The organism is Streptosporangium nondiastaticum (genome assembly GCF_003011965.1).
In the GTDB taxonomy this organism is placed as follows: domain Bacteria; phylum Actinomycetota; class Actinomycetes; order Streptomycetales; family Streptomycetaceae; genus Streptomyces; species Streptomyces nondiastaticus.
In genome coordinates, this window is the sequence record NZ_PXWG01000005.1 from 56,436 (window position 1) to 112,383 (window position 55,948).

Genomic DNA, 55,948 nt, shown 5'->3' on the forward strand with positions numbered 1-55,948 from the left:
TGCGCCCCCGCGCCTTCACCCTGGACGACCTGATGGCCGCCGGGACGGTGCCGCCGCGCGGGGACGAGCTGCTGCGTGCGGTGCTCGAAGCGAGGCTCTCGTTCGTGATCAGCGGCGGAACGGGCAGCGGCAAGACGACGCTGCTGACCACCTTGCTCGGGCTGGTCGCGCCGGACGAGCGGATCGTCCTCGCCGAGGACTCCGCAGAACTGCGCCCCGATCACCCGCACGTGGTCCGGCTGGAGACCCGCCCGGCGAACCAGGAGGGCATGGGACTGGTCACCCTGCGGGACCTGGTCCGGCAGGCCCTGCGCATGCGGCCGGACCGGCTGGTGGTGGGCGAGGTCCGCGGAGCGGAGGTCACGGACCTGCTGGCCGCTCTCAACACGGGGCACGAGGGAGGCTGCGGCACGGTCCACGCGAACGCCGCGGCGGACGTGCCCGCCCGGCTCGAAGCGCTGGGCTCGGCGGCCGGCCTCGACCGTGCCGCGCTGCACAGCCAGCTGGCGGCCGGCCTGTCGGTCGTCATCCATCTCGTACGGGAGCGGGGCGGGCGGCGGCGCGTCGCCGAGGTGCATGTGCTCGACCGGGACCCCGCCGGGTTCGTCACCACTGTGCCGGCCGTCGTCTGGGGCGCCGAAGGCTTCCGGCGGGCGCGCGGGTGGGCGCGGCTGGCCGGGCTGTGCGAGCGGGGCGGGGCGACGCCGTGACCGCCGCCGGGACGATGCCGCGGGCCGCGCTCACGAGCGCCGCCGCACCGAGCACGCTGTTCATGGCCCGGCCTCTCACGGCCTGGCCTCCGACCGGCCCCCGCCGGGAGCTGCGCCGTGCGCGGCTGCTGTTCGCGGCCGGCGGGTCCGCCGTGCCCGCCGGGCCGTGGCCGCCCGCCTGGGCGAGGGAGTGGGGCAGCCGGTTGCGCCGGTGGGCGCGGGACCGGCGGGAGCTGATGTGCCTTCCGGTCGGCGGTGGGGTGGCCCTGTTGGGGGCGTCGCTGCTGCCGCTGGTGGCGGCGCTCGTAGCCGTCCCGCTCGTACGGAGGTGGCTGGCCGCCCGGCGGGAGCAGGGCGAACGGGAGCGGCGCGAGGCGGCGGTGATCGAGCTGTGCGGGACGGTCGCGGGCGAATTGCGGGCGGGCAGGCAGCCCGGCCAGGCGCTGGCCGGTGTGCCCGCGGGGGACTTGGGTCCGCAGTGGGCGTCCGTTGTGGCCGCGGCGAGGTTCGGCGGCGATGTGCCGGAGGCCCTGCGGGCCGTGGCCGTACGCCCCGGGGCCGAGGGGCTGCACGGTGCGGCCGCCTGCTGGCGCGTGGCCGTGGACGGTGGCGCGGGGCTCGCATCGGGGCTCGAACGGGTGGCGGCCGCGCTGAGCGCCGAGCGGGATCAACGGGAGGAGCTGCGGTCGCAATTGGCGGGGGCGCGGTCCACCGCCGTGATGCTGGCCCTGCTGCCCGTGCTCGCCCTGCTGATGGGCAGTGCGCTGGGAGCCGCGCCGCTGAGAGTGCTGCTGCACACCCCGGCCGGGCTCGGCTGTCTCCTCCTAGGGGGACTTCTGGAGGGCGCCGGCATCGCCTGGACCGGGCGGATCGTGCGGGCGGCGGCAGGCGCGCCCGAAGGGCGGGGCGGCGAACGCGGCAGGCCCGGCCCTCCGGCGGAAGGGGGAGTTTCGTGAGCGCAAATGTTATCCACAGCCTGTGGATGGTGATTCTTGCGGGCGTCGCGTCCACTTGCGCGGTGAGCGTGGCGGTCCGGATCCGCAGGAGGCGGGTGGGACGTCGCCGGGCGGCTGCCCTGTTCGGGCGCGAACCCGCCACGAACGCGAGGACGCAGGGGCTCAGGGCCTGTGCCGGCCGGCTGCCGAGGGCCCGGGACTGGCTTCCCGCGGCGGGGGCCGGAGCCGCCGGGTTCATCCTCCTCGGCGGAGCGGCCGGGTGCGCGGCGGGACTCGCCGCCGCGTACGGCATGTGGCGGTGGGGGCGGCGCCGGAAGAACGCCGGGGTTGTGGCCGGAGCCCCGGGACAAGCCCCGGCGGGAGAGGCGGGCGAGGCCGAGGCGCAACTTCCGCTGGCCGCCGATCTCATGGCGGCGTGCCTGGCGGCGGGCGCCGGGCCCAGGGAGGCGGCCGAAGCGGTCGGCCTGTCGCTGGGCGGCCCGGTGGGCGAACGGCTCGCCCGGGCCGCGGCGGAAGTCCGGCTCGGCGGCGACCCGGCAACAGCCTGGGGTCGCTTGGGCGGCCTGCCGGGCGCCCGGGGGCTCGCCCGCTGCCTGGAGAGGGCGCAGGCGACGGGAGTGCCCGCGGTGGAGCCCATGTCGCGGCTCGCCGGCCGGTTGCGGGCCGAGCGCGGCAGGGCGGCGGGCATACGGGCACGGCGCGCGGGCGTCCTGGCGACGGCCCCGCTCGGGCTGTGCTTCCTGCCCGCGTTCCTGACGGTCGGGGTGGTGCCCGTGGTGATCGGTCTGGCGAGTGGTCTGACGAAAGGACATTGACGGTGAGTGAGGTGCAGGTCGTGGCAGCGAGGACGGCGGGGAAGGCGATGGAAGGCCAGGCGATGGCGGGGAAGGCGATGGCAGGCAAGGTGATGGTGGGTAAGACGATGACGGTGCGGAGGGTGTCCGTGCGCCGGGCCTGGTGCGGGGCGCACGGGGGGCTGCCGGTCCGGGCGAGGTACCGGTCGCTGGGCGGAGAGCGGGGCCGGTGGTGGCCCGGCGGGTGGGACAGGCCCTGGCGGTGGCCGGTCTCCTGGCGGGCGGGCAGGCCGTGGGCCTTCGCGGCCGGCGACGCGGGCATGTCGACGGCCGAGTACGCCGTCGGCACCGTGGCCGCCTGTGCGCTTGCCGCCGTGCTCTACAAGGTGGTCACGAGCGGGGCGGTCAGTGCGGCGCTGCAGGGGCTCATCGGGAGGGCGCTCAATGCGCCGTTCTGACGGGGCGTCCAGGGCGCCCGGGGCCTCCGGGCGACCGTCCGGAGGCGGCCCGCCGGGGCTATGCACCCGCGTGGACCAGGGTTCTGACGGATGGTCCGGTGAGGTCGCCCTCGCCGGTCCCGCCCGCCGGCCGGGGCGGCGCCTTCCGGCCGTCCGGGCGGCGGGCGGCCACCGGGGGCGTTCCCGGCGCTGTGACGGCGGCTATGTGACCGCCGAGGCGGCGATGGTGCTCCCGGCGCTGATCCTGTTCGGCATGGCCCTGATCTGGGGGCTGATGGCCGCGGCAGCACAGATCCAGTGCGTGGACGCCGCGCGGGCAGGTGCCCGGGCGGCCGCCCGGTCGGATCCGGAGACGGTGGCGGTCGCGGCGGCCCGGTCCGCCGCGCCGCAGGGGGCCCGCATCGCCGTGGCGCGGGAGGGCGACCTCGTACGGGTACGGGTCGAGGCCCGCGCGGCGGGGCCGCTCGCCGTGCGGCTGGGCGGAGAGGCGGTGGCCCTTGCGGAGGAGACGGTGCGGTGACCGGGGGATGGCCACGGTGTGGGTGGCGGTGGCGGTCACGGCGCTCTGCGCGGTGTTCGCGGCGCTGCTGGCCATGGGGCAGGCCATGGTGGCCCGCCACCGGGCGGGCGGCGCGGCGGACCTGGCGGCGCTGGCCGCGGCGGACCACGCCCTTGAGGGCCAGGAGGCCGCGTGCGGCCTCGCCCGGAGGGTGGCCGCCGCCCAGGGCACGAGAGTGGTGCGCTGTGCCGTGAACGGTGAGATCGCCGAGGTCGCGGCCGAGGCCCGGGCGGGGCCGTACGCCGTCCGGGTGCGGTCGCGGGCGGGGCCCGCGGAGGCGGTCGGGCTCACTCCTGTGGCGGTATCGGCTGCTGCTTTCCTCGCAGGCCCTGAACGCCGGGGCCCCGGCGTTCAGGGCCACGCCTCCCCGGGCCTCAGGCTCCGGGTGGCCCCGGCCGGGCCTCTGGCCGGACCTCTTCCTGAGGGGCCGGGGCGTCCCTGAGGAGCCGGGTGAGGAGGCGGATCGCGGCTCGCTTGTCGAGGGGGTCGTTGCCGTTGCCGCACTTGGGGGACTGCACGCAGGAAGGGCAGCCCGTGTCGCACTCGCAGGCGGCGATCGCCTCGCGGGTGGCGGTGAGCCAGCGGGCGGCGGTGTGGAAGGCCCGCTCGGCGAAGCCGGCGCCGCCGGGGTGGCCGTCGTAGACGAACACCGTCGGCAGGAGCGTGTCGGGGTGCAGGGGGACGGAGACGCCGCCGATGTCCCAGCGGTCGCAGGTGGCGAAGAGGGGGAGCATGCCGATGGAGGCGTGTTCCGCGGCGTGCAGGGCGCCGCCGAGGGCCTCGGGGTCGATGCGGGCCTCGTCGAGCTGGTCCTCGGTGACGGTCCACCACACGGCGCGGGTCCGCAGCGTACGGGGCGGCAGGTCCAGTTTGGACTCGCCCAGGATCTCGCCGGTGATCAGCCGGCGGCGCAGGAAGGAGACGACCTGGTTGGTGACCTCGACCGAGCCGAAGCACAGCCGCGCCTCCCCCCAGGGGATCTCGGCGGCGGTCTCCAGGATGGAGATGGAGGTCGTGTCGCGGGCGGTGGTCGAGTACGGCGGGTCGGCCTGCTCGACGAGGGCGACGGAGTCCTCCAGGTCGAGGCGGCGGACGAGATAGGTGCGGCCCTGGTGGAGATGGACCGCGCCCTCGTGGACGGAGGCGTGGGCCGCGGCGGCGTCCACGGTGCCCAGCAGGCGCCCGGTGCCCTCCTCCACGACCTGGACGGGCCGGCCGCCGCCGCCCCGGATGTCGGTCAGGTCGGCGGCGCGCTCGCGGCGGGTCCAGTGCCAGGCGGCGCCGCGGCGGCGCAGCAGCTTGCGGCCTTCGAGCTGAGTGAGCACGCCGGGGGCCGCGGGCCCGAAGAGGGACAGGTCGGCCTCGGTGAGCGGCAGCTCGGCGGCCGCGGCGCACAGATGGGGGGCGAGGACGTAGGGGTTGTCGGGATCGAGGACGGTGGATTCCACGGGCTGCCGGAAGAGCGCCTCCGGGTGGTGGACGAGGTAGGTGTCCAGCGGGTCGTCGCGGGCGACCAGGACGGCCAGGGCGCCCCGGCCCGTACGGCCCGCGCGGCCGGCCTGCTGCCACAGGGAGGCCCGGGTGCCCGGGTAGCCGGTCAGGAGGACGGCGTCGAGGCCCGCGACGTCGACGCCGAGCTCCAGGGCGGTCGTGGCGGCCAGGCCGAGCAGGTCGCCGGTGTGCAGGGCGTGCTCGATGGCGCGGCGCTCCTCGGGGAGGTAGCCGCCGCGGTAGGCGGCGACACGCCCGGGGAGCGAGCGGTCCACGGCGGCGAGGCGTTCCTGGGCGATCAGGGCGATGAGCTCGGCGCCGCGCCGTGAGCGCACGAAGGCGACCGTGCGGACGCCTTGGACGACGAGGTCGGTGAGGAGGTCGGCGCTCTCGGCGGTGGCGGTGCGGCGCACGGGGGCCCCGCGCTCGCCGTGCAGCTCGGTGAGCGGGGGCTCCCACAGGGCGAAGACGAGTTCGCCGCGCGGGGAGGCGTCCTCGGTGATCTCCGCCACGGGGACGCCGGTGAGCCGGGCCGCCGCGGTGGCCGGGTCGGAGGCGGTGGCCGAGGCGAGGAGGAAGACCGGATCGGATCCGTAGCGGGCGCACACGCGCCGGAGACGGCGCAGCACCTGGGCGACGTGCGAGCCGAAGACGCCCCGGTAGGTGTGGCACTCGTCGATGACGACGTAGCGCAGGGCGCGCAGGAAGGAGGACCACCTGGGGTGGGCGGGCAGGATGGAGCGGTGGAGCATGTCGGGGTTGGTGAGCGCGTAATTGGCGTACTGGCGCACCCACTCCCGCTCCTCGACCGGCGTGTCCCCGTCGTAGACGGCGGGCCGGACGCCCTTGCCCAGGGGCTCGGCGAGGGCGCGCACGGCGCGCCGCTGGTCGGCGGCCAGGGCCTTGGTGGGGGCGAGGTACAGGGCGGTCGCGCCGCGGCCGTTCGGAGCCTCCGAGCCGTCCAGCAGGGCGCTGAGGACCGGCGCCAGGTACGCGAGGGACTTCCCGGAGGCGGTGCCGGTGGCCACGACGACCGACTCGCCGCGCAGCGCGTGCGCGGCGGTGAGAGCCTGGTGGGCCCAGGGCCGCTCGATTCCGGCGGCCCGGACGGCCTCGACCACTTCCGGCCGGATCTGCTCAGGCCAGGGGGCATGACGTCCCGGACGCGGGGGCAAGTGCTCCGTATGAGTGATGCGTGCAGCCCGGTCGGCCCCGGCGGTCAGTCGGTCGAGGACTGTCCGGGGAGCGGGATGTACGCCCGCCTCCGGCGGGAGTTGATCGTTGGCCATCGGCACCGAGTGTGTCACTGGCGTGACGGACAATGGCGTCAAGGCGTCGTGCGCGCCTGCCGGTAAGTGATTGAATGCCATCGCGGCTGCCGATCCATGGGGGGCGACCGCTCGATGCAAGGTGCTGGAGGATCCGTGGACCTGTCCCTGTCGACCGAGACCGTAGGCGACCGTACGGTTGTCCGGGTCGGTGGCGAGATTGATGTGTACACCGCGCCCAAGCTGCGTGAGCAGCTGGTCGAGCTTGTCAACGACGGCAGCTATCACCTCGTCGTGGACATGGAGGGCGTCGACTTCCTCGACTCCACCGGGCTCGGCGTCCTGGTCGGCGGGCTGAAGCGGGTGCGTGCCCACGAGGGCTCGCTGCGCCTGGTCTGCAACCAGGAGCGCATTCTCAAGATTTTCCGTATCACCGGTCTCACCAAGGTGTTCCCGATCCACACCTCGGTGGAGGATGCGGTGCAGGCGACCGACTGAGGTCGCCGGGGAAGACTGTCACGCGGGGGGAACCCGGGCCCCGGGCCCGGCCCCCTCGTGAGTCCGCCCTTTTCCGGATGCAGGGGAGAGGGCACGTACGACCGAGGGGGATGGCATGGCCACCGTCGAACTGCTCTTCAGTGCCCTTCCCGAGCATGTCCGGACCGCCCGGCTGGTGGCGGCCGCGGTGGCGCGCCGCGCCGGTGTGGACGAGGCCGTGCTGGACGAGGTCCGGCTCGCCGTGGGCGAGGCCTGTTCGCGCGCGGTCGGCCTGCACATCACCCATGAGGTGGCCACGCCCGTGCGGGTGACGCTGATCGAGGAGGAGAAGAAGTTCTCCATCGAGGTGGGGGACGACGCCCCCCGCCCCGCGCCGCTCGACCTCGCCTCTGCGAACGGTTCGGAGCGCCCCGCGCCCGGGCACGAGGACCCCGGCGCCGACAGCGAGGACGACATGGGCCTCGCCGTCATCAGCGGCCTGGTCGACGACGTCGAGGTGACCGCGGACGAGCGCGGCGGACTGATCCGCATGAGCTGGCCGATCGCCCCCGCGACCGTGGCGTCGTAGCCCGACCGGGCGTATTGCCGTAGCCCGTCCTCCTCGGACAGGCGTAACTCCTGGCTGCTCCGGGATCGCGTCCGGGATCGCGACCCGGCGACGCGTCATCAGCGCCCTTTTGCCGGCGCCTTCGCAAACGTTCACCGGACCACGCCGGGGCCCGCTCGCGCGGGACCGCTTCACCGGCTCTTCCATGAATTGATCAGCAGTGAATTCCGCGATCTTTTCGCTGATCTTTTCACTGATCGCCACCCGGGGCCGGAATGGATCTCCGGCCGCAGCGCATTCCGATCTCCATTGCCGATCTCCGTCCGAGATCGTTTATCCGGCGGATCATTCACTCGATCTTCACTTGCACAGGCCAATTCCCTTTGCCGCGCTCTGTTTTGATCTCGCCGGGCTCCCTACAATCCGTCCATCTTGAGCTCAGGACGCCTGAGCGTGGCTGCTGTTCCGTGCGCGTGGACCAATCGCGCGGAGGAGCTGCGCGCCCATGTGCCAAACGTCTAGGGAGGACGAATGGCGGGGCCCCTCACCCCTTCACAGGTGGACTTCACTCAGCATCTCGCAGCCGAACTCACCCAGGGCAACCGCACCATGGTGATCGTGATCGCAGCCGTCGCCCTCGCGGCGCTCGTGGTCGCCGTCGCCCTGGTGCGGCAGGTCCTCGCGGCGGGCGAGGGCACCGACAGCATGAGAAAGATCGCGGCGGCGGTGCAGGAAGGCGCCAACGCGTATCTCGCGCGGCAGTTGCGCACGCTCGGCGTATTCGCCGTGGCGGTGTTCTTCCTCCTGATGCTCCTGCCGGCCGACAACTGGTCGCAGCGCATCGGGCGTTCGGTCTTCTTCCTGATCGGAGCGCTGTTCTCGGCGGCCACCGGCTATATCGGCATGTGGCTCGCCGTGCGCAGCAATGTGCGGGTCGCCGCTGCGGCGCGCGAGGCCACTCCGGCACCGGGAGAGCCGGAGAAGGATCTGACGGCCGTGTCCCACAAGGCCATGAAGATCGCGTTTCGGACGGGTGGCGTCGTCGGGATGTTCACCGTCGGCCTCGGCCTGCTGGGCGCCTCCTGCGTCGTCCTCGTCTACGCGGCCGACGCGCCCAAGGTGCTGGAGGGATTCGGCTTCGGCGCGGCGCTGCTGGCCATGTTCATGAGGGTCGGCGGCGGCATCTTCACCAAGGCGGCCGACGTCGGCGCCGACCTCGTCGGCAAGGTCGAGCAGGGCATCCCCGAGGACGACCCGCGCAACGCCGCCACCATCGCGGACAACGTGGGTGACAACGTGGGCGACTGCGCGGGCATGGCGGCCGACCTCTTCGAGTCGTACGCCGTGACGCTGGTGGCCGCGCTGATCCTCGGCAAGGCGGCCTTCGGTGACGCGGGCCTCGCCTTCCCCCTGCTCGTCCCCGCGATCGGCGTGCTCACGGCGATGGTCGGCATCTTCGCGGTCGCACCGCGCCGCGCCGACCGCAGCGGGATGAGCGCGATCAACCGCGGGTTCTTCATCTCGGCCGTCATCTCGCTGGCCCTGGTAGCCGCCGCGGTGTTCGCGTACCTGCCCTCCAGCTACGCCGATCTGAAGGGCATCGGCGACGACGCCATCCGTGCCCACTCCGGCGACCCCCGCGTGCTGGCGCTCGTGGCCGTGGCCATCGGCATCGTCCTCGCCGCGCTCATCCAGCAGCTGACGGGGTACTTCACGGAGACCAGCCGGCGGCCGGTGCGCGACATCGGCAAGACGTCCCTGACCGGCCCGGCGACGGTGGTCCTCGCCGGCATCTCCATCGGCCTGGAGTCCGCCGTCTACTCGGCGGTGCTCATCGCGCTGGGCGTCTACGGGGCGTTCCTGCTCGGCGGCACGTCCATCATGCTGGCCCTGTTCGCGGTCGCGCTCGCCGGCACCGGCCTGCTGACCACCGTGGGCGTCATCGTCGCCATGGACACCTTCGGCCCGGTCTCCGACAACGCCCAGGGCATCGCCGAGATGTCCGGTGACGTCGAGGGCGCCGGGGCGCAGGTGCTCACCGACCTCGACGCCGTCGGCAACACCACCAAGGCCATCACCAAGGGCATCGCCATCGCCACGGCCGTCCTGGCGGCGTCGGCGCTCTTCGGCTCGTACCGCGACGCGATCGCGACCGCCGTGCGGGACGTGCACGCGAAGTCCGGGGAGCTGGGCCTGAGTCTGGACATCTCGCAGCCCAACAACCTCGTGGGGCTGGTCCTCGGGGCCGCGGTCGTCTTCCTCTTCTCCGGGCTGGCCATCAACGCCGTGTCCCGGTCGGCGGGCGCGGTGGTCTACGAGGTGCGGCGGCAGTTCCGCGAGCACCCCGGGATCATGGATTACAGCGAGAAGCCGGAGTACGGGCGCGTGGTGGACATCTGCACCAAGGACGCGCTGCGCGAACTCGCCACGCCCGGCCTGCTGGCCGTCATGGCGCCCATCGCGGTCGGCTTCTCGCTCGGCGTCGGCGCGCTCGGCTCGTACCTCGCGGGCGCCATCGGCACCGGCACCCTGATGGCCGTCTTCCTCGCCAACTCCGGTGGTGCCTGGGACAACGCCAAGAAGCTGGTGGAGGACGGGAAGCACGGCGGCAAGGGCAGCGAGGCGCACGCCGCCACGGTCATCGGCGACACGGTCGGCGACCCCTTCAAGGACACCGCCGGACCGGCCATCAACCCGCTGCTGAAGGTCATGAACCTGGTGGCGCTGCTGATCGCCCCCGCGGTGGTCAAGTTCTCCTACGGCGTCGACGCCAACAAGGGCCTGCGGATCGGGGTCGCGGTGCTGGCGATCGTCGTCATCGTCGGTGCGGTGTACGTCTCGAAGCGGCGCGGGGTCGCCGTGGGAGACGACGGGAACGCCGAACGGGCGGCGAAGTCCGCCGATCCGGCGGTGGTGTCGTAAGAAGCGCCGTCGTAAGAAGCGCTGTCGTGAGAAGCACTGTCGTAAGAAGAGCTGTCGTGAGAAGCGGTTCCGTACGGAACTGACGCCTCGACACTTCGGACCGGGCCGGTGGCGGCGGCAGGCAGCCGTCCGCCGCCGGCCCGGGAAACACCGGGAAACAGGTGCGGTGAATGACACGCTGAGCTTGGTGCAAATGGCTTTAAAAGGGGGCATACGGGGTGCTCGTCTCCTGGGCGGTCCCGCTCGGACGTGTAAGTTCCGGGCCGAGAGCCATCGAAGGGACCGATCCGGTGAACAAGAAGCTCGCGGCCGCACTGTCCGGCGGTACGGCGCTCCTGCTGGCGCTGACCGGCTGCAGCGGCGACGACGACCAGAGCAAGAAGAAGCTGGACGACTGGGCCAAGAAGGTCTGCGACCAGATGCAGCCCCAGGTGAAGAAGATCCTGGACGCCAACAAGTCGATCGCGAGCGTCCAGACCGAGGAGGACTCCAAGAAGGTCCAGCAGACCGACTCCGCGGGCTTCCAGGTCAGCGTCGACGCGTACAAGGCGCTCGCCAACGCGGTGCAGGACGCGGGCGCTCCGCCGGTCAAGGACGGCGAGACCAGCCAGAAGAACGCCGTCAAGGCGCTCAACGACCTCTCCACGGCGTACGCGAACCTGAAGAAGCGGAGCGACGCCCTCGACACCGGTGACAAGAACAAGTTCGGCGAGGGCCTCAGGAGCATCGGCGGGGACATCGCCAAGCTCAGCGGCCAGAGCTCCGAGGCGCTCAAGAAGCTGCAGGAGGGCGACGTCGGCAAGGCCATGGCCAAGCAGCCGGGCTGCCAGAAGAACTCGCTCTCGCCGGCGCCGTCGAAGAGCTGACCCCGGCGTGAAGAGCTGACCCCGGCGCCGTCGAAGAGCCGGCCCCCGGCGTCGCCGGGCCCGGGCGCGCGGCGGTGCACGGCGCGGCCGCGTCCCCGGGGCGCGGCGCCGCACCCCGCCGCTTTCGGCGTTTGCCGGCGCCGCCCCCGACAATGGTCCCGTGAGTACGCTCCTTCCCGCCGCCGACCGCGCGCGCAGCTCCCGGCTGCGCGACGCCCTGCTCGCCGCGGCCTTCACCGCTGACGGCCTCCTCGACCTGCTGGGCGCCCCCGCCTACGCCGCCCTCGCGCGCAGCGAGACCGTTCCGGCCCTGCGCGCCACCCGCGGCGACGGTCCGCTGGAGACGCTGGTCCGCCTCTTCCTGCTGCAGATGCCGGCCCCGTACGCGCGGGCCGCGGCCGCGCTGCCGGTCGACGACTGCCTCGCCGGCGGCTGGCTCGTCCGCGACGGGGACGCCGTCCGCGCCACCGTGGACGTGCGCCCCTACGGCGGCCCCGACGGGCAGGACTGGTGGATCGTCTCCGACCTGGGCTGCGCGGTCGGCGGTGCCGGCGGCATCGCCGGGGGCGGGACCGGCCCCTCCGGGGTCGACCGCGCGCAGCTCGTCCTCGGCGTCGGCGGCGCCTCGACCACCCTGGCGGGCATCACCGTCCGCACGCCCGTCGCGAGCGCCCTCGACCTGGGCACGGGCTCCGGCATCCAGGCCCTGCACGCCACCCAGCACGCCACGCGCGTCACCGCGACCGACCTCAACCCGCGCGCCCTGCACATCGCGCGGCTCACGCTGGAGCTGTCCGGCGTGGCCGAGGCGGACCTGCGCGAGGGCTCGCTCTTCGAGCCGGTCGCGAACGACACCTTCGACCTGATCGTCTCCAACCCGCCGTTCGTCATCTCGCCCGGTGCCCGCCTGACCTACCGCGACGGCGGCATGGGCGGCGACGATCTGTGCCGCACCCTCGTCCAGCAGTCGGCTGACCGGCTGAACGACGGCGGCTACTGCCAGCTGCTCGCCAACTGGCAGCACGTCGAGGGCGAGGACTGGCGCGAGCGGCTCTCCTCCTGGGTGCCGCGCGGCTGCGACGCCTGGATCGTCCAGCGCGAGGTGCAGGACGTCGCCCAGTACGCCGAGCTGTGGCTGCGCGACGCGGGCGACCACCGCGCGGACCCGGCCGAGTACGCGGCCCGCTACGACGCGTGGCTGGAGGAGTTCGAGGCCCGCAGGACCAAGGGCATCGGATTTGGCTGGATCACGCTGCGCAAGTCGGGCGCCGACCGGCCGTCCGTGGTGGCCGAGGAATGGCCGCACCCGGTCGAGCAGCCGCTCGGCCCCGCCGTGCGCGCCCACTTCGACCGGCAGGACTTCCTGCGCGCCCACGACGACGCCGCGCTGCTCGCCTCGCGCTTCGTCCTGGCCGGCGAGGTCGTGCAGGAGCAGGTCGGCCTGCCGGGCGCGGAGGACCCCGAGCACGTGGTGCTGCGCCAGAACCGCGGCATGCGGCGGGCCACCAAGGTGGACACCGTCGGCGCGGGCTTCGCGGGCGTGTGCGACGGCTCCCTCACCGCCGGCCGGATCCTCGACGCGATCGCCCAGCTGGTCGGCGAGGACCCGGTCCTGCTGCGGGACCGGACGCCGGAGGCGATCAGGATGCTCGTCGAGCAGGGCTTCCTGACGCCCGCGGGGGAGTAGCCCCGCCCGCGCCGCGGGGGAGTAGCCCGCCCGCGCTGCGCGGAATAGCCCACCCGCGTTTACGAGCCGCGATTCCGGACATCGTTTTCAGGACAACCTGCTGCCCGTGGCCCGGCCGGACGCTTATGCGGCGGACGGGTCGGGCAGGGCCATGTCAAGGATTGTCCCGGGGGCCGGTGACTCTTTCGGGTCCAAGCCCGCGCCCCCGCGGCGCGCGGCCCGCCGTCCGTCCCTCCGTTGTCAGACCCTTGGCCAGGGCCGCCGGGGTCCGGCGAAGCGCGGCGCCGGGGGCGGAGTGGACGTAGCCTTCATTACGACCCTAAGAGTGTGATGTTGGATACCGTGCTGGTTAGAACGTACATCGGGTTACCGTTCGAGTGGCGTTGCGGACTTTTTCCGTTTGACACGGGGGCGGGATGTACCGTCACACTCCGCAGCGTCACCGCAGCGCCCACACCGAGTGCCGACCGGAAGAAGAGCGAAGTTGTCCCCGACCAGCGAGACCGCAAAGGGCGGCCGCCGACTCGTCATCGTCGAGTCGCCTGCCAAGGCGAAGACGATCAAGGGCTACCTCGGCCCCGGATACGTCGTCGAGGCGAGCGTCGGGCACATCCGTGACCTGCCGAACGGGGCCGCAGAGGTCCCGGCGAAGTACAAGGGCGAGTCCTGGGCCCGGCTCGGCGTCAACGTCGAGAAGGACTTCCAGCCGATCTACGTCGTGAACCACGACAAGAAGGACCAGGTCAAGAAGCTCAAGGAGCTGCTGGCCGAGTCCGACGAGCTCTTCCTCGCCACCGATGAGGACCGCGAGGGCGAGGCCATCGCCTGGCACCTGCAGGAGGTCCTCAAGCCCAAGGTCCCCGTCCGCCGGATGGTCTTCCACGAGATCACCAAGGACGCGATCCAGGCCGCCGTCGCCAGCCCGCGCGAGCTGAACAAGAAGCTCGTCGACGCCCAGGAGACCCGCCGCATCCTCGACCGCCTCTACGGCTACGAGGTCTCGCCGGTCCTGTGGAAGAAGGTCATGCCGCGGCTGTCGGCCGGCCGCGTGCAGTCGGTGGCCACCCGCCTCGTCGTCGAGCGGGAGCGCGAGCGCATTGCCTTCCGTTCCGCCGAGTACTGGGACCTCACCGGCACCTTCGACACGGGCCGCCCCGGCGACAACAGCGACCCCTCGACCCTCACCGCCCGCCTGGCCTCCGTCGACGGCAAGCGCGTCGCCCAGGGCCGTGACTTCGGGTCGAACGGCCTGCTGAAGGACTCCGCCCAGGTCCTCCACCTGGACGAGGCCAACGCCCGCGCGCTCGCCGCAGCCCTGGCGGACGCCTCGTTCGCCGTCCGCTCGGTCGAGTCCAAGCCGTACCGCCGCTCGCCGTACGCCCCGTTCCGTACGACCACGCTGCAGCAGGAGGCCTCGCGCAAGCTCGGCTTCGGTGCGAAGGCCACCATGCAGGTGGCCCAGAAGCTGTACGAGAACGGCTTCATCACCTATATGCGTACGGACTCCACGACGCTGTCGGACACGGCGGTGAACGCGGCCCGCGCGCAGGTCACGCAGCTCTACGGCGCCGACTACCTGCCGGAGAAGCCGCGCACGTACGCCGGCAAGGTCAAGAACGCCCAGGAGGCGCACGAGGCGATCCGGCCTTCGGGTGATCGTTTCCGCACGCCCGCCGAGACCGGCCTGACCGGCGACCAGTTCCGGCTCTACGAGCTGATCTGGAAGCGGACCGTCGCCTCCCAGATGAAGGACGCGACGGGCAACTCCGTCACCGTCCGGATCGGCGGCCGGGCGAGCGACGGCCGGGACGCCGAGTTCAGCGCCTCCGGCAAGACCATCACCTTCCACGGCTTCATGAAGGCCTACGTGGAGGGCGCGGACGACCCGAACGCCGAGCTCGACGACCGCGAGCGCCGCCTGCCGCAGGTCACCGAGGGCGACCCGCTGGCCGCCCGGGAGATCACGGCCGACGGCCACGCCACCAAGCCCCCCGCCCGCTACACCGAGGCCTCGCTGGTCAAGGAGCTGGAGGAGCGGGAGATCGGCCGCCCGTCGACGTACGCGTCGATCATCGGCACCATCCTCGACCGCGGCTACGTCTTCAAGAAGGGCACGGCACTCGTCCCGTCCTTCCTGAGCTTCGCCGTCGTCAACCTGCTGGAGAAGCACTTCGGCCGGCTCGTCGACTACGACTTCACCGCCTCCATGGAGGAGGACCTCGACCGCATCGCCCGCGGCGAGGCCCAGGCCGTGCCGTGGCTGCGCCGCTTCTACTTCGGCGAGGGCACCGAGGGCGCCGCGGGCGGCGCCGCCGAGGCCGGCAACGGCGACGGCGACCACCTCGGCGGCCTCAAGGAGCTCGTCACCGACCTGGGCGCGATCGACGCCCGCGAGGTGTCCTCCTTCCCCGTCGGCGAGGGCATCGTGCTGCGCGTCGGCCGCTACGGCCCGTACGTGGAGCGCGGCGAGAAGGACGCCGAGGGCCACCAGCGCGCCGACGTCCCGGCCGACCTCGCCCCGGACGAGCTCACCGTCGAGTACGCCGAGGAACTGCTCGCCAAGCCGAGCGGCGACTTCGAGCTGGGCACCGACCCGGGCACCGGTCACCAGATCGTCGCCAAGGACGGCCGCTACGGCCCCTACGTCACCGAGATCCTCCCCGAGGGCACCCCGAAGACCGGCAAGAACGCGGTCAAGCCCCGCACGGCCTCGCTCTTCAAGTCCATGTCCCTCGACACGGTCACGCTGGAGGACGCGCTCAAGCTCATGGAGCTGCCGCGCATCGTCGGCAAGGACGCCGAGGGCACCGAGATCACCGCGCAGAACGGCCGCTACGGCCCGTATCTGAAGAAGGGCACCGACTCGCGCTCCCTGGAGACCGAGGAGCAGCTCTTCACGATCACGCTGGACGAGGCCCTCGCGATCTACGCCCAGCCCAAGCAGCGCGGGCGCGCCGCGGCCAAGCCGCCGCTGAAGGAGCTGGGCACCGACCCGGTCAGCGAGCGCTCCGTCGTGGTCAAGGACGGCCGCTTCGGCCCGTACGTGACGGACGGCGAGACCAACGCGACGCTGCGCCGTGACGACGACGTCGAGACGATCACGCCGGAGCGCGGCTACGAGCTCCTGGCGGAGAAGCGCGCCAAGGGCCCGGCGAAGAAGACCGCGAAGAAGGCCGCGGCCAAGAAGGCTCCGGCGAAGAAGACCGCCGCCAAGAAGACGGCGGCCAAGAAGACCGCGGCGAAGAAGACGACGACCGCTAAGACGACGGCCGCGAAGAAGACCACGGCCGCCAAGAAGACGACCGCGGCGAAGACGACGGCGAAGAAGGTGGCCGCGGCCGCCGAGGCCGCCGCCGAGTGACCTGACCGCCGCTCCCGGCTCCTCCGGCTCGTGCCGGGGGAGGCGGGGCCGCCGGTTCCGTCAGCCCCCGTGGGGCATCCATTCGTTCGGGCGTACGTTCGGGCAAAAAGGCGGAAGGCCTGCACAGCCGGATAGGCTGGCAGGATGACGCGAGCCGAGCAGCCAACCGTGGTGACCTCCACCTCCGGCGCCCTAGCCGCGGACTCCCGCGAGCGTGCCGTCCGGTCCCTGCTGCGTTTCCCCCCGCTGCGGCGGCTGTGGAACGCCCAGTTCGCCGGCGGTGTCGGGGACTCCCTCGCCCTCCTCGTGCTCCTGCTGCTGTCGCTGCAGGCCGCCGTCGCGGAGGGCTCCTTCGGCGGTGGCTACCGGGGCGCGGCCCTCGCCGTCGCCGCGGTCCTCGCGGCCCGGCTGCTGGCGACCCTCCTCTTCGGCGCGGTCCTGCTCGGGCCGCTCTCCTCGCTCATCGCCCCGGCCGGTCCCCTCGACCGCCGGTGGACCATGATCGGAGCGGACGGCGTCCGGGCCGCCCTGCTGGTCGTCGCGCCCCTGTGGCTCGGCTGGACGGGGACCCGCGCGCCCGCCTTCCTGCTGATCACGGCCTTCGTGATCGGTGTCGCCGAACGCGTGTGGACCGTCGTCAAGGACAGCGCGGCCCCCGCGCTCCTGCCCGCGCCCGCCGTGGAGGGCTCCGCCGTACGGCCGCTGCCCGACCACTACGACGCGCTGCGGCGCCTCTCGCTGCGGACGAGCTTCGTGTCGCTGCCCTTCGCCGCGGCCGCGCTCCTCGCCGTCACGCTGATCGGCAATCTGCTCGGCGCCGGCATCGACTGGTTCCACCAGCACCAGGCGGCCCTCGGATCGTTCCTCGCGGCCGCGCTGTTCGCCGGCTCGGCCACCGTCCTCTGGTTCCTGGAGCTGCCCGGCGCGAAGTCGCCCCGCGTGCGCTCCCCGCTGGAGGGCCTGCGCCGGCCCCGCGGCCCCCAGGGCCCGGACACCGGCCGCACGGGCGCCATCCCGGTGCTCGTCCTGGCCTGCGCCGCCGTCGCCGGCGCGATCGCCGCGGCCGTCGGCGTCGCCGCCCTGCAGGCCGTCGACCTGGGCGGCGGGCCCGTGGCCTTCGGGCTGCTCGTGCTCGCGCTCAGCGGCGGCCCCGTCATCGGCATCCGCAGCGCCGTCAAGGTGCTCCCCGGCTTCTCCCGGCGCCGGCTCCTCGCGCTGTCCATCGCGCTGACCGGCCTGGCGCTGCTCGCCGCCGGCCTCGTGCCCGACCCCACGACGGTGCTCCTGCTCGTGCTGCTCGCCGGCGTCTGCGCGGGCATCGCCGCCAACACCGGTCACTCCCTCCTGGACCAGGAGACGGAGGAGGCCCGCCGGCCCCGTACGACCGACCACCTGCACGCCGTCGTGCGCGTCACCGCGGCCCTCGGCGCGGTCGCCGCACCGCTGCTCGCCGCCGGCATCGGGCCGCACCGCCTGCAGAGCGGCGGCTTCGTCTTCGCGCACGGCGGCGCGGCCTTCACGCTGATGCTCGTCGGCGCGCTGCTGCTGCCCGTGGGCGCCATCGTGCTCGGCAAGACCGACGACCGCCACGGCGTACCGTTCCGGCGCGACCTGATGGACGTGCTGCGCGGCGGCGACCCCGAGCAGGCGCCCGCCGCCACGGGCTTCTTCATCGCCTTCGAGGGCGGCGACGGCGCCGGCAAGTCCACCCAGGTGCGGGCCATTGCCGAGTGGATCCGCTCCAAGGGCCACGAGGTCGTGGTCACCCGCGAGCCCGGCGCCACCCCGATCGGGCAGCGGCTCCGCGCGATCCTGCTGGACGTCTCCTCGGCCGGCCTCTCTGACCGCGCCGAGGCGCTGCTCTACGCGGCCGACCGCGCCGAGCACGTCGACTCCGTCGTCCAGCCCGCCCTCGCGCGCGGCGCCGTCGTCATCTCCGACCGCTACATCGACTCGTCCGTCGCCTACCAGGGCGCCGGGCGCGACCTGTCGCCGACCGAGATCGCCCGCATCAACCGGTGGGCCACGGGCGGGCTCGTCCCCCACCTGACGGTGCTGCTCGACGTCTCGCCCGAGACCGCGCGAGAACGTTTCACCGAGGCGCCCGACCGGCTCGAGTCCGAGCCCATGGAGTTCCACGACCGCGTCCGCACCGGATTCCTCACCCTCGCCTCCGCCGACCCCTCGCGTTACCTCGTCGTGGACGCCGGGCAGGCACCCGAAGACATCACCACCGTCGTGCGCCACCGCCTCGACCAGGTCCTGCCGCTCTCCGCGAGCGAGATCGAGGCCCGTGAGGCGGCCCGCAAGGCCGCCGAGGAGGAGGCCCGCCGCAAGGCCGAGGAAGAGGCCGCCCGCAAGGCGGAGGAGGCGCGGCTGGAACGCGAGCGCCAGGAGCAGCTCGCCAAGCTCCGGGCTGAGGAGGAGGAGCGCAAGCGGCGCGAGGCCGAGGAGGCCCGCATCCGCGAGGAGGCGCGCCTCGCCGAAGAGGCCCGGCAGCGTGCCGAGGAGGCCCGCCGGCAGGCGGAGGAGGAGCGCAAGCGCCGCGAGGCGGAGGAGCGGACCCGCGCCGCCGAGCAGGAGCGGCTCCGCAAGCAGGCCGAGGAAGAGGCCCGGCTGCGGGCCGAGGCGGAGGAACGCCGCCTGGAGAAGCAGCGCAAGGCGGAGGAGGCACTGCTGAAGGCGGAGCAGGCGCGGGTGGCGGCGGAGGCCGCTGCCGCGGCTTCGGCTGCGGCTTCGGCGGGCTCCTCCGGTGCGGGTGCGGCGGCGGAAGCCGCTTCCGAGGCGCCGACGGTCGAGCGGCCCTCGCTCCGTAAGGAGCGGCAGGAGACCGCCCGTGAGGAGCGGGAGACCGCGGTTCCGGCGGGGAGCTCCGACGAGACGCAGACGGTGCAGACGCCGTCCGTCCACCGCCCGGACCCGCGGAACGTGGACCTCACCACCGGAAGCAGCCCCGACACGACGCCCACGGTGGAGCGGCCTCGCGTCGACGCGCGGGCGTCGGACGAGACGGAGGTGCTGCCGCCGGTGTGGCCCGTGTCGCCTCCGCCTGTTGCGCCGCAGCGGGTGACGTGGGGCGTGGAGCCGTCGGCTTCTGAGCCGGCTCAGGAGCCGACCGGGGAGCCGTTCGGGGAGCCGTCAGGGGAGTCGTCCCGGGAGCCGTCGCGGGATTCCGAGGAGACGGCCGTCCTGCCGCAGCCGCCGGTTGCGGACCGGGGCACCGACGCCGATGTGACGGAGGTCCTGCCTCCGGTACGGCCGGAGCCGCGGTCCGAGGACCCGGCGGACCGGGTGCCTGACTGGATGTTCCGGCCCGAGGAGCGGACGGACGCGGCCGCGGACCCGGACGCCGAGCTGACGCGGGAGATGCCGCGGGTGACCGACGAGGACGCGCAGGGCGGCGCGGCGAAGGGCCGTCGCCGTCCCGGCTGGGCGGAGGAGCCCTCCGGCTCCGACCCGCAGGACGAGCGCCCGACTCTGGCGGACGAGCTCCTGGGCCCGCGGCCGCGTAAGGACGGCCGTGGGGGCGACGAGGAGGGTCGCGGGCGCGGCCGCGGGCGCTGAGGCGAGGCCTTTCCGGGCGGGCGTGGTTTCGGCACCGCCGGACAGCGCCGCGGTGGCTGAGCACCGCTGCGGCGGGATCGAGAGGCGAGGCCTCTCGATCCGGCGGTGCCATGGGCAAGAGCTCCCCTTGGCGGATCGCCGCCCCGTTCCCGGCTCTCGTGCCTCAGGCACGACAATTCCGCCGCGACGGCGGTCAGCCGCAGCGGTGCGATCCGGCGGTGCCGGGCCTACGGCGACACCCGCGTCACGGGGCAGCGGCACCAGCGGCCGGCAGCTGGTGTCAGTGCCGTGGCCCACAATGGGTAGCCGCAGGATGAGCAGCGCGGAGGGCAGTCATGGCGGTGTGGGACGACTTGGTCGGGCAGGACCGGGTGACGGAGCAGCTCTCCGCGGCCGCGCGGGATGCGGACGCGTTCGTCACCGCCGCGGCGTCGGCCCCCGGGGAGGCGCCCCCGAGCGGCGGGTCGATGACGCACGCCTGGCTCTTCACGGGTCCCCCCGGTTCCGGCCGGGCCACCGCCGCCCGTGCCTTCGCCGCCGCCCTGCAGTGCGTGAGCTCGGACCGGGCCGTCGGCGGGGCTCCCGGCTGCGGTTTCTGCGAGGGCTGTCACACCGCGCTCGTGGGCACGCACGCGGACGTGGAGTTCGTCCGCACCGATCAGCTGTCGATCGGTGTCAAGGAGACCCGTGACCTGGTCCGCCGTGCCCAGCTCTCCCCGGCGGGCGGCCGCTGGCAGGTGATCGTCCTGGAGGACGCGGACCGGCTGACCGAGGGCGCGGGCAACGTCCTGCTGAAGGCCGTCGAGGAGCCCGCGCCCCGTACGGTCTGGCTCCTGTGCGCGCCGTCCCTGGAGGACGTGCTGCCGACCATCCGCTCCCGCTGCCGCCTGCTCACCTTGCGCACGCCGCCGGTGGCGGCCGTGGCCGACATCCTCGCCCGCCGCGACGGCATCGAGCCCGAGCTGGCCGCGCGCGTGGCCCGCGCCACGCAGGGCCACATCGGCCGGGCCCGCCGCCTGGCCACCGACGAGCGGGCCCGCGCCCGCCGCGCGGCCGTGCTCAAGCTGCCGCTGCGCGTGGACGACGTCGGCGGCTGCCTGAAGGCGGCCCAGGAGCTGATCGACGCCGCCGCCGAGGACGCCAAGCAGGTCGCGGAGGAGGTCGACGCGAAGGAGACCGAGGAGCTGCGCGCGGCGCTCGGCGCCGCGGCCGGCACGGGCAGCCGCCTCCCGCGCGGCACGGCGGGCGCCATGAAGGAGCTCCAGGACCGCCAGAAGCGCCGCGGCACCCGTACCCAGCGCGACAGCCTGGACCTGGCCCTGGTCGACCTGACGGGCTTCTACCGCGACGTCCTGGCGATGCAGCTCGGCTCGCGCGCCGAGGTGGCCAACGCGGACATGCAGGACGCCTTGGAGCGCGTCGCCCGGGCGTCGGGCCCGGAGCGGACGCTGCGCCGCATCGAGGCGATCATCGACTGCCGCCGCGCCCTCGACCGGAACGTGGCCCCGCTGCTGGCGGTCGAGGCGATGACGATGGCGCTGCGCGCCGGCTGAAGAGGCGTGGGTCCGGAGGGCGAGTAAACGTACGGTTACGCGCTCTCACTCATATGAGGCGTCCTGGGCCCGGCGACTGGCGGCAGCCCGCAGAGCTGCCGATACCCTCCGTCGGGGCACAAGCGATCGTTCGTAACGCTGCGTAATGCCCGGCTCCTGGCTGCCCTGCACCTCTCCTCACCGGACCGCATTCGCGCAGCTCCACGCCTTCACGCAGAGGGACCGCCGATGGACTCCAGCCGCCTGCTCCGTACGTCCGGCACCGCCATCGCGGCCGCCGCGCTGCTGATCTCGGGCTGTGCGCTCGGGAGCGGCTCGCCGCGGGCGACGGCGGCGGCGAGAGCGTACGACGCGGGCGACGGCCGGAGCAGCGCCTTCCCCGGCTTCGAGAGCTTCGGCGCGGGCGCGGCCGGCGTGCCGGGCGCGGCGGACACCTCCCCCGGGAGCCCGTACCGCAGGGGCGACACCCCCGCGCTCACTCCCCTCCCGACGGCCCTCCCCCCGGCCCTGCGCCGCTACTACGCCCAGAAGCTCAGCTGGCACCCCTGCGGCACCAGCGGCTTCGAGTGCGCCACCCTCAAGGCCCCGCTGGACTACGACCACCCCCGCGACGCGGACGACCTCAAGCTCGCCGTCTCCCGCAGGAAGGCCACCGGCGCCGACCACGCCAAGCGCCTCGGCTCCCTCATGGTCAACCCGGGCGGGCCGGGCGGCTCGGCGGTCGGCTACCTCCAGCACTACGCGGGCCTCGGCTATCCCGCCGCCGTCCGCGCCCACTACGACATGGTCGCCATGGACCCCCGCGGCGTCGCCGGCAGCGAACCGGTCACCTGCCTCTCCGACACCGAGATGGACCGCTACACCGAGGTCGACCAGACCCCCGACGACGCCGCCGAAACCGCGGAACTCGTCGACGCGTACACGAAGTTCGCCGACGGCTGCGCCTCCCGCTCGGGCAAGCTCCTGGGGCACGTCTCCACGATCGAGGCCGCCCGGGACATGGACGTCCTGCGCGCGGCCCTGGACGACGACAAGCTGACGTACGTGGGCGCCTCGTACGGCACCTTCCTCGGCGCCACCTACGCCGGCCTCTTCCCCTCCCGCGTCGGCCGCCTCGTCCTCGACGGGGCCCTCGACCCCGCCCTCGGCTCGGAGCAGGTCAACCGCGACCAGACGGCCGGCTTCCAGACGGCCTTCGCGTCCTTCGCCGAGGACTGCGCCCGGCGCAAGGACTGTCCGCTCGGTCCCTCGCCCGACCGGGCGGGCGACCGCCTCTCCGAGCTCTTCGAGAAGGCGGACGCTGCGCCCCTCGCCACCGGCAAGTCCCGCAAGCTCACCGAGAGCCTCGCGACCACGGGTGTGATCTCCGCCATGTACGACGAGGCGGCGTGGGGCCTGCTCCGCAACGCGCTGAAGGCGGCGTTCCAGGGCGACGGCGGGCCCCTGCTGAAGCTGTCCGACGCCTACTACGAGCGCGACGGCCACGGCTCGTACCAGAACCTGATGTACGCCAACGCGGCCGTGAACTGCCTGGACCTGCCCCCCGCCTTCCGCTCACCGAGCGAGGTCCGGGAGGCGATCCCCGCCTTCCGGAAGGCCTCGCCGGTCTTCGGCACCGCCCTCGCCTGGACGGCTTTGAGCTGCGGATACTGGCCCGTCCCGGCCACCGGCACCCCGCACCGCATCCCCGCCGCGGGCGCCGCGCCCATCCTCGTCGTCGGCACCACCCGCGACCCGGCCACCCCCTACGGCTGGGCCCGCTCCCTGGCCTCGCAGCTCTCCTCGGGCCGCCTCCTCACCTACGAGGGCGACGGCCACACCGCCTACACCCGCGGCAGCACCTGCATCGACAAGGCCGTCAACGCGTACCTGCTGACCTCGACCCCGCCCCCGGCCGGCCAGCGCTGCTCCAACTGAGACCGGAACTGCGACTGAAACTGAGACCAGAACTGCGGCCGAAACCCAAAAGGCCCAGGTCAGACAGTGTCTGACCTGGGCCTCATCGGAGCCGCCTTCGGGATTCGAACCCGAGACCTACGCATTACGAGTGCGTTGCTCTGGCCAACTGAGCTAAGGCGGCAGTGCTGCTTTTGCCTCACCGGCTTCAGCAGCGCGGCCAAGTCTACACACTTCCGAGGGGTGCTCCGTACACGAGCGCCGACGAGATGATCTTGGCGATCTCCGGCTGCCGGTCGCCCAGGTAGAAGTGGCCGCCGGGGAAGACGTCGACCGTGAAGGTGCCGGTGGTGTGGTGCTGCCAGTCCTGGACCTCGTCGAGGGTGGCCCTGGGGTCCGCGTCGCCGGTCAGGGCGTGGACGGGGCAGGTCACGCGGAGGCCGGGGCGGGCGCGGTAGGTCTCGATGGCGCGGTAGTCGGCGCGCAGTGGCGGCAGGACCAGCTGGAGGATGTCCGGGTCCTCCAGCATCTGGGCGTCCGTGCCGCTGAGCCTGCGGAGCTCCTCGACGAGACCCTCGTCACTGCGCCGGTGCACGCTCTCCTCACGGTGCCGGGAGGGGGCGCGGCGGCCGGAGACGAAGAGGGCGACGGGGGCCGTGCCCCGCTCCTCCAGGCGCAGGGCGACCTCGTAGGCGAGGGTCGCGCCCATGCTGTGGCCGAAGAGGGCCAGGGGGCGGTCGGTCGCGGGGGCCAGGGCCTCGGCGGTGCGGTCGGCGAGTTCGGCGAGGTCCTCGACGCAGGGGTCGGCGCGCCGGTCCTGGCGGCCGGGGTACTGGACCGCGAGGACCTCTATCTCAGGGGAGAGCGCCTTCGACAGGGGGAAGTAATAGCTGGCCGACCCTCCGGCGTGCGGCAGGCAGGCCAGGCGGACCGGTGCCTCGTCCGCCGGATGGAATCGGCGGATCCACTTCTTGTCGTCCATCGTGCCGGTTTCCCTTCGGGCTTCGGGTCCCGGGCAGGATACGCCGGAGGGCCCGGAACGGCCGGGGGTTCCTTCCGGCGCCCCGCGCGTATTAGGTTCCTTGCAGGGTGCAGACATGCGTGGTGCCGGCTCGAAGTGCGCTGGAACACACGGCTGTTCCGGTTTGGACGGGGGATTCCCGGGGAGCCCGGGGAATTCCAGGGGAATCGGCGAGAAGGACACAGGAGTGCCCAACACAACGACCGGTACGGCAACCGGCGGAAATCTGCTGGCCGTCAGCGATCTGCACGTCGCGTACAAGGAGAACCGCGCGCTCGTGGAAACGCTGCGGCCGCGCAGCGACGCCGACTGGCTCATCGTGGCCGGCGATGTCGGCGAGCAGTACGCGGACATCGAATGGACGCTGCGCCTGCTCGCCGAGCGATTCGCCAAGGTGATCTGGTCGCCCGGGAACCACGAGCTGTGGACCCACCCCCACGACCCGGTCGACCTGCGCGGCGAGAAGCGTTACCTGCACCTCGTGGAGCTGTGCCGCAGCCTCGGCGTCGACACCCCCGAGGACCCGTACCCCGTGTGGCACGGCGAGGGCGGCCCGGTCGCCGTGGCCCCGCTCTTCGTGCTCTACGACTACACCTTCCGCGTGCCCGGCGCGCACACCAAGGAGGAGTCGCTGCGCCGCGCCTACGAGGCCGGGATCGTCTGCGCCGACGAGCACTTCCTGCACCCCGACCCGTACCCGTCCCGCGACGCGTGGTGCCGCGCCCGCGTGGAGTACACGGAGCGCCGCCTGGCCGCCGTCGACCCCGCGCACCGGACCGTCCTGGTCAACCACTTCCCGCTGGTCCGCGAGCCCACCAGGATCCTGCGGTATCCCGACTTCGCGCAGTGGTGCGGCACGGAGCTGACCGCCGACTGGCACACCCGCTTCCGCGCGGCCGCCGCGGTCTACGGCCACCTGCACATCCCCCGCGTCACCTGGCACGACGGGGTGCGCTTCGAGGAGGTCTCCGTGGGCTACCCGCGCGAGTGGCAGCCCCGGCCGCCGCGCGAGCCGCTGCGGGTGATCCTGCCGCGGCCGGCCGGCGAGGGCGCGGAGGGGCGGGTCTCGTGATCGAGCGGATCCTGCCCGCGGAGGCCGTCGCGGAAGAGAGCCTCGGCAGTCCGCCGCCGGCGGCCGGGGACTTCCTCCACCCCGAGGAGGCCGCGGTCGTCGCCCGCGCCGTCCCCAAGCGGAAGGAAGAGTTCGCGGCCGTACGGGCCTGTGCGCGCGCGGCCCTGGGCCGGCTGGGGTTCCCGCCCGTCCCCCTCGTGCCCAACCGCCGAGGGGCCCCGCAGTGGCCGTCCGGGGTCGTCGGCAGCATGACGCACTGCGACGGCTACCGGGCGGCCGTCGTGGCCCGCTCCGGCGCGCTCGCCTCGGTCGGCATCGACGCCGAGCCGAACGGTCCGCTCCCGGACGGCGTCCTGGACGTCGTGTCGCTGCCCGGGGAGCGCGCCCGGATCCGCTCACTCACCGCGCTCCGCCCCGGCGTGCACTGGGACCGCCTCCTGTTCAGCGCCAAGGAGAGCGTCTTCAAGACCTGGTATCCGCTGACCGGGCAGGAGCTGGACTTCGAGGAGGCGGAGCTGGACTTCGAGGAGGCGGAGCCGGACGCCGGTCCCGGTGCCGGGACGTTCTCCGCGCGGCTGCTGGTGCCGGGGCCGGTCGTGGGCGGCGTCCGCCTGGGCGGGTTCACCGGCCGGTGGGCCGTGGGCAGCGGCTTCGTGCTCACGGCCATCGCCCTTCCCGCCGCCGTTCCCGCCCCCGTCACGGTCCCGGATCCTCGGGGCGAGCCGCCGGCGCCCGTCAGCGGGTCCGCGGCATCCCCCGCCTGAACGCGGCGAAGTCCTCTGGCAGCTGGCGGGCGTAGCGGGTGTTGAGCCACAGCCGCAGCAGGTCGCGGCGGCGGCCCGGCTCGTCGCGGAAGGCGGAGCGGCCGTGGACGACGACGTTGTTGTTCAGCAGCTGGAGGTCGCCGGCGCGCAGGGTCATCTCGACGCGGTGCTCGTCCATTCCCGCGATGTCCTGGAAGAGCTGCAGCGCGTGGCGCTCGATTCCGCTCAGCGGGATTCCGGACTTCGGCACGGCCGAGTCGATGTAGTGCGTCATGTAGAAGCGGCAGCTCAACTTCCCGTGGAAATACCCGTACACCGCGTTCCGGTAGTACGGGAGCTCGTCCGATCCCTCTTCCAGGCGCCGGTCGTAGACGAATCCCCGGTAGTACAGGCCGAGCAGCTCGCGGTGGTGGGCGAGGAGGTGGTTGTGGACGGTCATGGAGCTGGCGAGGGTGCTGATGCCGCCCTCGCCCGCCTGGCGCAGGCAGAGCAGGCCCACGATGTCGGAGCTGTCGGTGTGGAAGGGCAGCTCGGAGCGGGTCCGGTAGGCGCGGGTGGCGGATTCGGTGACCTCGCCCTCGCCGTAGTCCCTGACGTGGGCGATCAGCTCCCCGGCGGCGTTCTGGGAGACGGGCGTGCCGAGGTGCAGCGCGATGCCCCAGTACGCCAGGCGGGCCTCCTCCAGGGTCCAGCGCTCCACCGGCAGTCCGCGCAGGAGCGTGAATCCGCGCCCGAACTCCAGCTCGTGGACGGCCGTTTCGAAGACCTTTCCGAGGACGGGCAGCGGAAAGTCCTCGACGGTGAGCTGTTCGAGCGGGATCCCGCGCGCTTTCGCCGCCGCGAGCGCCTTTTCCAGGTCGTCGATTTCCCCGGGCGTGAGGGTGACCACCCAGTCGCTTTCGCCCGTGAAGTCGGCGGCCGTCCAGGCGGACGGCCCGGTGACGGGCTCGGTGAGGATGGCATCGGCGGACGGTGCAGGCATACGGACTCCACTCGGGATTCGCTGAGCACGCGGCAGTTGTGCGGCACATCGATCATGATTCGAAGTCCGCGCACGGTCAATGGAGTTGGTGACGGTGCGACGGCGGAGGCGGAGTGTCGTGATTGGTGTCGTGATTGTGCGTGAACTCGATCACCTTCGCTCCCGCATCCATGGTGTGGAACGCGCGCCGGTGGTTAGTTTCCGGGAGGACACGGCGACACGGGGACGCAGCGGCACGGGGACGCGCGACGGACGCGCGGACAGATGCGCGGGCAGCTGCGTAGACGGACGCGCAGACAGATGTACGGACACATGCACGGATAGACGTACGGGCAGACGCAGAGACACGGAGACACAGTGGCCAAGTCAACCGTCAGGTCAGGGTCAGTGCTGCGACGTTCCGCCCGCGCGGCCGGCTGTGCCCTGTTAGCCGGCACCCTCGCGGCCGCGTGCGGCTCCGGCGGCGGCTCCTCCTCCGGCCCGGCCTCCGCCGACTCCCTCTCCGTGGGCCTCATCGCCGAGCCCGCGAGCCTCGACTTCACCACCACCGACGGCGCGGCCGTTCCCCAGGCCACCCTGGGCAGCATCTACGAGGGTTTGGTCCGCGTCGACCAGCAGGGGAAGGTCCAGCCCCTGCTCGCCGAGCGCTACGAACGCTCCGACGACGGCCGGACCTACACCTTCCACCTCCGTAAGGGCGTGAAGTTCACCAACGGCGCCGAGTTCACCGCCGACGACGCGGTGTTCTCCATCGACCGGGTGAAGAAGGACTGGAAGCTGAAGACCGCCCGTCAAATGGACGTGGTCGACAAGGCGGAGAAGACCGACGACCACACGGTCAGAGTCACCCTGAACCGCCCGAGCAACGGCTGGCTCTACGCCATGACCACCCGCATCGGCGCCATGTTCAGCCGGACGGGAGTGAGCGACCTCGCCGCCCACCCCGTGGGCACCGGCCCCTTCAAGCTGGCCGAGCGCCGCCGCGGCGACCGCATCGTCCTCGACCGCAACGCCTCCTACTGGGGCACCGCGCCCGCCCTGTCCAAGGTCACCCTGAAGTACTTCAAGGACGCCGGGGCGATGAACAACGCCATGCTCACCGGGGGCATCGACGTCGTCGGCACGGTGCAGGCCCCCGAGTCGCTGTCCCGCTTCTCCGACACCAACCGCTTCCAGGTCATCGAGGGCTCCTCCACCGGCGAGGTCGTCCTGTCGATGAACAACTCCCGCGAGCCGTTCAAGGACAAGCGCGTCCGGCAGGCCGTGCGGTACGCCATCGACCACAAGGCGCTCGTCGAGACCTCCCGGGCCGGCCACGGCAAGCTCATCGGCACCATGGCCAGCCCCACCGACCCCTGGTACGAGGACCTCACCGGCCGCTATCCGTACGACCCGGACAAGGCGCGGCAGCTGCTGAAGGACGCGGGCGCCGAGGGGCGGACCGTGAAGTTCCGGGTGCCCAACATGCCGTACGCGATGTCGGCGGCCCAGGTCGTCGTGTCCCAGCTCGGCCAGGTCGGGCTGAAGGCGGAGATCGAGCCCCTGGAATTCCCCGCGCGCTGGCTGTCCGAGGTCTACAACAAGGCCGACTACGACCTCTCCGTCATCGCCCACACCGAACCGCGCGACCTGTGGACGTTCGCCGACCCCGGCTACTACTTCCGTTACGACAACCCCGAGTACGCGAAGCTCCTCAAGGAGGGCGACTCCGGCAAGCCCGAGGACGAGACCGCCCGCTACCGCGACGCCGCCCGCCTGCTCTCCGACGACGCCGCGGCCGACTGGCTCTACCTCATGCCCAACCTGATGGTGGCCGACAAGGGCGTCGCGGGCCTGCCGGTCAACCAGGTCGGCGAGGGCTTCGACCTCACGGGCGTCCACTGGACGAAGAAGAACTAGGAGCGGTCCCGGCATGCGGGTGTTCCTGCGCAGAACGGCGGCGCTGCTGGTCAGCGCCGTGATCGCCAGCTTCGTCGTGTTCGCCTTCCTGTCCGTCCTGCCCGGCGACCCGGCCGAGGTCGTCCTCGGGACGAACGCCGGCACGCAGGAGCTGGCCGCGCTGCGCCACTCCTTCGGCACCGACCGGCCGCTCGTCGTGCAGTACGCCGACTGGGCACAGGGCCTGCTGCACGGCGACTTCGGCGTCTCGTACATCAGCCACGACGCCATCGGCCCGCGGATCGGCGACCGGCTCGGCGTCACCTGCTGGCTGGCGCTCGGCGGCATGGCCGTCGCCGTCCTCTTCGCGCTGCCCGCCGGCGTGCTCGCGGCCGCCTGGCACCGCAGGCCCGCGGGCGCCGTGCTGTCGGCCGTCAGCCAGGCGGGGATCGCCGTCCCCGCCTTCCTCGCCGGCATCCTGCTCGTCTACGTCTTCGCGGTCCGGGCGGGCGCGCTGCCCGCGGGCGGCTACACCCCGCTGGCCGAGGATCCCGCCGCCTGGGCGCGGCACCTCGTGCTGCCGTGCCTGTCCCTCGGCCTCGTCCAGGGGGCCGTCCTCACGCGCTACGTGCGCTCCGCCGTCCTCACCGTCCTCCACCAGGACTTCCTGCGCACGGCCCGCGCCAGGGGCCGCCGGCAGTGGCCGGCCCTGTGGCGGCACGGGCTGCCCAACGCCGCGGTGCCCGTGCTGACCGTCCTGGGGCTGCAGCTGTCCACCGTGCTCGTCGGCGCGGTCGTCGTCGAGCGGGTCTTCGTCATCCCCGGCCTCGGCGACCTGCTGCTGCAGTCCGTGGCCGACCGCGACCTGCTGGTCGTTCAGGGCGTGGTGATCGTCCTGGTGGTGGCCGTCCTCGTCGTCAACGTGGTCACCGACCTGCTCTACCACCTGCTCGACCCGCGCCTGCGGAGCCGTTGATGCCCTCTTCCCGTACTTCCCCGCTGCCCGGACGGCGCGGGGGGACCTTCATCGCCCGCCGCCCCGCCCTTACCGCGGGCGGAATCCTCGTCACTCTCGTCCTTGCGCTCGCCCTGCTGTCCCTCTTGTGGACGCCCTACGACCCCACGCACGTGGACGCGGCACAGCGCCTGCTGCCGCCCGGCGGCGGACACGTGCTGGGCACCGACCAGTTCGGCCGGGACGTCGCCAGCCGGCTGATGACCGGCGCGCGGACGACCGTGTTCGTCGGTGTCGTGGCCGTCGGATTCGCCGTCGTCATCGGCGTCCCCATGGGGCTCGCCGCGGGCATGTCCGGCGGGCCGCTCAGCGCGCTGCTGATGAGAGTGAGCGATTTCCTGCTGGCCTTCCCCGCCCTGCTGCTCGCCATCATGCTGGCGGCGGTCTACGGCACGAGCACGCTCACCGCCATGGTGGCCATCGGCGTCGCCTCCGCCCCCGGCTTCGCGCGCGTGGCCCGCGCCGCGACGCTGCGCGTCATGGCCGCCGAGTACGTCGACGCCGCGCGGCTCGCGGGGCGCACCCGTACGGCCATCGCCCTGCGCCACGTCCTGCCGAACATCCGCGACGTCGTCATCGTGCAGGCGTCGGTGGCCTTCGCGACCGCCGTGCTCGCCGAGGCCGCCCTGTCGTACCTGGGCCTCGGCACGCCGCCCCCCACCCCGTCCTGGGGCCGCATGCTGCTCGACTCCCAGGAACTGCTGTTCTCCCGGCCCGAGCTGTGCCTGTGGCCCGGCCTCGCCGTAGCCGCCGCCGTCCTCGGGCTCAACCTGCTCGGCGACGGCCTGCGGGACCGCTTCGACCCCACGCTGGAAGGTGTCCGGTGAGCCCTGGGAGCCCTGGGAGCAGTGCGCTGCTGGAGGTCGAGGACCTCACCGTGGAGGCGGGCGGCACGCCGCTCGTGCGGGGCGTCGGCTTCACCGTCGGCCGGGGCGAGCGCGTCGGCATCATCGGCGAGTCCGGCTCCGGCAAGACCCTCACCGCGCTCGCCCTGCTGGGCCTCCTCGGCGAGGGCCTGAGGGCCGGCGGCAGCGCACGCCTCGCCGGGGCCCCCTTCGACCTGCTGGGCGCCGGCGACCGCGAGCTGTCGACCGTACGGGGACGGCTCGCCGGCATGGTCTTCCAGGAGCCGATGACGGCCCTCAACCCCGTGATGAGGACCGGCGCCCAGGTCGCCGAGGCGCTGCGGCTGCACGGGCCCCGCAGCGAGCGCCCCGGCCGGGACGCCGCCCGCGCCACCGCCGTGGAGCTCCTCGGCCGGCTGCGGCTGCCCGACCCGGCCCGCGCCGCCCGCGCCTACCCGCACCAGCTCTCCGGCGGCCAGCGCCAGCGCGCGGTCCTCGCCGGGGCCCTCGCCAACGACCCCGCCCTGCTGATCTGCGACGAGCCGACCACCGCCCTGGACGTCACCGTCCAGAAGGAGATCGTCGACCTGATCACGGGCGTGTCCGACGAGCGCGGCACCGCGGTCCTCTACATCAGCCACGACCTCGCGCTCGTCGCCTCCGTCTGCCACCGCGTCCTCGTCATGCACGACGGGCGGATCGTCGAGAGCGGGCCTGTGGAGCAGGTGCTGCGGCAGCCCGAACACCCCTACACACAGGCCCTGCTGAGCGCCTCCGACCTGTCGGTCCCGGCCCCGCGGCCCCCGGCCCCCGCCGAGCCGAGGACGCTGCTCCGCGCCCGCGGCCTCACCCGCCGCTACGCCCGCCCCCGCCGCGGGCTCCTCGGCCCCCGCGCGCATTTCACCGCGCTGGAGGACCTGGACCTGGAGCTGCGCGCGGGCGCCCGGGTCGGGGTGGTCGGCGAGTCGGGCTCGGGGAAGACCACGCTCCTGCGGCTGCTGTCCGGGCTGGACCGGCCGACGTCCGGAACGGTCGAGAACGCGGCCGGGGACGGTCCGCGCGACGGCGCGCCGGGCAGCGGCCTCCAAGTGGTCTTCCAGGACCCCATGGGCTCCCTCGACCCCCGGATGCGCGTACGGGACATCGTCGCCGAACCGCTCCCGGACCGCCGCTCGCCCGCGGCGGCGGACCGCGTGGCGGAGCTCCTCGCCGACGTGGGCCTGCCGGCGGAGGCGGCCGGGCGCTACCCGCACCAGTTCTCCGGCGGGCAGCGGCAGCGCATCGCCATCGCGCGGGCCCTGGCCCCCCGCCCGTCCGTCCTCCTCGCCGACGAGCCGGTCAGCGCCCTGGACGTGTCCGTACGGGCCCAGGTCCTGGACGTCCTGAGCAGGGTCACCGCCGAGCGGGACATGGCGCTGTGCATCGTCACCCACGACCTGGGCGTCGTGCGCTACCTGTGCGACGAGGTGGTGGTGATGAGGGAGGGCCGGGTCGTGGAGCGGGGGCCGGTCGAGCGGGTGTGGGAGGCCCCCGGGCATCCGTACACGCGGCAGCTCCTGGACGCCGTGCCGGTCCTGCGGTGAGCACCGGGACCGGGGCCGGGGCCACCGGGGCCGGGACCGGGCCCGCGGGGTCCTGGTCGGCACCTGTCCGCAGCGACGCCCCGGTCCGCTGCTGTGCATGCGCAACAGCGGAACGCTCTGTGCTGCTGTGGGAAGCCACGGACAGGTTGCCGCCGCTTTTCATCTAGATCATGGCGGCACCCCATCTACCAAGTCAATCCTATGACTTGGCACGATCCATCCAAGCCGTAGCTTGTATCGTGGACGGGTGACGCTAGATGACCTGAAGGTGTTCGTCATGGTGTGCGAGGCCCGCAACCTCAGTGCCGTGGCCCGCGAGATGAACTGCAGTCAGTCCGCCGTCAGCCAGCACGTCCGGCGCCTGGAGAAGGAGGTCGGACTGCCGCTGATGGAGCGTCAGCCACGCGGAGTGGTGCCCACGGAGGCCGGGCGGATCCTCCAGCGGGCCGCGTCCGACGGGCTCACCGCCCTCGGCGAGGGCCTGCGCACGCTGGAGGAGCTGCGCACCGGCCGGGGCGGCGGCGTCCTCATCGCCACCGGCGCCACCACCATCCGGCACCTGATGGGCGCGGCCATCGAGGAGTACAGCCGGCGGTACCCGGACGTCGGCCTGGAGTTCCACACCGAGCGCTCCAGCCACCGCTGCATCGACGCCCTGCGCTCGGGGGCCGTCGACCTCGCCTGGGTGTCCGTCGCCCCCGACGCGCACGGCGTCTGCGGCGCGCAGGGCGTCGAACTGCGGCCGGTCATCAGCCTGGAGTGGGTGCTGGCCGTCCGTCCCGGCGATCCGCTCGCCGCCGAGAGCGCGCTCGGCGCGGCCGATCTCGCCCGTACGCGCCTCATCCGGCCGCCCGCCGGGACGAGCTCCGGCCGGCAGGTCGAGGACGTGCTCGGCGCGGTCGCCCTCTCCTCGCGCGCCACCACCCGGGCGACGGACTGGGACACGGCCCTGCTCCTGGCCGAACTGGGCCTCGGCCACGCCCTGATCCCCGCCATGCCGGGCCTCGTGGGCCCGTCGGGCGCGGTCCGGCTGATACCGGTCACGGGCATCCCGCGCCTGGAGGTGGGCTGGGCCGCGCGCCAGTGGTCGGCGCTGTCGCCCGCGGCGCGGGAGTTCGCGGCGGCGGTCACACGGCATGTGACGGCCGGGGCCGGCTGACGCCGGCGCACAGAAGCCGGGGGCAGGCCCCGCAGTCATGCGTTCCCCGCGCCCCCCAGTCCGCACAGCGTCCCGTAAGCCGCCTGGACGAAGGCCCCCGCCGGGGCGGGTGCCGTGTCGGCCAGGGCTACTACGCCCGTGCGTGAGCCCGGCAGGAAGCCGGCGAAGGCCGTGCAGCCACGGGTGCCTCCGGAGTGGTGGAGGAGCGGTCCGCCCGGGCGCATGCGCATGTTCCAGACGAGGCACAGGCGGCGCCCCGAGCGCCGTAGCGCCAGCCGGGGCCGCTGCACCTCCGTGAGGGCGACGCGCAGGCTCGGCGGCGCGGCTGCCTCGGGCTGGAGCAGCGCCGTCAGGCAGCGCAGCAGGTCCCGCGCGCTGGAGCGCAGGGCGCCCGCGCCGGGCAGCCCGGGGACGAGCCAGGGCGGCCGGGGCCGGCCGTGCCAGTGGCCGACCACCTGCGGGCGGGTGGCGTCGCAGTCGGTGTCGGCCAGGCCGAGCGGGTCCAGGACGCGCTCGCCGAGCAGCGCCGGGTAGTCGCCCGGCTCGCCGCCGGCCGCGCGCGCCAGGGCGAGGCCGAGCAGGCCCACGCCGTAGTTGGAGTAGCGCACGTGGGTGCCGGGGCGGTGGTGCAGGCGCGTCCGGGGCAGGGCCGCCAGCAGGTCGTCCGTGGTGAAGGCGGCGTACGGGTTGCGGAACCATCCCGTGCGGACGGAACGGGCGAGCAGCCCGGGGGGCAGCCGGGGCAGGCCCGCGGTGTGCGTGGCGAGGTGGAGGAGGGTGACGGGCGGGCCGGGGATGCGCCGGGCGCCGGCCGGGAGGTAGCGGTCGAGGGGGTCGTCGTAGCGGACCTCGCCGCGGGCGGCCAGCTCGGCGAGGAGCAGCGCGGTGAAGGTCTTGGTGAGCGACCCGGTCTCGAAGCGGGTGTCCTCCTCGGCGGCCCCGCGGCAGACGACGATGTGCTCGTCGCCGCGCACGGCGGCGACCGCGACGGCGCTCGCGCCGCGGGCCGCGTCGGGCAGGGGCAGCAGCAGGGCGTTCAGCGGCGGCGTGGTGAGGCCTTCGGCCGCGGCTTCCGCCGCGGCCGTCGCTTCCGCCGCCGCGGCGGTCAGCGGGGGTGCCTCCAGGGGGTTCGTCACCGCGCTCGTGCCGCCCGGGCCAGGGCGATGGAGCCCGCCACGGCGGTCACGACGGTGGTGTGCTGGTGTTCCTTGAACCTGCGGACGGGATCGTCGTCGACGGGATCGCCGTCGGCGGGCATCAGCCCGTCCTCGTGCTGCAGGGCGGCCATGGCCTCCCAGTCCTCCGGCCTGCAGTAGGGCTCGGACAAGGAGGCGCCCACGATGAGGAGTTCGGCCACGAGGTCCCATTGCCGGACCTCGCGCCAGATGTCGATCCACACGGGCAGCCAGGTGCGGACGTACGTGGTGAGGTCGGCGGGGAGGCCCTCGGGGCGGCCGCCCCAGTCGGTCAGGTGGAAGACGGTGTGGGTCATCGCGTAGGCGGTGATCCAGTTGATCGCCCAGGGCTCGGGGGTGGCGCCCAGCCAGGTGGCGCGGGCGAGGGCCTCGAAGTCCTCGCCGTGGTCGAGGCCGGCGATGCGGGCGGCGTTGGCCACGGCGAGGCGGCGGTTCGGCAGCAGCTCGACGCTGTGCACCGAGCGCAGCCGGATGCGGTGGGCCAGCAGCCGGTCCATGTCGGCGTGACGGTAGCCGCAGCGCACGAAGTGCGCGTACATCTCCAGCGGGTCGGTCATCAGGGTGTGGCGCAGCTGGCGTTCGTAGAGCATGTCGCCCTTGCGCAGCTGGAGCCAGGTGAAGTCCATCAGGTTCTGCGCGGCGGCCAGTTGACCGGGGCCGGCCATGCCGTCGCGGAGGATGACGGAGGCGGCGAGCGTGGTCTCGCCCAGGGGCTTGTAGACGCCGTCGGGGTCGGTGAGCTCCTCGGTGGTGCCGGGCGGGAGCGCGCCGAGCGCGCGGTGGGCGTGCAGCCAGGACAGCGCGCGGTCGGCCATGGCGCGTGCGGCCGCGACCACGGGCGCGGGGATCGCGGCGGGGGCGGAGGCGGGAGCGGAAGGGGTCATGCCGGCGTCTCCGTGGGCTCGGTGGGTGCGTCTTCGGTCCGGCCCGTCAGCAGGTGGGCGGCGACGGCCAGGTCGAGCGCGGTCCGCGGGCCCGCGCCGCCGAGCAGCCGGATGTGGTCGAGGACGGGTCCGGGCTCCAGGGGCAGGGCGATGCCGTCGTGGCGGAGCAGGGCGAGCCAGCGCAGCAGGCGCACGGCCGTGGGGAAGTCGCGGCGCAGCACGGAGCGCGTCAGCCCGCGGCTCAGGGGGAGGGCGGCGTCGCGGGCGGCGTCCCGTACGGGGCCTTCCAGGACGGGAGTGGCGAGCGGCGCAAGCTGTGCCATCCGGACGGACCAACGCTGCCAGTCGGTGGTGTCCGTGAGGTCGTCGCGGGTTTCGGGCAGCGTGGCGGGCACCGGGTTGCCCGCGTAGCCGCGCGTACGGGCCAGGAGCTGGGCGGTGGCCCAGTCGCGCCAGGCGGCGGTGCGCTCGTCGGGGGGCGCGGAGGGGCCGTGGCCGGGCACGGGGAACGCCTCGAAGGCGCGCGCCACGGCTGCCGCGTCGGAGGCGTGGAAGGGGGCGCCGGTGAGGACGTGCGGGGTGAAGGTGTCGGCGCCGATCACCCGCACGGCGGCGAGGGCCGCGAGGGAGCCGGGGGAGTCGAGGGAGTCGGGGAAGTCCGGGGCGCCGGAGGCGCCGGGGGCGCTGTCGAGGTGCGGGGCCACGAGGGCGGCGCCCCCCGCGTCCTCCGTGCCCCGGAGGGCGCGGAGGACGCGGGAGGCCAGCTCGTCGGCCGCCGCGGCGTAGGCCGCACGGGAACTCACTTGCCCTTCGGCTCCTTCGGCTCCTTGGGCGACAGCAGGAGGAGTGCGAGCAGGAAGCCCGCGGCCTCCGGCGCGGGCAGCGGAGCCCCGCTGACGGCTGCTTCCGGCTCCACCATCAGGGAACCGATCGCGTCCGGCCCGGCCGGTGACGCGAGGGGTCGGAGGGTTTCTTGGGTGAGCATGGTGCGGCGCCTCCTCAAGGCGATGCAGGTTGACTTCTCATCACTTAATAAGTGATGTCGGACAAATGAGGCTAAGCATGCTCTCCGTGAAGTCCGGCCCATGACACGCCGGTCACTCGGGGGACTGTGTTCGGCCGCGTTCAGCCGCGTTCAGCCGCATTCGGACGGGTTCAACCGGGTTCAACCGGGTCCGGCGGGGCGGGGAGGGGGAGCCGGGGGCTCTCAGGGGGAAATCAGGGGCGCGTGGGAGGGAGCCGGAGCAGAGCGCGGGGGAGTGGTGAGAAAGAAGGGAAAAGTGGGGGATGCGACGGGTGATTCTCCGAAATTTCCACCATTCGGGTGAACTGCGAAGGCTGGGGTGTGGCGGGGTGACTGGTGCGGCATGGTCTGAAAATAAGCTGGCACGCCACCGGGGCGGGGCCCTTGGGATGGGAGTCTTCGATGACCACCTCCGAGTCGGTGTGGACCTGTCCGTTCCGCCACGATGAGGCCCTGGAGTTCGATCCCTTCCTGGCCCGGCTGCGGAGCGAGCCGCCGGTCACGCGCATCCCGATGCCCCGCAGGAACGGCACGGGGGATTCCGTGGCGCCCGGCGCCGACGGTCCGGAAGGCCCCGGGCACGCAGGGGCCGGGGCTGCCGGAGAAGCGGGCCTCGGAGGCTCCGGTCCCGGCGGCACGGCGGCTCCGGGCGCGCGCGGCGCATCGGGCGCCTGCGTCCCGGGGAGCTCAGGTGCCCCGGCCGGTGCCGGCGGCTCCGCGGGCCCCGGCGGCCCGGCTGCCGACACGGCCTGGCTCGTGACCCGGCACGAGCACGTCCGCGCCGTCACCTCCGACCCCCGCTTCAGCCGCGCCGCCCTGATCGGCCGCGACCTCCCGAGCGTCACGCCCGACCTCGTCGACCACGCCGAATCGATCAACCTCATGGATCCGCCGGCCCACAGCCGCCTGCGCGGCCTGGTGGCCGCCGCGTTCGGCGACCGCCAGGTCGAGGAGCTGCGCCCGCGCACCCGGCGCACGGTCGGCGCCCTGCTCGACGCCATGGCCGACCACGGCTCCCCCGCGGACGTCTCCGACTGGCTGGCCGCCCCCCTCCCGCTCAACACGGTCTTCGAGCTGCTCGACGTCCCCGAGCCCGACCGTGCCCCGCTGCGCCGCTGGGCGACGGCGATGATGGCCCCCGGCACCCCCGACGGCGCCGCGGCCGCCGAGGGAAAGGCCGGACTCCGCGCCTATTTCGCCGAGTTGACCGCCGCGCGCCGCCGGCATCCCGGGAGCGACCTGCTCAGCGCCCTGGCCGCGGTCCGCGAGGACGGCGAGCCGCTGGACGCCCGCGAGGTCGCGGTGATGGGCATGCTCCTGCTCGTCACCGGCCACAACACCAGCGCCCACCAGATCAGCAACATCGTCTACACCCTGCTCACCCACCCGGAGCAGCTGGCCCGGCTGCGCGCCCGTCCCGAGCTGCTGCCGGCCGCCATCGAGGAGCTCCTGCGCTTCATCCCCTACCGGCAGGGCGTGGGAATCCCCCGCCAGGCCACGGAGGACGTGGAGCTGGCCGGCGTCACCATCCGCGCGGGCGAAACCGTCCACGTCTCGTACCTCGCGGCCAACCGCGACGAGCTCGTCTACGACCGCCCCGACGAGCTGGACCTCGAACGGAAGGACGCCCCCGCCCACCTCACCTTCGGCCACGGCACGCACCACTGCCTCGGCGCCCGGCTGGCCCGGATGGAGCTCCAGGTCGCCATCGGCGCGCTGCTCGAACGCTTTCCCGCACTGCGCCTGGCCGTCCCGGCGGAGGAAGTGCGGTGGAACACCGGCTCCATCTGGCGTTTCCCGCTCGCCCTCCCCGTGGCCTGGTAGTGCGAGGGGTCCGGCGCTCCCCGACGGGGGAGCCCGGCCCGCCGCCCGCACGAGGGCGACGCCCAGTCGCCCGGTAAGTCCCCCGGTCAGTCCCCTGGACCGGTAAGTCCCTTGGTAAGGAGGCAGTCATGGCTACGCTCTGCCGACCGGCCATCGCCGTACCCGAGCACGTCATCACGATGGAGGAGACCCTGCACCTGGCCCGGACGCTGCACGCCGACCACCCTCAGCTGCCGCTGGCGCTGCGCCTGATCGGCAACACCGGAGTGCAGACCCGGCACATCCTCCAGCCCATCGAGGACACCCTCAGGCACCCCGGCTTCACCTGGCGCAACAACCTCTACGAGACCGAGGCCAAGGCCCGCGTCCCCGGCGTCGTCCGGCGGGCCCTGGAGAACGCCCAGCTGACCTCGCGCGACATCGACCTGATCGTCTACGCCTCGTGCACCGGATTCATGATGCCGTCCATGACGGCCTGGCTGATCAACAACATGGACTTCCCGGTGACGACCAGACAGCTGCCGATCGCCCAGCTCGGCTGCGCGGCCGGCGGCGCGGCCATCAACCGCGCGCACGACTTCTGCACCGCCTACCCCGGCGCCAACGCCCTCATCGTCTGCTGCGAGTTCTGTTCGCTGCTCTACCAGCCCACCGACCTCGGCGTCGGCAATCTCCTGTCCAACGGCCTCTTCGGCGACGCCCTCGCCGCGGCCGTGGTGCGCGGCGAGGGCGGCGAGGGCGTGCGCCTGGAGCGCAACGGCTCCCACCTCGTGCCCGACACCGAGAGCTGGATCTCCTACGCGGTCCGCGACACCGGCTTCCACTTCCTGCTGGACAAACGGGTGCCCGGCACGATGGCCATGCTCGCCCCCGCCATGCGCGACATGGCCGAGCCCCACGACTGGGACGTCTCCGGCCTGGGCTTCTACATCGTCCACGCGGGCGGGCCGAGGATCCTCGACGACCTGTGCAAGTACCTCGACCTCGCGCCCGAATGGTTCCGCTACAGCAGGGCCACGCTCACCGAGCGCGGCAACATCGCGAGCGCCGTCATCTTCGACGCCCTGGAGCGCCTCTGGCAGGACGGCGGCGCGCCGCACGACGCCCGGGGCATCATCGCCGGCTTCGGCCCCGGCATCACCGCGGAGATCTCGCTGGGGACGTGGACCACGGCGGGGCGTCCGATGCCGCAGCCCGCCTGAGCGCCGCCGCCCGGATCCGCGTCCGTCAGAGGTCGAACTCGGCCGGGTTGATGCCCAGCGCGAAGCACGCCTCGCGGACGACGGCCTGCTCGGTCTTGTCGAAGTCGCCGTCGGCGCCGCCGATGACGATGCCGATCTGGATGACCGCACGGGCCTCGGTCGGCTTCTTCTGCACCTTGCCGATGGTCTGCATCACGCTGACCTTGCCGAAGTCGAAGTCGGCCGTGAGCTTCTGGCAGTAGTCGTTGAAGCGGGCCTGCAGGTCGTCGGCCGGGAAGTTCTGCAGCACCTCGTTGGTGGCGATCAGCGAGGCGACGCGCTGCCGCTCCGAGGCGTCGATCGAACCGTCGGCGGCCGCCACCAGCGCGCACATGGCCATGCTCGCGTCCCGGAACGCGCCGCTCTTCAGGTCGTTCTTCTTCGCCACCAGCTGGCCCTGCATCGCCGTCGCGGAGTCCTTGAGCCGGTCCCAGAGCGCCATTTGCTGTTTCTCCTCATACACATAACAACGGGGGTGTACGGGGAGAACGGGGGAGAGGGGTACGCAAGTTCCCAAAGCGGCAAAGTGCCGCGCAGTGCGGCGAGTTCTACGACGCCAGCGGATCCAGGTGCAGCGGCTGCACCTTGCCCTCCATCATCGCGCCGAGCCCGAGCACCGCGCACACGTCGGGATGGGCGGCGATCCGTACGGTCATCCCCGTGGCGTCCTCGATCATCCGGTCCAGGCCGGGCAGCACCGCGCTGCCGCCCGCGAGCATCACGCCGCGGTCGACCAGGTCCGCCACGAGGTCCGGCGGGCAGGCGCGCAGCACGCGACCGATCGCGTCCAGGACGGCGGTCAGCGGCGTGTGCATGACCTCGCGGACCTCGCTGGTGTTCACCAGGACCGTACGGGACAGGCCCGTCGCCACGTCCCGGCCGCGGACCTCGGCGCTCTCCTGCACGGGGTCCGCGGCCAGCGCGCGGTGCAGCGGGTGCAGGCCCTGCGTCGGCAGCATCAGCTCGTGGCGGCTGCGCAGGTGCTCCACGACGGCGTAGTCCATGGCGTCGCCGCCGACCAGCACCTTCTCCGCCGCCACGATCGCCCCCAGCGACAGGACGGCGACCTGCGTGGACGCCGCCCCGCACACCACGATCATCGTCGCCTCGGGCTGCTCGACGGGCAGCCCGCAGCCCACCGCGGCGGCGATGAGGGTGTCCACGAGCTCCACGCGCCGCGTCCCCAGGCCCATCAGGGTCTCGACGGCGGCGCGGCGGGCGAGCGGGTCCGCGTCGTGCGGGAGGCACACCGCCGCGCGCAGCATCGGCTTGCGCCGCCAGGCGCGGCGCACCTTGTCGCTGACGAGGCTGCGGAGCATCCGCTGGGCCATCTCGATGTCGACGACCGTGCCGCCGGACACCGGCCGGACGACGCTGATGTGGGCGGGAGTGCGCCCCGCCATGCCCTCGGCGAGCTGCCCGACCGCGATCAGCGAGCCGGTCCGGGTGTTGATCGCGGCGATGCTCGGCTCGTCCACGATCAGGCCGTTGTCGCGGAGGTAGACCCGGGTGCGGGCGGCTCCGAGGTCCACGGCGACGGTGCACCGGCGCAGTTGCTCAAGGCTGAAGGACGTCATGGCAGGGCCTCCCCTGAAACGGCGGTCGGGTGCACGAGGGGCCGCTGCCGCCGGGCGTCCCCGGGACCATCGTGCGCGGCGGGAGACCGGGGCGCGCGCTGGAATGGGCCGCATGGGGGAAGGGGATCGGCAGGTGGGGTGACGGGGCGTCAGGGCTGGCGGGGGCCCGTGCCGTCCGGGCCGGCGGGGATCCGTGCCGTCAGGGCGGGAGGGGATCCGTGCCGTCAGGGCGGGAGGGGATCCGTGCCGTCCGGGATCACTTCGCGTCGCCGTAGCACTCCACCACGGCCGTCGTGAACGGGAACAGCACCGGGGTCTCGCCGAAGACGACGTGCGCGGCGCGGGCCGAGGCGGTGCGGATCGCCTCGGTGACGGCGGCCGCCTCGGCGTCCGGGCAGTGCACGATGACCTCGTCGTGCTGGAAGAAGACGAGCTCGGCGCGGAGCCCGGCGAGCTCCTGGCGCAGGGCGGCGAGCAGGGCCAGGGCCCAGTCCGCGGCGCTGCCCTGCACGACGAAGTTGCGGGTGAAACGGCCGCGGGCGCGGCCGGCCGGGGTGCTGCCGTAGCCGGGCCGGTCGTCCTCCTCGGCGGCCTGGGGGATGCCGGCCTCGTCGGGCAGGGCCGTCGAAGCCGGCGGGCACGTGCGCCCGAGCCAGGTGCGGACGAGGCGGCCCTCCTCGCCCGCGCGCGCCGCGTCGTCCACGAGGGCGACGGCGGCCGGGAAGCGGCGGCGCAGGTCGGCGAGGTTCTTCAGGCCGTCGCCGGAGGTCTGGCCGTAGATCGCGCCGAGCAGGGCGAGCTTGGCCCGCTCGCGGTCGCCGGCGAAGGCCCGGTCGGACAGCGCCGCGTACAGGTCGCGCTCGCCGCTCGCGGCCTCCATCAGGCCCGGGTCGCGGGAGACGGCGGCCAGGATGCGGGGCTCCATCTGATCGGCGTCGGCGACCACGAGCCGCCAGCCCGGGTCGGCGACGACGGCGCGGCGCACGACGCGGGGGATCTGCAGGGCGCCCCCGCCGTTGGTGGTCCAGCGGCCGGAGACGGAGCCGCTCGGCACGTACTCGGCGCGGAAGCGGCCCTCGCGCACCCACGTCTGCAGCCAGGAGCGGCCGTGGGCGGTGTGCAGCCGGTACAGCTTCTTGTACTCCAGCAGGGGCTCCACGGCCGGGTGGTCGACGGCCTTGAGCTCCCACGCCCGCGTGGAGGACAGGGCGATGCCCCGGCGGGCGAAGGCCCGGACGATGTCGGCGGGCAGATCCGGCCGTACGCGGACCTCCTCGCCGTCCCTGCTGAAGGCGCGGGACACGGCCTCCGCCAGCTCGGCCAGCCGCCGGGGCTCCAGACCGCCCGGGAAGTGCTCGCCGAGCAGCTCGTCCAGGAGCGCGCGGTGGGCGTCGGCGCGCCACGGCAGGCCGGCGCGGTTCAGCTCGGCGGCGACCAGCGCGCCCGCGGACTCCAGGGCGAGGAGCAGCAGGAGCCGCCCGGGGTGCTCGCTCGCCCGGGCCCGGGCGAGCTGGGCGGCGTGCACCTCGATCAGGGCGTCGAGCGGATCCGCGCCCGGCGGCAGCGGCACCGGCCCCGGCTCGAACAGCGACGGCTGCCCGCCGGCCGCGCGCGGCGGCGGATCGGCGGGCACGGGCAGCCCGCGCAGCCGCGCCCACGCCGCGGCGAGCGACCGCGGCTGCCCGGACTGGCCCTCCTCATGGCCGATGAGGAGGTGCTCGGCGGCCTCCACGTCGTAGCACCGCTCGACGCGCAGGCCCGCCGCGAGCAGCTGCGGATAGTGCTGCGCGGTGGACCGCCACACCCACCGCCCGACCCCCGGCCGCGCCCGCACCGCCTCGGCCAGGCTGCCCGCCGACTCGACCGGCCCGGCGGGCTCCCCCATGAGGTCGACGGGGCGGAGACGGACACCCCCGTCGCCCGTCTCCGCCACCGCCAGCCTCACGGGAAAGATCCTGCCAGCAGGCACTGACAATCGCCGTGACCTGCGGGGTTGCGGGTCGCGGGCTACGTTGGGGGTATGACCGGAAACGGAAACTGGCAGGTGGCCGCGGACGTGGAAGGCCGCCCGACCCGGCAGGGCTGCACCCACCTGGACGAGGCGGCCGCCGAGGTCACCCCGAGCACGACGGAGGGCTGCGAGGACTGCCTGCGCACGGGCGGCACGTGGGTGCACCTGCGCGAGTGCCTGGTCTGCGGCCACGTCGCCTGCTGCGACAGCTCCCCGAACCGGCACGCGAGCGCCCACGCGCGCACCGTGCCCGGACACGACCTCGCCCGGTCCTTCGAACCGGGCGAGGAGTGGGCGTGGTGCTACGCGGACGAGCTGCTGCTGGTGCCGACGTAGACCACCGGGGTCAGAACACCGGGGTCAGACCGCCGCCGGCTGCGGCTCCCCCGTGAGTGCGGTCAGCAGCCGCCCGGCGAACTCCGCCGGGCGCTCCGTGACGCCCAGGTGGCCGCCCGGGAACTCCGCCAGCGGGCTGCCGGTCAGCTCCGCGAGGCGGGCGGCCGGCCCGTACAGCCCCACCTGTCCGCGCGACTCCCGGCCCGCCGCCGGGACCAGCTGGTGCGCGGCGTCGCGGAGAGCGGCGACGTCCGGGGCCCACCCGGTGAACGGGCACAGGATGTGCTCCAGGAAGACCGGGAGGTTGGCGTACATCCGCGGCGCCATCTCCTGGATCTCGGGCGGCAGTTCGGCCTGGTGATCCGGCGACCGGTCGCCCCCGAGCCCCTCGCTGAAGCGGGCCATCGCCGCACCGGCCCCCTCCTTGCGGAAGATGTCGCGCACCTCCGCGTAGAGCGCCCGGTACGGTGCGGGGTCCTCCAGCAGCTCCACGAGCGGCGGTTCGTGGGCGACGACCCGCCGCACCCGGCCGGGGTGCCGGGCCAGCAGGTCGAGCGCGACGATCGCGCCCGCGCTGCAGCCGAGCACGTCGGCGGGCTCGTCCGGTGAGAGCAGTTCGAGCAGCCGGTACGCGTCGTCGCTCCACACGACCACCCGCTGGTCGGCGACGGGGCCGTCGAGCGGGCTGCGGGACATGCTGCGCGGGTCGAAGGAGACCACGGTGTACCGGGTCGCCAGGTCCCTGGTGACGGCCTTGTACAGGCCGGCGTCGGCGCCCGCGCCGGGTATCAGCAGGAGGACCGGGCCGCTGCCGCGCTGTTCGTAGTAGAGGGTGGCGCCGGGCACGTCGAGGGTGCCGGTGGTGGGCTCGTTCGTCACTTGTTCTTGCTCCCGTCGTGTCGGGACGGCCAGTTCTCCAGCACCTGGTGGAGCGCGTCGAGCGAGCGCGCCCAGGACTCCCCGATGTCGCGGGAGTGGCCGAAGCCGCCGCCGAGTTCGAGGTGGATGTAGCCGTGGAAGGTGCTCCGCAGGAGGCGGCCCGCGTCGGTCAGGTCGGGTTCGGCGAGGTCGTAGGCGCGCAGCATGCCGTAGGTCAGCTCGACGCTGCGGCGGAAGCCTACGGAGCCTGCGACCTCTTCCGGCTCGAACCGCATCTGGGTCGCGGCGTAGCGGCCGGGGTGGTCGAGGGCGTACTGCCGGTAGGCGTCGGCGAAGGCGACGAGCGCGTCCTTCCCGGCGCGCCCGGCGACCGCCGCGGCGATGCGGTCGGTCATCTCCTCGGACCCGAGCAGCCCGATGCGGACGCGCAGGTCGCGCAGGTTCTTCACGTGCGAGTACAGACTCGCGTCCTTCACGCCGAGCCGCCGCGCGAGCGCGGAGACGGTGACGTTGTCGAGCCCGCCCTCGTCGGCCATGTCGGCGGCGGCCGCGGTGACTTTGGCGGCGGTGAGTCCGGCGCGGACCATGGGGGATCTCCTCTTTCCTAGGGCCTCTAGGAAAGAGACTAGCATCTCTAGATCATTTGGGTATGGGCATATCGACCGTCCGGACGACACGAAGAAACGGTCGCCCCTCACCCGTACGTGTGCGACTACCGTCGTTCCCGGGAGACGTCGCCACGAGATCGCACACCATTTCGCCCATGGGAGCAGTGATGGCCGCAGAAGCCAGGCGTGAGCAGCAGGAGCGAGCCACCCCGGAGAACTGGATGTACCCGCCGGCCGACGGCTGGACGTACGACCAGGTGAAGGAGCTGGTCCTGCCGTTCGACTGGGAACTTCTGGATGGGAACATCGTGGTACGAGGGGCAACCAAGTGGTGGCACAACCGCGTTCGGGACCGGCTGTACTTCGGTTTGGAGAGCGCCAGGCGCGAGCCGTTTGCCGTTGATGTGGAGCAGCCGGTCTTCATTGACGAGCACAACGTGCCGAAACCGGATGTCGTGGTCTTCGACAAGATCGGGCTCGATATCCGCACCCTGGACTGCATCCCTGTCGAGAAGGTCGCCCTCGCCATCGAGGTCGTGTCCCCGAGATCACGCAGGGAAGACCGCTTCTCGAAGCCGGGTATGTACGCCGAGGTCTGCATCGACCAGTACTGGCGCGTCGAGCGAGGGGAGGACGATGTCCCCAGGGTCCACGAGTTCTGGCTGCACCCCGAAGCGGGTGTCTATGCGCCCGCCCCCGACCGCCCCACCCACACCACCATCCTCAAGACCGACGTCCCCTTCCCCGTCGAGATCGACCTGCGCAGCCTCATCGAGGTGTGACCCGTTCGTCCGCCATCTCGTAAGCCCCCGCCTCCAGACGGGCGATGAGGCCGCGGGTCCAGGCGTCACCCGACTCCGCCGTGTGGATCCACAGCCCCATGATCTCGGCGATGTGCCCCCAGTCCTCGCCCTCCGCAGGAGTCCAGTGGCGGCGGATCTCCTCGCGCCACTCCTCCAGGGCCGCCACCCGCTGCCGCAGCAGGGCGATGGCCTCCGCGCGCGGGAGGTCGGTGAGGAAGCCGACGCCGGCCGTGAGGACGTCCGTCTTCTCGTCGTGGGCGGAGAGGGCGTGCCGGAGCAGGCGGAGGTACTCCTCCTCGCCGTCCGGCGTCAGTTCGTACTCCGTGCGGGGAGGGCCGCCGGCCTCGCTCGGGGCCGTGTCGTGGGCGACGAGCAGGCCTTGCTTCGCCATCGCCTTGAGCGCGTGGTAGATCGAGCCCGGTTTGGCGTTGGACCACTCGTGCGCGCCCCACATCTCCATGTCGTTGCGGACCTGGTAGCCGTGCGCCCGCCCGTGCTGCCGCACGGCTCCCAGGACCAGCAGCCGGATCGCCGACATCTCGCCTTCCGTTCCCCTCGCTCCGCCATCGCTCGGATGCTCAGGTTAGGCGGAGCCGGAGGGGACCGGCTTTGTCAACCCCCGTCGGAGTCCACGTCAGCGTCCACGTCAGGCGCCGTCGCCGCTGCCGGAGGCCTGCGCCGCCTCCGCCACCAGTTCGAACGCCGTCTTCCCGTCGAGCGACTCGCGGATGACGTCGGCGTGCCCCGCGTGCCGCGCGAACTCCTCGACCAGGTGGAGGAGCAGCCACCGCATCGACACCCGGCTGTCCGCCGGGAACCACGGGGCTTCCGGCAGCGGGAACGTGTCCTCCAGGCTGGGCACGGAGCGGATGAACTCCTCCGTCTCCGCGGCCACCTTCTCCCAGTGGGCGAGCACCCCGGCGACCGTCTCGCCCTCAAGGAGGCGGAAGCCGTCGGCCCACGAGGACGGGTCCTGCTCGGTCTCCGCTCCCCGGCCCTGGGCCAGCCGCAGCCAGTTCAGCTCGGCCTGCGCCACGTGCTTGACGAGCCCGCCGAGGGACAGCTCGCTCGCGCTCGGCTTCAGCGCCGCCTGTTCGTCGGTCAGGCCGAGCAGCGCGCGGCGCAGGCCGCCCCGCTGGGCTTCTACGAAGGCCAGCAGCGTGCCGCGCTCGTCGGCGACGTTCTTCTCGATCACGTGCGTGGGCATGGTTCCCCCGTCGTTTTCTGTGGTTTCCCGGTCGGTCGTGAGTTGGTCGTGATGAGCTCAGGCTAGGACTGATTGAGGTCAGATTCGGTCCTAGAACACCCTCGGAGCGAGAACCTCCTCGGATGGGAACCTCCTCGGAGCGGGAACCTCCTCAGAACGGGAACTTCGTCCGCCCGTGCTGGATCGAGATCCACTTCGTCGTCGTGAACGCGTCCACCATCGCGTCCCCGTTCAGCCGCCCGACCCCCGACGCCTTCTCCCCGCCGAACGGCACGATCGGCTCGTCGTGGACGGTCCCGTCGTTGACGTGGATCATCCCGGAGTCGATGCGCTTGGCCACCCGCACGCCGCGCTCGACGTCCCACGTGTGGACGGCGCCGCTCAGCCCGTACGGCGTGGCGTTCGCCAGCCGGATCGCCTCCTCCTCGCCGTCGAAGGGGATGATCAGCGCGACGGGACCGAAGATCTCCTGGCCGAGGATGGCCGCGTCGGCCTTCAGGCCGGTCAGGACGGACGGCGAGACGAGCGTGCCCTCGGCCCCGCCCCGTACGAGCGCGGTCGCGCCGTCCGCGACGGCCTGCTCGACGAGCGCGCCGATGGCCTCGGCCTGCCCGGCGTGGATGAGGGGGCCGATGTGGGTGGCGGGGTCGCCGGGGTCGCCGACCTTGAGGCTCTTGACCTTGGCGACGAACTTCTCGGTGAACTCCTGCTCCACCGAGCGGTCCACGAGCACCCGGTTGGCGGCCATGCAGACCTGCCCCTGGTGGATGAACCGGCTGAAGACCGCGGCGTCGACCGCGTAGTCGAGGTCGGCGTCGTCGAGGACGATCAGTGCGCTGTTGCCGCCGAGCTCCAGGATCGTGCGCTTGAAGTGGCCGGCGGCGACCGTGGCCACGTGGCGCCCGACCTTGTCGGAGCCCGTGAAGGAGATGACCTTCGGGACCGGGTGCTCGATGAGCGCGTCGCCGATCTCCGCGATGTCGGTGACGACGACGTTGAGGACGCCGGCCGGCAGCCCCGCCTCCTCGAAGACCTTGGCGACCAGCCCGCCGCCGCATATCGGCGTGTTCTGGTGCGGCTTGAGGACGACCGCGTTGCCGAGCGCGAGCGCCGGCGCGACGGACTTGACCGACAGCAGGAAGGGGAAGTTGAACGGGCTGATCACGCCGACGACGCCGACCGGCACCCGGTAGAGGCGGTTCTCCTTGGTGTCGTCCGGCGACGGCAGGATCCGGCCCTCCGCGCGCAGCGCGAGGTGCAGCGCCTCGCGCAGGAACTCGCGCACCAGGTGCAGCTCGAACGCCGCCTTCAGCGCCGTGCCGCCGCACTCCGCGGTGATCGCGGCGGCCAGTTCCGCCTCCCGGTCGTCGATGATGCGCAGCGCGCGCTCGAAGACGAGCCGGCGGGTGTACGGGTTGGTGGCGCCCCACGCGGCCTGGGCGCGCTCGGCGGCCCGGTAGGCCTGGTCGATCTCGGCGACGCCGGCGACGGTGATGGAGGCGAGCTTCTCCCCGTCGTACGGGTTGAAGTCGACGATGTCCCACGAGCCGGTGCCGGACCGCCACTCGCCGTCGATGTACTGGAAGGCCAATTCTTCGAAGTAGGACATGTGCCATCCCTGCCTGGAGATACGGGGGCGCTCGCGGCGCCCGAACCGGAATGCGCTCCTGATGGGACGTCATCGTACTGATGTGTCACATGAGTTGGAGCAGCCGCCTCAGCAGGTCGCGGGTGGCGAGCGGCGAGAGGCTGTCCTCGTGCAGCCGCTCCATCACCCTTCCGTACTGCGCCACTTCGTCGGGCTTGTCGAGGTAGAGCGCGCTGGTGAGCTGCTCCAGGTAGACCACGTCCGAGAGGTCCGACTCGGGGAAGCGGAGCATGGTGAAGGCGCCGCTCTCGCCCGCGTGCCCGCCGTGCGCGAAGGGCATCACCTGCAGCGTCACGTTGGCCTGCTCGGAGATGTCCATGAGGTGCTGCAGCTGGCCGCGCATGACGGCCTCGCCGCCGTACGGGCGGTGCAGCGCGGCCTCGTCGAGGACGGCGTGGAAGTGCGGGGCGCGCTCCGAGAACAGCAGCTTCTGGCGCTCCATGCGCAGCGAGACGCGGCGCTCGACCTCCGCCTCGTCGGCCGCGGGCTGGCCGCGCACGACGACGGCCTGGGCGTACCCCTCCGTCTGCAGCAGCCCGTGCACGAACTGCACCTCGTAGATCCCGATGTGCGAGGCGGCGCCCTCCAGCCCGACATATGTCTGGAACCAGCCCGGCAGCACGTCGCCGTAGCTGTGCCACCAGCCGGCGACGTTGGCCTCGCGGGCGAGCCCGAGCAGCGCCTCGCGCTCCAGCTCGTCGGTGACTCCGTACAGCGTCAGGAGGTCTTCCACGTCGCGCGCTTTGAAGCTCACCCGGCCCAGCTCCATACGGCTGATCTTCGACTCGGAGGCGCGGATCGAGTAACCGGCCGCCTCGCGGGTGATGCCCCGCGACTCCCGCAGCCTCCTGAGCTGGGAGCCCAGGAGTATGCGGCGCACCACAGAACCGCTCGACTCGCTCGTGGCCATCTTTGCGACTCCTCCTCTTCCGGTTCCGTCACCGGCCTTGTCGCTGCTCGCCGCTCCCGCCCTCTCCGGGGGCGACCCCCGCAACCCCCGGCCGTGAAGTCTGCCATCTCCGCGCCCCGTTGAGTGTGCATTGAGTGTGCATCCGGCTACCCGGAGGGGAGTAGATCGGAGGTCGTACGGAAGAGGGCGTAGGAAGAATTGCGGACGGACGCGAACGTGCGCCCCCAAACCCCCCACGTGCACGTGCATCTGCCCTTGCATCCGCCACGCGCATTGGGAACGATGGGGAACGCACACGTGCGTGTCACGTCCACGATTGCCAGGAGTGCCTCGGATGGGTACCGAAGGATCGACTGTGCTCTCTCCCCTGTGGCGAGGGCTGCCACCGATCGCCCCATCGGCCGTCTCCAACTCGGCATCCTGCGCGCTCCCGCCCCGCTTCGAAGCGGTCCGGACGGCCCGCACGTTCACCAGAACGACCCTGCAGGGGTGGGGCCTGGGCGGACTCTTCGACGACGTGGCGCTCGTCGTCTCGGAGCTGGTCACCAACTCCCTCCGCTACGCCCTGCCGTCCGAGCCGATATCCGGCGGCGTCTACGAGCCCCCGGTGCGGCTCCATCTCATGCGGTGGACGTCGCGGCTCGTGTGCGCCGTGCGGGACCCCAGCGAGGAGAGCCCGACGGCGGGCGAGGCGGACGCGTCGGCGGAGTGCGGGCGCGGGCTGTTCCTCGTGGAGTCCTTCAGCGACACGTGGGGGTGGCACCCGCTGGCGGGAGCGCTGCACGGCAAGGTCGTGTGGGCGCTGTTCCGGCTGCCGCGGGAGCAGCACGCGTAGAGATATCCCCGATCAGCACGCGTAGGGAAACCCCCCGATCAGTCGGTCACCAGATAGTCGAATTCGCCGTCCTTGATCCCGCGCAGCATCGCATCGATCTCCGCAGGCGTGTAGACGAGCGCCGGTCCGTCCGGATGACGGGAATTGCGCACGGCGACTCCACCGCCCGGCAGCTTGGCGAACTCCACGCACGAACCCTGGGAGTTGGAGTGCCGGCTCTTCCGCCAGACGACGCCGTCGAGGTCCGCGGCAGCCATGCCGTTGTACGCGTGAGGCACAGGACTCTCCCGGAGAATTGCAGGGCACCCCGGCCCGCCCGGCGGCGAATGGTGGGGTTGACAACTACTCCCGGATCATAGCTGTGTTCACATGCTTCTGCATGAGCGAATGCACGTGCACTTACGGTGTTCCCGCACTTCTTCAGCGTGACTACACCAACGTGACCAGGCCTTTCAGCGAATCACCCGCTACTTGCCCGTAGCGGCATACGGCAGGAGTGCCATCTCACGAGCGTTCTTGACGGCCCTGGCCAGGGCGCGCTGCTGCTGGACGGTGACCCGTGTCACCCGGCGGCTGCGGATCTTGCCTCGGTCCGAAATGAACTTCCGCAGGAGGTCCGTGTCTTTGTAGTCGATGTACGTGATGCCCGCCGCCTCCAGGGGATTGGGGCGGGGCTTGAGGTCCTTGCGGCGAGCGGGGCCGCGGTCGGAACGGCGCGTCATGAAGAGTCCTTGAATTCCTTCGGGTGTCAGGAAACCGGGTGGCGGGAAACGGGGTGTCAGGAAGCCGGCTGTCAGGGGACCTGGTGTCAGGAAACGGGGTCGAGCAGGGCGTCGAACGCCGCCGGCAGGCGCCGCCACGCGGCGGGCCCGCCCCCGTATTCGGCGTCGGTCAGCAGGCAGGACTCCAGCAGCTCGCGCAGCCCCTCGCCGTCGAGTCCGGGCGAGGTGAAGGTGAGGTGCTGGACGCGGTCGCCGTGCTCGGGGTCCCAGTCGAGGGAGGCGGCCACGCGCCGTTCCGGCGGCACCATGTCCCAGGCGGCGTCCGGCAGCGCCGCGAGCCAGGGCCCGGCGCTCTCCACGCACAGCGCACCGCCCGCGGCGTCCCACGCCAGCAGCGTGTCCGGCCGGTCGGCGAGCCAGAAGCGGCCGCGGCTGCGCGCGGCGGCGCAGCACAGGTCCTCCAGCGCGGCGTAGAGCCGGCCCGGGTGGAAGGGGCGGCGGGCGCGCCACACGAGCGTGGTGACGCCGTCCGCATCGGCCTCCTGGGGCAGCAGGGCGCAGGCGGGGTGCTGCCGGGCCGCCGCGGCTTCCACGTCGAACCCGGCGAGCGCGGCGGCCGCGAGCTCGGCGGAGCCGGCGGCGATGGGGCGGGCGGCGGGGGCGAGTTGGGCGAGGAGGGCGTGGTCGGCGGCGTCGGCGGGTGCGACGGGCGAGCCGAAGGCGGTGCCGCCGGAAGCGGCCGCGTGCTCTGCGGTGTTCTCCGCTGAGGTCTCTGCCGGGTTCCCTGCCGCATTCTCCGCCGCGTCCCCCGCCGCGTTCCCCGCCGCGCCCCCCGTCGTGTTCTCCACCAGCGCGAGCACCGTCGGGTACTCCAGCTGCCGGGCGAAGGTGTCGGCCACGGTGCGCTGGTCGCTCGCCGCGGCGGTCAGCCCGGCCTCGGCGAGGTCGTCGCCGCAGGCGAGGGCGGGCAGGACGAGAGCGGGGTCCACGGCCGTGATCACGCCGGTGAGGCGCAGGTCCTCGCCCGCGTGGGCGGCCACGACCTCGGCCATGGCCTTGGGCTCGACGGAGTCCCACAGCTCGACGACGGCCAGCCGGCAGGTGCCCGCCGCGGCGAGCCGCTCCAGCTCGGGCATGAGGTCCTCGCGCAGGGCGCAGCAGGCGCAGTCGTTGACGAGCGGGGCCTCGCCCTCGTCGAGGACGCCGGTGCGGTCCCGTACGGTCCGGCGGACCGTGCCGCCGGCGGCCGCGGCCAAGTCGTGGTGGAGGGCGACGCTGCCGGGGACGGTGCGGAGGAGGTGCTCGACCGCGGCCCGGCGGGCGTCCGCGTGCAGACCGGCCACCAGGGCCACGGGCAGGGGGTGCGGCGCGGTCACCGCGGGCCTCCGCGCTCGCCGTTACGGCTTCCCGTCCCGTTACGGCTTCCCGTCCCGTACCGGCGCTCGAACCGCTCGACGCGCCCGGCCGTGTCCAGGACGCGGGCCGTGCCGGTGTAGAAGGGGTGGCTCGCCGAGGAGATCTCGACGTCGACGACGGGGTACGTCCTGCCGTCCTCCCACTCGACGGTCTTGTCGCTGGTGGCGGTGGACCGGGTGAGGAAGGCGAATCCGGCCGCGCGGTCGCGGAAGACGACGGGGCCGTAGGGCGGGTGGATTCCGGGCTTCATGGCGGGTCAGCGCTCCTCTCGGAAGGCGACGTGGCGACCGGCGACGGGGTCGTACTTGCGCAGCTGCATGCGGTCGGGGTCGTTACGGCGGTTCTTGCGGGTGACGTAGGTGTATCCGGTGCCGGCCGTGGACCGGAGCTTGATGACGGGGCGTAGCTCGTTGCGGGCCATGGGGGCTACTATACAGAAATGGTTTCCATTTTCATTAGGAGGTTCGCCGCATGTCCGCCCACTGCCAACTGACCGGCCGCAAGCCCGGCTTCGGCAACAACATCTCCCACTCCCACCGCCGCACGTCCCGGCGGTTCGACCCCAACATCCAGACCAAGCGCTACTGGCTCCCCGGCGAGGGCCGCCACGTACGGCTGCGGCTGAGCGCGAAGGGCATCCGGACGGTCGACGCGATCGGCATCGAGGCCGCGGTCGCCCGCATCCGGGCGCGCGGCGAGAAGGTCTGAGGAGGACGGAAAGCCCATGGCGAAGAAGAGCAAGATCGCGAAGAACGAGCAGCGGCGTCTGACGGTCGCCCGGTACGCGGCCCGGCGCGCCCTCCTCAAGGCGGTCATCCGCAATCCGCAGACGCCGGAGGAGGAACGGCTCGCCGCCGCGCGCGAACTGCGGCGCCAGCCGCGCGACGCGAGCGCCACGCGCGTCCGCAACCGCGACTCGGCGGACGGCCGCCCGCGCGGCTACCTCCGTACGTTCGGCCTGAGCCGCGTGAACCTCCGCAAGGAGGCCCACGCGGGGCATCTGCCGGGGGTGCGGAAGTCGAGTTGGTAGGGGCGGGGCGCGAAGGCGCGGGGCCGGCGGGTCAGAGGGGGCTCGCCGGCCTCGTCCGTGTCCGGCGGGGCACTTGGCAGGTGTGCCCGGCTCCGGTTCGATGGTCCGGCGGCACGGATCCGACAGTCCGCCCGCACCGAGCGCACTCCGCACCGCACCCGCACATAAGCGTGGCCCCGCATAAGCGTGGTTCCCACATACGCGTGGTCCCGCACGCACGCGCATCCGCACCGCGAGAGGAGCCGGAACGTGATCCACATGACCGAGACCCTCGCCGTCCACACGATCGAGGGCTTCCTCACCCCTGACGAGACCGCCGAGCTGACCAAGGTGCTGGACGAGCACCTCGCCCTCACCGGCTGGGTTCCCGAGCGGCCTTCCGACGGACTCGTCCCGCCCGGAGCCGCCCAAGAGATCCTGGCCGCCGGCATCGAACGCGCCCTGCCGGCGATCCGCAGGGTCTTTCCGTCCGCCGCCGCCGCAACGCCGTGGGACTACCACGACCTCGGGCCCGGCGACCGGATCGATGCGCACCTGCACGGCGTCGGCGCCCCGGACGCGCGGCCCCAGCGGGTCGCGCGCGTGGCCTTCCACCTCCAGGAGGCCGAGCGCGGCGGGCAGTTCTACGTCGACACCTGCTCCGCCGAGGACCTGTGGACCGGGCGCACCGCGGGCCCGGGGAGCGCCTTCCTGCCGGGGACGCGCTTCGCGCGGGAGATCTCCCACGAAGGGCGCCCGGAGGACCTCGCGGCCCTGGACGGCGTCCCCCGCACCCGCTGGACCAGCGCGCCGCCCGCCAGGACGGCCGTCGTCTACGGCGCCCAGCTCGTCCACGGCGTCGAAACCGTCGTCGAGGGACGGCTGCGGAAGCTCATCACGAACCTGATGGACGGATAGCCGGACGGATAGTGGGACGGACGGCTAGGCGCCGGAAAACATGCGGCCAGGCGGCGGAAACATGCGGCGGAAAGCCGTCCGGCCCGCCGCTCACCTTCCAGTGAGCGGCGGGCCGGGGAGACTGCCGGTGCTCAGAGCTGGCCGGCCGCGGCGATCGTGATCTTCGCCTTGGTGGTGCCGCTCTGCGAGCCGTACCCCTCGATCTTCTTGACGAGCGCCATGCTGTCCTCGTCGGCGACCTCGCCGAAGACGACGTGCCTGCCGTCCAGCCAGTCCGTCACGACCGTCGTGATGAAGAACTGGGAGCCGTTGGTGTTCGGGCCGGCGTTGGCCATGGACAGCAGGCCCGGGCGGTCGTGCTTGAGCTTGAAGTTCTCGTCGGCGAACTTCTCGCCATAGATGCTCTTGCCGCCGGTGCCGTTGCCGGCGGTGAAGTCGCCGCCCTGCAGCATGAAGGCCGGGATGACGCGGTGGAAGGAGGAGCCGGCGTAGCCGAAGCCCTTCTCGCCGGTGCAGAGGGCGCGGAAGTTCTCCGCCGTCTTCGGGACGACGTCCTCGAAGAGGTTGAAGGTGATGCGCCCGGCGGGCTCGTCGTTGATGGTGATGTCGAAGTAAACCTTGGTCGTCATGCCCTCATCCTGACACTTCGGCCCTCATAGCCGCTGCTCAGGCACCCCGAACGGCCCTGTTGAGGTGAGCCGGGCCACACCCGGTGCCATGGTGATGGTGTGACGACGACGATGGAGCCGCCCCTGGTCGTGGGCGTCGACGGGTCCGCCGGCAGCCTGCAGGCCCTGGACTGGGCCGTGGACGCCGCCACCCGCCACGGCGTGCGGCTCCGCATGGTCTACGCCTCCCGCTGGGAGCGCTACGAGTCCCGTCTGCCGGCCAACGACGAGCCCTCCCCCGAGGCGGTCGCCGAGGAGCGCGTCATCGCCGTCGCCGCGCTGCGCGCCCAGGGCCGCAATCCGGCCCTCGCCGTCGAGGCGGACGTCCTCCCCGAGGAGCCGCTGAACGCCCTGCTGGACGAGTCCCGCCACGCCGTCGCGCTCGTCACCGGCCCGTCGGGCCGCGGCACCCTGACCGGCCTGCTCCTCGGCTCGGTCAGCCTCTCGGTCGCGGCCCGCGCCCACTGCCCCGTGGTCGTCGTACGGGGCGGCGACGCGAACGTCCGCGGCGAGCACGGCCGGATCGTCGTGGGCGTCGGCGATCCCGAGGAGGCCCCGGCGGCCCTCCGCTTCGCCTTCCGCGAGGCCGCGGCGCGCGGCTGCGGCGTCGAGGCCGTACGGGCCTGGCGGCATCCCGCCCACCAGTCGGCGGACCACTACCCGCTGCCCACCGACGACGCCATCGAGCACGAGGAGCTCGCCGGGCGCGAGCTGACCGAGGCCCTGCGCGAGCCGCAGCGCGAGTTCCCCGGCGTCACCGTGCACCGCACCGTCTACGAGGGG

Annotated in this window: 53 protein-coding genes and 1 tRNA gene (2 of these 54 only partly in view); 31 read left to right on the forward strand and 23 right to left on the reverse strand. The window is 73.1% G+C overall.

Annotated elements, in window-relative coordinates; all coding sequences use genetic code 11:
• From B7P34_RS04180 to B7P34_RS04205, 6 genes are all read left to right on the forward strand, one after another.
• A protein-coding gene (locus B7P34_RS04180) for a TadA family conjugal transfer-associated ATPase (protein WP_106674403.1) crosses the window boundary here: on the forward strand, positions 1-710 show its 3' portion. Its footprint begins 448 nt before the window's first position; 710 of the gene's 1,158 nt are visible here — the last part of the coding sequence; the start codon falls outside the window, past its left edge; the stop codon is at positions 708-710.
• Entirely contained in the window at positions 707-1,666 is a 960-nt protein-coding gene (locus B7P34_RS04185) for a type II secretion system F family protein (RefSeq protein WP_223267483.1), read from the forward strand. The genes B7P34_RS04180 and B7P34_RS04185 overlap by 4 nt, the downstream gene beginning before the upstream one ends.
• Positions 1,667-1,761: 95 nt before the next feature.
• Positions 1,762-2,481: a type II secretion system F family protein gene (locus tag B7P34_RS04190; RefSeq protein ID WP_223267484.1), complete on the forward strand. Its 720-nt coding sequence runs from the start codon at positions 1,762-1,764 to the stop codon at positions 2,479-2,481.
• A gap of 2 nt (positions 2,482-2,483) precedes the next feature.
• On the forward strand, positions 2,484-2,918 hold the full coding sequence (locus B7P34_RS39645; RefSeq protein WP_353620229.1) for a DUF4244 domain-containing protein: 435 nt from the start codon (positions 2,484-2,486) through the stop codon (positions 2,916-2,918).
• Between the two features lie 70 nt (positions 2,919-2,988).
• The gene (locus B7P34_RS36630) at positions 2,989-3,438 is read left to right on the forward strand and encodes a TadE family type IV pilus minor pilin (protein WP_223267485.1); all 450 of its coding nucleotides are present in this window, start codon (positions 2,989-2,991) and stop codon (positions 3,436-3,438) included.
• 7 nt (positions 3,439-3,445) lie between these two features.
• Positions 3,446-3,919 carry an Rv3654c family TadE-like protein gene (locus B7P34_RS04205; protein ID WP_106674404.1) on the forward strand — a complete coding sequence of 158 codons (474 nt, stop codon included), beginning with the start codon at positions 3,446-3,448 and terminating at the stop codon, positions 3,917-3,919.
• Here B7P34_RS04205 and B7P34_RS04210 read toward each other — a convergent pair.
• Entirely contained in the window at positions 3,852-6,257 is a 2,406-nt protein-coding gene (locus B7P34_RS04210) for a DEAD/DEAH box helicase (protein ID WP_435693945.1), read from the reverse strand. The two genes, B7P34_RS04205 and B7P34_RS04210, sit on opposite strands and share 68 nt — an antisense overlap.
• A gap of 135 nt (positions 6,258-6,392) precedes the next feature.
• Here B7P34_RS04210 and bldG point away from each other — a divergent pair, with 135 nt between their 5' ends.
• The 9 genes from bldG to B7P34_RS04255 all read left to right on the forward strand — a co-directional run bounded on the left by bldG (position 6,393) and on the right by B7P34_RS04255 (position 23,151).
• Positions 6,393-6,734, forward strand: coding sequence for an anti-sigma factor antagonist BldG (gene bldG, locus B7P34_RS04215; RefSeq protein ID WP_030367299.1), 342 nt, complete (start codon positions 6,393-6,395; stop codon positions 6,732-6,734).
• Between the two features lie 115 nt (positions 6,735-6,849).
• The gene (locus tag B7P34_RS04220; RefSeq protein ID WP_106674406.1) at positions 6,850-7,302 is read left to right on the forward strand and encodes an ATP-binding protein; all 453 of its coding nucleotides are present in this window, start codon (positions 6,850-6,852) and stop codon (positions 7,300-7,302) included.
• Between the two features lie 537 nt (positions 7,303-7,839).
• Entirely contained in the window at positions 7,840-10,203 is a 2,364-nt protein-coding gene (locus B7P34_RS04225) for a sodium-translocating pyrophosphatase (RefSeq protein ID WP_435693946.1), read from the forward strand.
• Between the two features lie 290 nt (positions 10,204-10,493).
• Complete coding sequence (locus B7P34_RS04230) at positions 10,494-11,069, forward strand: small secreted protein (RefSeq protein ID WP_106674408.1); 576 nt, start codon at positions 10,494-10,496, stop codon at positions 11,067-11,069.
• A 160-nt stretch (positions 11,070-11,229) separates the two neighbouring features.
• A complete protein-coding gene (locus B7P34_RS04235; RefSeq protein WP_106674409.1) occupies positions 11,230-12,756 on the forward strand; it encodes a DUF7059 domain-containing protein in 1,527 nt (508 codons plus the stop codon).
• A gap of 484 nt (positions 12,757-13,240) precedes the next feature.
• Positions 13,241-16,117, forward strand: a complete 2,877-nt coding sequence (topA, locus tag B7P34_RS04240) for a type I DNA topoisomerase (RefSeq protein ID WP_106674410.1) — start codon at positions 13,241-13,243, stop codon at positions 16,115-16,117.
• Positions 16,118-16,261: 144 nt separating this feature from the next.
• A complete protein-coding gene (gene tmk, locus B7P34_RS04245) occupies positions 16,262-19,681 on the forward strand; it encodes a dTMP kinase (protein ID WP_106674411.1) in 3,420 nt (1,139 codons plus the stop codon).
• Positions 19,682-20,016: 335 nt separating this feature from the next.
• A complete protein-coding gene (locus B7P34_RS04250) occupies positions 20,017-21,234 on the forward strand; it encodes a DNA polymerase III subunit delta' (RefSeq protein WP_106674412.1) in 1,218 nt (405 codons plus the stop codon).
• 228 nt (positions 21,235-21,462) lie between these two features.
• Positions 21,463-23,151, forward strand: coding sequence for an alpha/beta hydrolase (locus B7P34_RS04255; protein ID WP_106674413.1), 1,689 nt, complete (start codon positions 21,463-21,465; stop codon positions 23,149-23,151).
• An 89-nt stretch (positions 23,152-23,240) separates the two neighbouring features.
• Here B7P34_RS04255 and B7P34_RS04260 read toward each other — a convergent pair.
• A tRNA-Thr gene (locus B7P34_RS04260) sits at positions 23,241-23,314 on the reverse strand.
• A 42-nt stretch (positions 23,315-23,356) separates the two neighbouring features.
• Positions 23,357-24,112, reverse strand: a complete 756-nt coding sequence (locus B7P34_RS04265) for a thioesterase II family protein (RefSeq protein WP_106674414.1) — start codon at positions 24,110-24,112, stop codon at positions 23,357-23,359.
• Positions 24,113-24,338: 226 nt separating this feature from the next.
• On the opposite strand from B7P34_RS04265, the gene B7P34_RS04270 reads away from it, so the two are divergent.
• Together B7P34_RS04270 and B7P34_RS04275 are read left to right on the forward strand one after the other, a co-directional pair.
• Positions 24,339-25,223, forward strand: coding sequence for a metallophosphoesterase family protein (locus B7P34_RS04270; RefSeq protein WP_223267486.1), 885 nt, complete (start codon positions 24,339-24,341; stop codon positions 25,221-25,223).
• Positions 25,220-25,987 (forward strand): 4'-phosphopantetheinyl transferase family protein, encoded by a 768-nt coding sequence (locus tag B7P34_RS04275; protein ID WP_189382435.1) that lies wholly within the window; start codon positions 25,220-25,222, stop codon positions 25,985-25,987. The genes B7P34_RS04270 and B7P34_RS04275 overlap by 4 nt, the downstream gene beginning before the upstream one ends.
• Here the strand turns inward: B7P34_RS04275 and B7P34_RS04280 are convergent.
• Entirely contained in the window at positions 25,959-26,969 is a 1,011-nt protein-coding gene (locus B7P34_RS04280; protein ID WP_106674417.1) for a TauD/TfdA family dioxygenase, read from the reverse strand. The genes B7P34_RS04275 and B7P34_RS04280 overlap by 29 nt on opposite strands.
• A gap of 387 nt (positions 26,970-27,356) precedes the next feature.
• On the opposite strand from B7P34_RS04280, the gene B7P34_RS04285 reads away from it, so the two are divergent.
• From B7P34_RS04285 to B7P34_RS04305, 5 genes are all read left to right on the forward strand, one after another.
• Complete coding sequence (locus tag B7P34_RS04285) at positions 27,357-28,868, forward strand: ABC transporter substrate-binding protein (RefSeq protein ID WP_106674418.1); 1,512 nt, start codon at positions 27,357-27,359, stop codon at positions 28,866-28,868.
• Between the two features lie 13 nt (positions 28,869-28,881).
• Positions 28,882-29,823 (forward strand): ABC transporter permease, encoded by a 942-nt coding sequence (locus tag B7P34_RS04290; protein ID WP_106674419.1) that lies wholly within the window; start codon positions 28,882-28,884, stop codon positions 29,821-29,823.
• Positions 29,823-30,689, forward strand: a complete 867-nt coding sequence (locus B7P34_RS04295; RefSeq protein ID WP_106674420.1) for an ABC transporter permease — start codon at positions 29,823-29,825, stop codon at positions 30,687-30,689. The genes B7P34_RS04290 and B7P34_RS04295 overlap by 1 nt, the downstream gene beginning before the upstream one ends.
• Positions 30,686-32,290: a dipeptide ABC transporter ATP-binding protein gene (locus tag B7P34_RS04300; RefSeq protein WP_106674421.1), complete on the forward strand. Its 1,605-nt coding sequence runs from the start codon at positions 30,686-30,688 to the stop codon at positions 32,288-32,290. The genes B7P34_RS04295 and B7P34_RS04300 overlap by 4 nt, the downstream gene beginning before the upstream one ends.
• Positions 32,291-32,537: 247 nt before the next feature.
• Positions 32,538-33,449 (forward strand): LysR family transcriptional regulator, encoded by a 912-nt coding sequence (locus B7P34_RS04305; RefSeq protein ID WP_106674422.1) that lies wholly within the window; start codon positions 32,538-32,540, stop codon positions 33,447-33,449.
• Positions 33,450-33,484: 35 nt separating this feature from the next.
• Here B7P34_RS04305 and B7P34_RS04310 read toward each other — a convergent pair whose 3' ends face one another.
• Genes B7P34_RS04310 through B7P34_RS04325 form a run of 4 tightly spaced genes read right to left on the reverse strand, consistent with a single transcriptional unit; the run spans position 33,485 to position 36,514 of the window.
• On the reverse strand, positions 33,485-34,585 hold the full coding sequence (locus B7P34_RS04310; RefSeq protein WP_223267487.1) for a serine hydrolase domain-containing protein: 1,101 nt from the start codon (positions 34,583-34,585) through the stop codon (positions 33,485-33,487).
• A complete protein-coding gene (locus B7P34_RS04315) occupies positions 34,582-35,529 on the reverse strand; it encodes a DUF6895 family protein (RefSeq protein WP_223267488.1) in 948 nt (315 codons plus the stop codon). The genes B7P34_RS04310 and B7P34_RS04315 overlap by 4 nt, the downstream gene beginning before the upstream one ends.
• Positions 35,526-36,332 (reverse strand): hypothetical protein, encoded by an 807-nt coding sequence (locus B7P34_RS39265; protein WP_106674423.1) that lies wholly within the window; start codon positions 36,330-36,332, stop codon positions 35,526-35,528. Before B7P34_RS39265 ends, B7P34_RS04315 begins: the two co-directional genes overlap by 4 nt.
• On the reverse strand, positions 36,329-36,514 hold the full coding sequence (locus B7P34_RS04325) for a hypothetical protein (protein ID WP_030367321.1): 186 nt from the start codon (positions 36,512-36,514) through the stop codon (positions 36,329-36,331). The genes B7P34_RS39265 and B7P34_RS04325 overlap by 4 nt, the downstream gene beginning before the upstream one ends.
• A gap of 441 nt (positions 36,515-36,955) precedes the next feature.
• Between B7P34_RS04325 and B7P34_RS04330 the strand changes: the two genes are divergently transcribed.
• Complete coding sequence (locus B7P34_RS04330) at positions 36,956-38,377, forward strand: cytochrome P450 (RefSeq protein ID WP_223267489.1); 1,422 nt, start codon at positions 36,956-36,958, stop codon at positions 38,375-38,377.
• 128 nt (positions 38,378-38,505) lie between these two features.
• A complete protein-coding gene (locus B7P34_RS04335) occupies positions 38,506-39,579 on the forward strand; it encodes a type III polyketide synthase (protein ID WP_106674424.1) in 1,074 nt (357 codons plus the stop codon).
• Positions 39,580-39,604: 25 nt separating this feature from the next.
• Here B7P34_RS04335 and B7P34_RS04340 read toward each other — a convergent pair whose 3' ends face one another.
• From B7P34_RS04340 to B7P34_RS04350, 3 genes are all read right to left on the reverse strand, one after another.
• Positions 39,605-40,060: a tellurite resistance TerB family protein gene (locus B7P34_RS04340; RefSeq protein ID WP_030367324.1), complete on the reverse strand. Its 456-nt coding sequence runs from the start codon at positions 40,058-40,060 to the stop codon at positions 39,605-39,607.
• A 106-nt stretch (positions 40,061-40,166) separates the two neighbouring features.
• Positions 40,167-41,195, reverse strand: coding sequence for a rod shape-determining protein (locus tag B7P34_RS04345; protein WP_106674425.1), 1,029 nt, complete (start codon positions 41,193-41,195; stop codon positions 40,167-40,169).
• A 256-nt stretch (positions 41,196-41,451) separates the two neighbouring features.
• A complete protein-coding gene (locus B7P34_RS04350) occupies positions 41,452-43,140 on the reverse strand; it encodes a bifunctional 3'-5' exonuclease/DNA polymerase (protein ID WP_106674426.1) in 1,689 nt (562 codons plus the stop codon).
• A 75-nt stretch (positions 43,141-43,215) separates the two neighbouring features.
• Here B7P34_RS04350 and B7P34_RS04355 point away from each other — a divergent pair, with 75 nt between their 5' ends.
• On the forward strand, positions 43,216-43,542 hold the full coding sequence (locus B7P34_RS04355; protein ID WP_106674427.1) for a UBP-type zinc finger domain-containing protein: 327 nt from the start codon (positions 43,216-43,218) through the stop codon (positions 43,540-43,542).
• Positions 43,543-43,566: 24 nt separating this feature from the next.
• On the opposite strand, the gene B7P34_RS04360 is transcribed toward B7P34_RS04355, so the two are convergent.
• Positions 43,567-44,421: an alpha/beta fold hydrolase gene (locus B7P34_RS04360; protein WP_106674428.1), complete on the reverse strand. Its 855-nt coding sequence runs from the start codon at positions 44,419-44,421 to the stop codon at positions 43,567-43,569.
• On the reverse strand, positions 44,418-45,008 hold the full coding sequence (locus B7P34_RS04365) for a TetR/AcrR family transcriptional regulator (RefSeq protein WP_106674429.1): 591 nt from the start codon (positions 45,006-45,008) through the stop codon (positions 44,418-44,420). Before B7P34_RS04365 ends, B7P34_RS04360 begins: the two co-directional genes overlap by 4 nt.
• A 176-nt stretch (positions 45,009-45,184) precedes the next feature.
• Between B7P34_RS04365 and B7P34_RS04370 the strand changes: the two genes are divergently transcribed.
• Positions 45,185-45,811: a Uma2 family endonuclease gene (locus B7P34_RS04370; protein WP_223267490.1), complete on the forward strand. Its 627-nt coding sequence runs from the start codon at positions 45,185-45,187 to the stop codon at positions 45,809-45,811.
• On the opposite strand, the gene B7P34_RS04375 is transcribed toward B7P34_RS04370, so the two are convergent.
• From B7P34_RS04375 to B7P34_RS04390, 4 genes are all read right to left on the reverse strand, one after another.
• Positions 45,798-46,370 (reverse strand): PadR family transcriptional regulator, encoded by a 573-nt coding sequence (locus tag B7P34_RS04375; RefSeq protein ID WP_106674431.1) that lies wholly within the window; start codon positions 46,368-46,370, stop codon positions 45,798-45,800. The two genes, B7P34_RS04370 and B7P34_RS04375, sit on opposite strands and share 14 nt — an antisense overlap.
• A 108-nt stretch (positions 46,371-46,478) precedes the next feature.
• Complete coding sequence (locus B7P34_RS04380) at positions 46,479-47,039, reverse strand: DinB family protein (protein ID WP_106674432.1); 561 nt, start codon at positions 47,037-47,039, stop codon at positions 46,479-46,481.
• A 151-nt stretch (positions 47,040-47,190) separates the two neighbouring features.
• A complete protein-coding gene (locus tag B7P34_RS04385) occupies positions 47,191-48,648 on the reverse strand; it encodes an aldehyde dehydrogenase family protein (protein ID WP_106674433.1) in 1,458 nt (485 codons plus the stop codon).
• A gap of 85 nt (positions 48,649-48,733) precedes the next feature.
• Positions 48,734-49,597: a helix-turn-helix domain-containing protein gene (locus tag B7P34_RS04390; RefSeq protein WP_106674434.1), complete on the reverse strand. Its 864-nt coding sequence runs from the start codon at positions 49,595-49,597 to the stop codon at positions 48,734-48,736.
• A 355-nt stretch (positions 49,598-49,952) separates the two neighbouring features.
• Between B7P34_RS04390 and B7P34_RS04395 the strand changes: the two genes are divergently transcribed.
• A complete protein-coding gene (locus B7P34_RS04395) occupies positions 49,953-50,432 on the forward strand; it encodes an ATP-binding protein (RefSeq protein WP_223267491.1) in 480 nt (159 codons plus the stop codon).
• Between the two features lie 38 nt (positions 50,433-50,470).
• Here the strand turns inward: B7P34_RS04395 and B7P34_RS04400 are convergent, their stop codons facing one another.
• From B7P34_RS04400 to rpmG, 5 genes are all read right to left on the reverse strand, one after another.
• Complete coding sequence (locus tag B7P34_RS04400) at positions 50,471-50,689, reverse strand: DUF397 domain-containing protein (protein WP_194960818.1); 219 nt, start codon at positions 50,687-50,689, stop codon at positions 50,471-50,473.
• Positions 50,690-50,899: 210 nt separating this feature from the next.
• A complete protein-coding gene (gene rpsR, locus B7P34_RS04405) occupies positions 50,900-51,154 on the reverse strand; it encodes a 30S ribosomal protein S18 (protein WP_106674437.1) in 255 nt (84 codons plus the stop codon).
• A gap of 86 nt (positions 51,155-51,240) precedes the next feature.
• Positions 51,241-52,530, reverse strand: a complete 1,290-nt coding sequence (locus B7P34_RS04410) for a GTP-binding protein (RefSeq protein ID WP_223267492.1) — start codon at positions 52,528-52,530, stop codon at positions 51,241-51,243.
• Complete coding sequence (locus tag B7P34_RS04415; RefSeq protein WP_106674438.1) at positions 52,527-52,820, reverse strand: type B 50S ribosomal protein L31; 294 nt, start codon at positions 52,818-52,820, stop codon at positions 52,527-52,529. The genes B7P34_RS04410 and B7P34_RS04415 overlap by 4 nt, the downstream gene beginning before the upstream one ends.
• Positions 52,821-52,826: 6 nt before the next feature.
• Positions 52,827-52,991, reverse strand: coding sequence for a 50S ribosomal protein L33 (gene rpmG / locus B7P34_RS04420; protein WP_106674439.1), 165 nt, complete (start codon positions 52,989-52,991; stop codon positions 52,827-52,829).
• Between the two features lie 50 nt (positions 52,992-53,041).
• Between rpmG and rpmB the strand changes: the two genes are divergently transcribed.
• From rpmB to B7P34_RS04435, 3 genes are all read left to right on the forward strand, one after another.
• Positions 53,042-53,278 (forward strand): 50S ribosomal protein L28, encoded by a 237-nt coding sequence (gene rpmB, locus B7P34_RS04425; RefSeq protein WP_106674440.1) that lies wholly within the window; start codon positions 53,042-53,044, stop codon positions 53,276-53,278.
• A gap of 16 nt (positions 53,279-53,294) precedes the next feature.
• Positions 53,295-53,600, forward strand: coding sequence for a 30S ribosomal protein S14 (rpsN, locus tag B7P34_RS04430; protein ID WP_106674441.1), 306 nt, complete (start codon positions 53,295-53,297; stop codon positions 53,598-53,600).
• A gap of 249 nt (positions 53,601-53,849) precedes the next feature.
• Positions 53,850-54,497 carry a hypothetical protein gene (locus B7P34_RS04435; protein ID WP_106674442.1) on the forward strand — a complete coding sequence of 216 codons (648 nt, stop codon included), beginning with the start codon at positions 53,850-53,852 and terminating at the stop codon, positions 54,495-54,497.
• Positions 54,498-54,628: 131 nt separating this feature from the next.
• On the opposite strand, the gene B7P34_RS04440 is transcribed toward B7P34_RS04435, so the two are convergent.
• Complete coding sequence (locus B7P34_RS04440; RefSeq protein WP_106674443.1) at positions 54,629-55,126, reverse strand: peptidylprolyl isomerase; 498 nt, start codon at positions 55,124-55,126, stop codon at positions 54,629-54,631.
• 99 nt (positions 55,127-55,225) lie between these two features.
• Here B7P34_RS04440 and B7P34_RS04445 point away from each other — a divergent pair, with 99 nt between their 5' ends.
• Positions 55,226-55,948: the 5' portion of a universal stress protein gene (locus tag B7P34_RS04445; RefSeq protein WP_223267493.1), read on the forward strand. 159 nt of this gene lie beyond the right edge of the window; the window shows 723 of its 882 coding nt (coding positions 1-723); its start codon is at positions 55,226-55,228; its stop codon lies off the right edge, out of view.

Bases quoted from the DNA above. Each gene is read 5' to 3' on its own strand.
- B7P34_RS04325 (WP_030367321.1), bottom strand. From the start codon at position 36,514: ATGCTCACCCAAGAAACCCTCCGACCCCTCGCGTCACCGGCCGGGCCG.
- tmk (WP_106674411.1), top strand. From the start codon at position 16,262: ATGACGCGAGCCGAGCAGCCAACCGTGGTGACCTCCACCTCCGGCGCC.
- B7P34_RS04375 (WP_106674431.1), bottom strand. From the start codon at position 46,370: ATGTCGGCGATCCGGCTGCTGGTCCTGGGAGCCGTGCGGCAGCACGGG.
- rpmG (WP_106674439.1), bottom strand. From the start codon at position 52,991: ATGGCCCGCAACGAGCTACGCCCCGTCATCAAGCTCCGGTCCACGGCC.
- B7P34_RS04255 (WP_106674413.1), top strand. From the start codon at position 21,463: ATGGACTCCAGCCGCCTGCTCCGTACGTCCGGCACCGCCATCGCGGCC.
- B7P34_RS04355 (WP_106674427.1), top strand. From the start codon at position 43,216: ATGACCGGAAACGGAAACTGGCAGGTGGCCGCGGACGTGGAAGGCCGC.
- B7P34_RS04250 (WP_106674412.1), top strand. From the start codon at position 20,017: ATGGCGGTGTGGGACGACTTGGTCGGGCAGGACCGGGTGACGGAGCAG.
- B7P34_RS04440 (WP_106674443.1), bottom strand. From the start codon at position 55,126: ATGACGACCAAGGTTTACTTCGACATCACCATCAACGACGAGCCCGCC.
- B7P34_RS04380 (WP_106674432.1), bottom strand. From the start codon at position 47,039: ATGCCCACGCACGTGATCGAGAAGAACGTCGCCGACGAGCGCGGCACG.
- B7P34_RS04280 (WP_106674417.1), bottom strand. From the start codon at position 26,969: ATGCCTGCACCGTCCGCCGATGCCATCCTCACCGAGCCCGTCACCGGG.
- B7P34_RS04365 (WP_106674429.1), bottom strand. From the start codon at position 45,008: ATGGTCCGCGCCGGACTCACCGCCGCCAAAGTCACCGCGGCCGCCGCC.
- B7P34_RS04345 (WP_106674425.1), bottom strand. From the start codon at position 41,195: ATGACGTCCTTCAGCCTTGAGCAACTGCGCCGGTGCACCGTCGCCGTG.
- B7P34_RS04370 (WP_223267490.1), top strand. From the start codon at position 45,185: ATGGGAGCAGTGATGGCCGCAGAAGCCAGGCGTGAGCAGCAGGAGCGA.
- B7P34_RS04340 (WP_030367324.1), bottom strand. From the start codon at position 40,060: ATGGCGCTCTGGGACCGGCTCAAGGACTCCGCGACGGCGATGCAGGGC.
- B7P34_RS04385 (WP_106674433.1), bottom strand. From the start codon at position 48,648: ATGTCCTACTTCGAAGAATTGGCCTTCCAGTACATCGACGGCGAGTGG.
- rpmB (WP_106674440.1), top strand. From the start codon at position 53,042: ATGTCCGCCCACTGCCAACTGACCGGCCGCAAGCCCGGCTTCGGCAAC.
- B7P34_RS04210 (WP_435693945.1), bottom strand. From the start codon at position 6,257: ATGGCCAACGATCAACTCCCGCCGGAGGCGGGCGTACATCCCGCTCCC.
- B7P34_RS04205 (WP_106674404.1), top strand. From the start codon at position 3,446: ATGGCCACGGTGTGGGTGGCGGTGGCGGTCACGGCGCTCTGCGCGGTG.
- B7P34_RS04400 (WP_194960818.1), bottom strand. From the start codon at position 50,689: ATGGCTGCCGCGGACCTCGACGGCGTCGTCTGGCGGAAGAGCCGGCAC.
- B7P34_RS04335 (WP_106674424.1), top strand. From the start codon at position 38,506: ATGGCTACGCTCTGCCGACCGGCCATCGCCGTACCCGAGCACGTCATC.
- B7P34_RS04220 (WP_106674406.1), top strand. From the start codon at position 6,850: ATGGCCACCGTCGAACTGCTCTTCAGTGCCCTTCCCGAGCATGTCCGG.
- B7P34_RS04315 (WP_223267488.1), bottom strand. From the start codon at position 35,529: ATGACCCCTTCCGCTCCCGCCTCCGCCCCCGCCGCGATCCCCGCGCCC.
- B7P34_RS04330 (WP_223267489.1), top strand. From the start codon at position 36,956: ATGACCACCTCCGAGTCGGTGTGGACCTGTCCGTTCCGCCACGATGAG.
- B7P34_RS04265 (WP_106674414.1), bottom strand. From the start codon at position 24,112: ATGGACGACAAGAAGTGGATCCGCCGATTCCATCCGGCGGACGAGGCA.
- B7P34_RS04390 (WP_106674434.1), bottom strand. From the start codon at position 49,597: ATGGCCACGAGCGAGTCGAGCGGTTCTGTGGTGCGCCGCATACTCCTG.
- rpsN (WP_106674441.1), top strand. From the start codon at position 53,295: ATGGCGAAGAAGAGCAAGATCGCGAAGAACGAGCAGCGGCGTCTGACG.
- rpsR (WP_106674437.1), bottom strand. From the start codon at position 51,154: ATGACGCGCCGTTCCGACCGCGGCCCCGCTCGCCGCAAGGACCTCAAG.
- B7P34_RS04295 (WP_106674420.1), top strand. From the start codon at position 29,823: ATGCCCTCTTCCCGTACTTCCCCGCTGCCCGGACGGCGCGGGGGGACC.
- B7P34_RS04415 (WP_106674438.1), bottom strand. From the start codon at position 52,820: ATGAAGCCCGGAATCCACCCGCCCTACGGCCCCGTCGTCTTCCGCGAC.
- B7P34_RS04290 (WP_106674419.1), top strand. From the start codon at position 28,882: ATGCGGGTGTTCCTGCGCAGAACGGCGGCGCTGCTGGTCAGCGCCGTG.